This window comes from Leucobacter sp. cx-42 (genome assembly GCF_014529985.1).
Taxonomy (GTDB): domain Bacteria; phylum Actinomycetota; class Actinomycetes; order Actinomycetales; family Microbacteriaceae; genus Leucobacter.
In genome coordinates this window covers 1-56,159 of the sequence record NZ_JACVMU010000001.1, presented here as the reverse complement: position 1 = coordinate 56,159, position 56,159 = coordinate 1, and the positions used below count along the sequence as shown (strand labels likewise).

The following is a 56,159-nucleotide window of genomic DNA, read 5'->3' as shown; positions in this document are numbered from 1 at the left end:
ATCGTCGCCGACGTGATAATGACCTTGAGGTCAGGACGGCGGGGGAGCAGCGTCTTCAAATACCCGAGCAAGAAGTCAATGTTCAGCGACCGCTCGTGCGCCTCATCAATGATGATCGTGTCGTAGGCCTTGAGATCACGATCGCGGTGGATCGCGTTGAGCAAGATGCCATCCGTCATCAGGCGGATCTTGGTATCGGCAGACACCTGATCGGTGAAACGAACCTGGTAACCAACGAGACCACCCAGCTCAGAGCCGAGCTCCTCTGCGATGCGTTCTGCAATGGTGCGTGCAGCGATCCGCCGCGGCTGTGTGTGCGCGATGCGCTCACGGCCGAGTGACAGGGCGATCTTGGGAAGCTGGGTCGTTTTACCCGAGCCGGTTTCGCCAGCGACGATCACGACCTGGTGATCGCGGATGGCGTCGGCAATTTCGTCTCGCATCTGCGATACGGGAAGCTCAGATGGAAACTCAATGCGGGGCGCGGGAAGTGTCATGACAGAGACCATTATTCCAGGTGTCCCGGTTTTACTGTCTGAGGCGGGATATTACGTCGGCGTGCCAAGATCCGCCTGGGAATCTAATAGGATGGGTCGCATGTCCAAGGTTCTTTCTTCTCTTCCCGTAGGCGAGCGCGTCGGCATCGCCTTCTCCGGTGGTCTCGACACCTCGTGTGCTGTGGCATGGATGCGCGAAAATGGCGCGATTCCCTGCACCTACACCGCTGACATTGGTCAGTATGACGAGCCCGACCTTGATGGCGTTGCAGCGCGCGCCAAGGAGTACGGTGCAGAGATCGCCCGACACGTAGACGCGAAGCGTGCACTCGTCGAGGAGGGCTTCGTTGCGCTCCAGACTGGCGCATTCAACGTCCGTTCGGGTGGCAAGACCTACTTCAACACCACCCCGCTTGGTCGTGCCGTCACCGGCACCCTGCTCGTGCGTGCAATGAAGGAAGACAACGTCGACATCTGGGGCGACGGCTCGACCTACAAGGGCAACGACATCGAGCGTTTCTACCGCTACGGTCTCATGGCAAACCCGAGCCTGCGCATCTACAAGCCTTGGCTGGACAGCCAGTTCGTTGAAGAGCTCGGCGGCCGTGCAGAGATGAGCGAGTGGCTCGTTGCAAACGGCTACCCGTACCGTGACTCGACCGAGAAGGCATACTCGACCGACGCAAACATCTGGGGCGCGAGCCACGAGGCAAAGCACCTCGAATTCCTCAACAACGGCCTGGACATCGTCGAGCCCATCATGGGTGTTGCAGCATGGCGTGAAGACGTTGAGGTTGCAACCGAAGAGGTCTCGGTTCGCTTCGAAGCTGGTCGTCCTGTTGCGATCAACGGCGTTGAGTACGACGATCCCGTAGCGCTCGTCTACGAGGCAAACGCAATCGGTGGCCGTCACGGCCTCGGCATCTCGGACCAGATCGAGAACCGCATCATCGAAGCGAAGTCGCGTGGCATCTACGAGGCTCCGGGTATGGCACTGCTGCACATCACCTACGAACGCCTCGTCAACGCAATCCACAACGAGAACACCCTCGCTTCGTACCACAACGATGGTCGCAAGCTTGGCCGTCTCATGTACGAGGGCCGCTGGCTCGACCCCGAGTCGCTCATGCTTCGCGAAGCACTGCAGCGCTGGGTAGGCTCGGCTGTCACCGGTGAGGTCACCCTGCGCCTCCGCCGTGGCGACGACTACACGATCCTCAACACCGAGGGCCCGAACCTCAGCTACCACCCCGAGAAGCTCTCGATGGAGCGCACCGTGGGCGCAGCATTCGGTCCCCAGGACCGTATCGGCCAGCTCACCATGCGTAACCTCGACATCGCTGACTCGCGTCAGCGTCTCGAGCAGTACGCGGCACTCGGCCTCGTCGGCGGCGCTACCGCAGCGCTCGTTGGCAAGCTCGAAGCAGGCGGCGCATCAGAGATCGCAAACGCTGTTGGCGGTATCGACCAGGAAGCCGACACTCTCGGCCTCTCGGCTGCGTTCGACGCAGGCACCGACTAAGCCTTAGCGCTTTCGCGCTTAAACCCCTCGAAACGGGCTGCTCGCGAAGCAAACCCCTCGAAACGGGGCCTTTCTCTCGAAAACGATAGTTTCAACCCGTTGAAACTATCTGTCTCGGCAGAAACGGCCCTTTTCGAGGGGTTTACTCGTGTTTGGGGTGGGGCTCGAGTAGCCCGCCGTGCGTTGGCTCGTCATCGGCTGAGAGCTGGCAACGAGCTTGCGCAGGCTTCAGCCGGTGACGGCTAGGTGAGCGGCGTTGGGCCGGGCCAGTTGTGCTCGCCTGGCGGGCAAAGTTCCCCATCTTCAGGCTCTGCCGGGGAAAGAATGGGCCGGCCTCGCGGCCGGGCGGCATTATCGACTCAACTCGGGCGCCGGCGGGGTGTGGTTTGAGCGTTTGAGCGGGTCACCCCTCGAAACCGGCCCGTTCTCCCGAAACCTGCCCTTTCATGCGCATGAAACACTCCATCTCGGCAGAAGCGGCTAATCTCGCGGGGTTGAGCCCTGAACCTCCAGGGTTTGAGGGAGATAGGTGAACAACCCCGCCACGCGCACCCGCCTCGCCAGGGCAAAAAAATATTCGCAACAGCCCACCCGGCTATTGCGAATACTTTTACCCCGGTAATGCTGGGGTGTCACCCGTGAAAAGAGAAGAACTTATGACGCACGGCGTGCACGTGCTGCACGACGCTTCAGCGCACGACGCTCGTCCTCGCTCAGGCCGCCCCACACGCCTGAGTCCTGACCAGTGTCCATTGCGTACTGGAGGCACATCTCGGTAACCGAGCAACGTGCGCACACAGCCTTTGCGCGCTCGATCTGATCTACTGCCGGGCCGGTGTTGCCGACCGGGAAGAAGAGCTCGGGGTCTACGGTGAGACAAGCAGCCTTCTCGCGCCAATCCATACTAAATTTCCTCCTGTTTGGTTTTCGCACAGGCACGAAACAGGAGAGGCAGATAGCCTTACAGTTGCGCGCTGCACGTGAACACGTGATTGAGAATGCTCACGTCGGTGTGCGCGGAACTCGATGATGTATATATCGTTGCATGTAAATGAACAGTAATCAATAGTTTATTTCTCGTAATTTTCGCCAGGAGTATTTTTCAATGTCTGAAGACGTCACACCCAGCGACTACGAGGTCGCGTTGAACGCCGCAAATGCCCCGAAATCGCGCCTCGGGTGGACGATTTTGCGCCTCGTGCTCGTGCTGGAGTCGCTCGCTGGGCTTGTGGTTCTCTGGCAGACATTCAGCGGCGTTCTGGGCGACAAAGACGCTCCCGCTGGCCTTCGGGCGAGCATCATCATTTCAGTTGTGCTCTGCTGGATCTGGGTGGCTGTGACCGCATACGGCGCAGCGAAGGGCATGCCGAGTTGGGCGCGCGGATCCGCCATCACGATCCACATCCTCATGTTCTCGGCGGCGGTCGGTATTTTGCAGGGAATCCTTGGCACGGTCGCCGTCGGTATTGCCTTGCTGCTCGTCGCGATCGTCGCAATCGTCGCCGCGATCATTGCGCGGCCGACTCCGCCCGAACCGCTCGACGGCTAGCAGCACGCAGGGCCGGCAACTCATTGCCGATTCAGGACGGCTACTCGCGGTCGTCCTTCGTGAGCACTGCTTTTCGCGAGAGCTCGATTGACCAGGCGCCGCCAATCAACACGGCGGGACCCATGAACAGCAGTAGCACCTCACTGTGCGCCGGAAGAAACTGCATCGCGACCCAGATAGCGCTGACCAGGCATAGAGTGGTCACCGCAGCGGGGAATGCAGCAGCGCGTGCGGCTCTGAACCGTGCGCGATCCGGCGTACCGTCGTGGTACACCGCAGGGAGCAGCCGCACGGCAAAAAGCACCATGAGTACGCCAACACAGAGTGGTGTGACCCACTGCGAAAGTACGTTGACTATCGGGTCAATGCTCATGGTGCCGTGACGGATCTGCCGGCTTAGACCTCGACGATCTTGCGAACACGCGCAACGTGGCCGGTGGCCTTGACGTTGTACAGCGCCTGCTCAATCTTGCCGTCGGCGTCGATGATGAAGGTTGAACGGATGACCCCCTTCAGCAGGCGACCGTACGAGTTCTTCTCGCCGTATGCGCCGTACGCGACGAGCGTTTCCTTCGAGGGGTCACTCAGCAGCGGGTACTCGAGCGCATCGCGCTCTGCAAACTTCGCCTGCTTCTCGACGGTATCGGGGGAGAGTCCGAGCACCTGGAAGCCGGCAGCTTCGAGCGGTGCGGTCGAGTCACGGAAGTCACATGCTTCCTTCGTGCAGCCTGGCGTCATTGCTGCCGGATACACGAAGATGATGACGCGCTTCCCGCGGAACTCTGCGAGGGTGCGGACGTTGCCGTCCTGATCCTGCAGCGAGAAGTCGGGTGCCGCCTGGCCTGGCTCGAGAATGATGCGTTCGGTCATGCCTTCCACCCTATGGCAAAAGGCGGCGAAGTGACTCGACGCGCAGCGCGCCCATCGCGTCGAGACGCTCGTCTGCGATCGCGAGGTCGAGCTCGCAGTCCGGAGCGTCCTCGCGGTGCGTGCAGCCGCGGGGGCAGCTGTCGATGAGCGTCGCGAGGTCGACAAAGCCGCGCAGAATGCCCTCGGCAGTCACGTGACCTAGGCCGAATGAACGCACACCGGGCGTATCGATGACCCAGCCCGGATCCACGTCTGCGTCCTCGCTCGAACCGACGCCGCCGCGCGGCATCCGGAAGGCGACCGACGATGACGAGGTGTGGCGGCCACGGCCGGTCACTTCGTTGACGTGCCCGGTCGCACGATCCGCCTCGGGTACGAGTGCGTTGATGAGCGTTGACTTCCCGACGCCAGAGTGGCCGACGAACACGGTCGTCTTGTCCTCGAGCTGGGCTCGGATCGCGGCGAGTACGCCGTCCGGTGCGTCCGTTTCCCAGTCAGCCGGCGAGCTGCGGAACACCGGCACCTCAAGGCCAGCAAAGTGCGCGAGGAACGGTTCGGGGTCAGCAAGGTCGCACTTGGTGATGCAGAGAATCGGGGAGATGCCAGCGTCATACGCCGCGACGAGGTAGCGATCCACGAGGCGCACGCGCGGTTCAGGATTGGCCGCGGCGATGACAATGAGCATCTGGTCGACGTTTGCGACCATGACACGCTCGACGGTGTCGCTGTCGTCTGCGCTGCGACGCAGCAGGGTCTTGCGATCTTCGAGGCCGACGATGCGCGAGAGTGAACCTTCTTCGCCGGAGATGTCTCCGACGAGCTGCACCCGGTCACCAATGACGATCGGGGTGCGGCGCAGCTCACGTGCGCGCGCCGCGGTGATGGAGCGCTCGGTGGGATCGTGCGGATCCGCGCCCTTCGGCACGAGCGTGGTGTACCGGCCGCGATCAACCGCGGTGACCATGCCAATGACCGCGTCTGCGTGTTCCGGGCGACGCTTCGTGCGCGGTCGGTTCGCCTTCGGGTTCGGGCGGCTGCGGACACGATGATCCGCGTACTCCGCGTAGGGGCCGTCGAGATCGTCGTCGTCAGACGTCAGCCAGCTCATACGGTCAGTCCGTTGCCGAGATCGAAGAACATGGGTTCGGCTGGCTCCTCCGAGGGAGCGTCGATGGCAGTCCCGGTTGCGAGCGCAGTCCAGAGTTCGGGGAACTCCGGCAGCGTCTTTGATGTGCACGCGATGTCGTCGATCATGACGCCGGGTACGCGCAGACCGATGAGCGCACCAGCCTGCGCCATGCGGTGATCGGCGTATGCGCGCCAGGGGCCACCGGTGAGGGGAGCCGGGGTGATTGCGATGCCGTCTTCAAGCTCTTCCGCGTCGCCACCGAGTGCGCGGATCTCTGTCACCAGCGCCGCAATACGGTCAGTCTCATGGTGTCGAATGTGGCCGATACCAGTGATCTTGCTCGGCGAATCAGCGAGCGCTGCGAGCGCAACGAGCACGGGCGCAAGTTCGCCTGCCTCGGGAACGTGCAGCTCAACACCAGTGATCTTGCCGGTGCCGGAAATCGTCAGTCGGTCGCCATCCAGGCTCACCGATGCGCCAAACTTCGGAAGCAGCTCGCGCAAGTGATCGCCGACCTGGGTCGTCACGGCGGGCCAGTGCGGCACGGTCACGGAGCCACCAACGACGAGCGCAGCGGCAAGGAACGGCGCCGCGTTCGACAGATCAGGTTCGATCGTGAGATCGAGGGCGCGGATCGGCCCAGGCGCCACACGCCACTCACCCGTCGCTGGGGAGTCAGCGTCGACACCGCGAGCGCGCAGTGCCTCGAGAGTCATCTCGATGTGCGGGACGCTCGGCAGGCGGTCTCCGGTGTGGACCACGTGAACGCCCTCATCGAAGCGCGCGCCAGAGAGCAGCAGACCAGAAACGAACTGGCTCGAGAGTGAGGCATCGAGTTCGACGCGGCCACCGCGGAGGCTGCCGGTGCCGTGCACGGTGAAGGGAAGTGCGCCGCGGCCATCGTCTGCGATGTCAGCACCGAGGGCCGAGAGCGCCTCGAGAATGGCGCGCATGGGGCGCTTGCGGGCATAGGGGTCGCCGTCAAACGAGGTCGGGCCGAGCGCGAGGGCGGCGACCGCGGGAACGAAGCGCATGACTGTGCCAGCGAGGCCGCACTCGACCGAGGTCGATCCGCGCAACTCTGCAACCGGGGTGATGCGCAGATCTGGGCCATAGGGGCCGCTGCCAGGAAGCTCCTCGATCACGGTGCCGAAGGAACGGAGCGCCTCAACCATGAGGTTCGTGTCGCGCGAATGGAGCGGGGCACGCAGGGTTCCGGTGCTGTCAGCGAGCGCCGAGAGGATGAGCTCGCGGCCCGTCAGCGACTTTGAGCCGGGGAGCGGTACGACCGTCGCAAGTTCGTGAGCCGCAACCGGTGCTGCCCATGCCTGATCGCCGCCGTCGAGCGCGTCGCCTGAGCGCGCCTCGTCGCCGTCATTGCCTGAGTTCATTTTTCCGACCAACATCACTGCCGAGTCTATCCCGCGGGCCTGTGCTGAAGCCATTGCGCGCGCGTACGTGACGGTTTGCAGCAAGATTCGGGTAAACCGCAATAGGATCGGGATGTGAGTGAAACCGAGACCCTCAAGGCGCGATTCGCCGAAGACGCGCTGCCGTTGCTCGACCAGCTCTACGGCGCAGCGATGAAAATGACGCGAAACCCGGCCGATGCGCAAGACCTGGTGCAAGAGACCTACCTCAAGGCGTTCGCGGCGTTTGCCCGCTTTGAAGAGGGGACGAACCTCAAGGCCTGGCTCTATCGCATTATGACGAACACCTACATCAACGGCTATCGCAAGAAGCAGCGAGAGCCGCACCTCGGTGTCGTTGAAGAGCTCGAAGAGTGGCAGCTTGGTGGCGCAGAATCCACCACCGCAGCACCCACGTCGACCCAGTCGGCAGAAGCTGAAGCGATTGACCGCACGCCAGCGAGCGTGGTGACGGACGCGCTCGCCTCACTCAAGGAAGACTTCCGCATCGCGGTGTACCTCGCCGATGTTGAGGGCTTTAGCTATCAGGAGATCGCGGAGATCGTCGGTGTCCCGATTGGTACGGTCATGAGCCGGCTACACCGCGGACGTGCGAAGCTTCGTCAGTTGCTTGGGGAATACGCGAGCGAGCAGGGCGTTGGACTCAGTAAGAACGAAAATACATCAGCGAAGGGAGTATGACGATGCAGAACGACACCGTCAACGACTGCGGCTGTGAGACGGCTCGCGCCAAGCTCTATGACTGGCTGCGCGGCGAGCTGTGCACCGAAGACTCGGCACCTATCCGTGAGCACCTCACGAACTGTGCGAACTGTCGGAGCGAGCAGTCAGTGTGCGAGAGCCTCACCGAGGTCATCAAGCGCGTCTGCGAGGACGAGCGTGCAGATTGTGCGCCCGCTGACCTGCGTGACGCGATCCTGCGAGGGCTCCAGGCCTAGCGTCGTTCGCGAGCCTAGCCGCGCCAGGTTGTCGGCGGCAGCTCGAGTCGTGCCGCGAGCAGCTCTCGGGTGTAGGGGTGCTCAGGCTGTGTGAGGATCTGCTCCGTCGGGCCGTCCTCGACAATGAGGCCGTTGCTCATGACGACCGTGCGTTCCGCGAGCTGCGGCACGATGCTGAGGTCGTGCGTGATCGTGATCATCGTGAGGCCGAGCTCCGCCCGCAGCTGCGCGAGCAGCTCAAGCACGTGTGCCCGCACGAGCACGTCGAGCGCGCTCACTGGCTCGTCACCGACGAGGAGCTCTGGGCGGTGGATGAGGGCGCGAGCAATCGCGATCCGCTGCCGCTGACCGCCGGAAAATGCGCGCGGCAAGCGATCAACGGCGTCTGCTGGGAGGCCAACGCGAACGAGCATCGCGCGCGCCATCTCTAGCTGTTCTTCGCGACTGCACGGCTCCGCTGCCGACTCCAGCGGCTCGGCTACCGAATCACCAATCGTGCGTCGCGGATTGAACGACGAGTAGGGGTCCTGGAACACGAGCCCGGTTCGGCGCCGCAACCACACGAGGTCGTCGGTGCGCGGATCGATCCGCCGCCCGTCGAAGAAGACCTCGCCACTCGTGGGCTTGCTCAGTCCGAGCAGCTGACGCGACAGCGTCGTCTTGCCCGAGCCAGACTCGCCGACGATCGCGACGCTCTGCCCGCGCAGCACATCGAGTGTGACGCCCGCGAGCGCGTGCACGCGATTGTGCTTTCCGAAGAGGGTTTGCGCGGGTGTGCGGTACACCTTGGTGACGTCGCGCACGGAGACGAGCGGCTGAGTGAGCGGCTGTGCGGGTGACTCGGTCATGTGTGGGCGCCTCCTGCCGCGGCGATGAGCGCGCGGGTGACCTCGTGCGCTGGGCGTTCCAAGATATCGATGGCGGATCCCGACTCGACCAGCCGGCCGTCGTCGAACACGAGGATGCGGTCCGACACGAGCTGGACCGCCGCGATGTCGTGCGAGATGCAGAGCAGGGAGCAGTCGCCACGATCAACGATCGTGTTGAACAGGTCGAGGATGCCGCGCTGCACGGAGACGTCGAGCGCGGTCGTCGGCTCGTCGGCGAGCAGCAGGCCGGGCGACGCCGAGATGGCGGCGGCGATGGCCGCGCGCTGGCGCTGGCCGCCCGAGACCTCGTGCGGGTACGCGTTCACGATGCGCGCGGGGTCCTTGAGGCTGACCTGCTCCGCGAGGCGGACGGCAGCTGCCGTCCGCTCACTCTTGCTCAGGCGATAGTGCAGCGCGAGGGCATCGGTCATCTGGTTGCCGAGCGTCTGGAACGGGCTGAGTGCCGTCTTCGGCTCCTGGAAGACCATGCCGATCTGGTCGCCGCGCAGCTTCGCGAAGTCGCGGTCAGACAGGGCGAGGAGCTCGGTCGTGGTGCCGTCGGGGTGCCCGACCTGGATCGAGCCGGTCGCTGTTGCGCCGTCTGGCAGCAGCCCGGCGATGGCGAGCGCTGTGAGGGTCTTGCCTGAACCTGATCCGCCGATAATTCCGACGCGCTCGCCAGCAGCCACCTCAAACGAAACGTCGTGCACGACTGCCTTGCCAGCGATCGCGATGGAGAGATTCTGCACCCGCAAGGTGAGGGACTGGGTCATCGTCGTACCTCCTGCAGCTCTGCGTCACGGCCGCCCTTTTCGAGCGCGTCACGCAACGCGTCACCGAGCAAGAAGAACGCGAGCACGGTGAGTGAAATCGCGAGGCCCGGCCACAGGACCGACAGCGGGTGCACGGAAATGTAGCGCTCCATGTCGGCGAGCATGCGACCCCATGAGGGGACGTGGTTCGGGGCACCGAAACCGAGGAAGGACAGGCTCGACTCCGCGAGTACCGCGAGGCCCATGGAGAGGGAGAGCTGCACGAGGAATACCGGTCGTATCCCGGGCAAGAGGTGGCGCGTGAGTATCTTGCGGCGGGGGAGCCCCGCTGCGCGCGCGGCGAGCACATAGTCCTCGCGGGCGATTTGGTGCAGTTCGGCGCGGAGTACTCGGCCAATGGAAACACCGAACGCGATTCCGAGCGCGGCGATCACGATGGGGATGCCGCTGCCGAACACCGCACTGAGCATCGCCGTGAGCAGGATCGTGGGGAACGCGACCGCAACATCGATGAGCACCGCGACGACCTCGCGAACGGGACGCCTGCCGAGTCCGCCTGGGATCGCGAGCAGGAAGCCGATCACGCTCGCGACGGCACCGGTGCCGAGCGCGACACCGAGCGAGACCTTACTGCCGGCCATCAAGCGCGCGAAGATGTCCCGGCCGCTGCCATCGGTGCCGAGCGGGTGCGCGGCAGATGGCTTCTGCCAGATCTGCGCGGCACTCGCGAAGTTAGGATCGGCAGGGAGCCAGAACATTGAGACGATCGCCACGAGCACCACGAGTGAGAGCACGATCGCGCCAGCGAGCCCGGCAGGGTTGCGCAGTATTGATTGCAGGGTGCGGATCATTCGCCAGCCCCCTTCAACCGCGGGTCGAGCATGCGATGCACGACGTCGACGATCGCGCCGATCACGAGGATGAGACCTGTGAGTACGAGCAAAATGCCCTGCACCTGTGGGAAGTCGCGGTCGCCAACATCGGTGAGGAGCATGCTGCCGAGACCGGGAAGCGAGAAGAGCTTCTCGATGACGACCGCGCCGACGATGAGCGCTGCCACCTGCAGGCCGAGCATCGAGACCACCGAGAGTCCGACGCCTGGGAGACCGTACTCCAGGAGCGCGCGCAAGCGCGTGCGGCCGCGTGCCATTGCCGCGCGCACGTGCTCTGCCTCGAGCGCGCGAAGTGTCGCGCTGCGCACGAAGCGGAAGAGGATCGCGCCCTCCATGAGGCCGATCGTCAGCGCGGGCAAAATGAGTGCGCGCAGCGCGGCGAGCGGATCGCCCCAGCCCTCACGTGGGAACCCCTGCGAGGGGAGCCAGCCGAGCCACTGCGACAGCACGAGAATGCCGAGTAGACCGGCCCAGACAACGGGGATCGCCGAGGCAAACGTGCTCGAGACGGTCACGATTTTGCCAGCAGCGGTGTTCGCGCGATACGCGGCGAAGACACCGAGTGGCAACGCGACAATGAGCATGACGATCAGCGAAAGTGCGGTGAGGGGAAGCGTTACTTCAGCCTTTTCCACCAGGCTCGCAGCGACGGGCTGGCCAGTCAGCGCGGAGGTGCCGAGATCGCCACGCAGTACGCCTCCCATCCAGGAGACGTACTGCGTCACGAGCGGCTGATTCAAGCCGAGCTGCTCACGGAGTTCGGCGATGCGCTCAGGCGAAGCATTCGTGCCACCGATCACCTGGGCAACATCGCCTGGCAGCACGCGCAGCGTCGCAAAGATTACGACGCTGGCGAGCAGCCAAGCGAGGACGAGGAGTCCTGCTCTGGTGAGGATGAAACGAGTCACTCTACGAGAGTACCGGGCGTTGCCCGTGGCTAGTTGACGGTGACCTCAGCGAGGTTCACGCGGCTGTTCGTGTTCACCTCGGGGAAACCAGTGACCTTGGTGCTCACGACGTTGGTCGGCGTGTAGTTGAAGAGCCACTTTGCGGGCGCATCCTGAGCGACGATGGTCGCTGCTTCCTGGAGCAACTCGTCAGACTTGTCGGCGTCGGTCGCAGCGAGTGCTTCAGCGTAGAGCTTCTGCACGTCAGCGTTGTCGTATCCGAAGTAGTAGTCGGGGTTCGCGTAGTTTGCGAAGTCACGAGCTTCGGCGTGGTCGACGTAGCTGAGCTGGTAGTCACGGTTCTGGTAGACCTCAGACAGCCACGTCGCAAACTCAACCGACTTCACCTTGACCGACACGCCGACTGCCGCGAGCTGGCTCGTGACGAGATCGAGCGATGTCGTGTCGTAGTGGTTCGGCGCGGTGATGGTGAGGCTGAGGTTCGGGTGACCCGCCTCGAGGAGCAGGGCGCGGGCAGCCTCGGGGTCGTAGGCGTTGACGTCCGTCAGATCTGTGTAGCCGGGCTCGAGCTCGGTGATCGGGCTGCCGATGACCTTCGCGTCACCGTTCTGGGTGCCGAGAAGCGCTTCGCTGTCGATTGCCATGCTGAGTGCCTGACGAACCTTCGGGTCGTTCAGGGGTGCCTGCTGCGAGTTGTACGCGAGCGTGAAGACGTCAGAGCTGTCAGCACGAACGAGAGTGAAGTTCGAGTTGTTTTCAAACTCGGCACGCAGCGGAGGGAGCAGTGCGGTGTGGACGTCGAGGTCGCCTTCCTTCAGCGCGTTGACCGCAGCACGGCCTTCGGGGAAGAAACGGAAAACGGCGCGGTCAAGCGTTGCTGCCTCGCCCCAGTAATCTGCATTGCGTGCGAGGGTCAGGCTGTCGCCCTTCTTCCACTGCTCGAACGTGTACGGGCCGGTGCCGTTTGCCGAGCTCTGCAGGTTGTTGGTCGCGGCGGTCTCGAGAATGAGGCCCGACTGGTTCGCGAGTACCCACAGGAGCATGCTGTTGGGTTCGGCAAGCGTGATCTTCACGGTCTGCTCATCAACCTTGGTGATCGTCGGCGTGAAACCAACGGTCGTGTCCAAGAGCGAAGCTGTCAGTGAGTCAACGACGTCGTCGGCGGTCATGACGTTGCCCGAATGGAACTTGACGCCCTGCTGCAACGAGAAGGTGTACTCGCGGCCATCGTCGCTGACCTGGGGCATGTCTGTTGCGAGGACCGGAACGATCTCTGCGACGGTGCCAGGTTTAATGCCGACGAGGCCCTGGTAGACGTTGTCGATGAGAATCTGGCCGGTGGCGACACCGGTGTTCTCTCGAACGTCAAGGCTCGAGGGTTCGAGTACGAGACCGATGGTGATCTCGTTGTCTGCCGCGTTCTTTGCGCCGTTTGGCTTGCTGAAGAAGAACACTGCGGCGCCGATGATGAGGGCAATAACTACGATTGCGGTGATGATGATCGGCGTGCGCGACTTGCCACGCTTGGCGTAGCTTGGCGCTGCGGGAGTGGTTTCACTCACGTCGGGTCTCCTTGGAACATGATTGCTTACGACCGAGCGGCCGCAGACAGGGATATGACTGTGCACGGCGCTTCACTGCGCGAGTGGATAACAGCAGACATTACGCGCCAGATTGTCTCGCTGCCACTGAGAAGTCGCAGTGTTGCAGTGTTGTTATCTCGGATCGAGTACTCGAATGTGGTGTGCAAGGTCCAGTGGAACCGCCTCGTGTAGGTTGTGCGGGCCCTCGAGCGTGGCGATTGTTGCGAGTGGCAACCGATCCGCCCACTCGCCTGCGAGCTCCTGAGAAACCATTCCAACGGACGCGGCAAACTGGACGACACCACACGTCAAACTGGCGAGTGCGTTCCAAGCGCCTGCGTACGGGCGCGGATCGTCTTGCGCAGCAGCGGACTGCTCTGCGTCGGCCGTGCCCGCGTCGGTCTGGTCTGCCGTGGGAGCTGCAGGCAGCCCCGCGAGATGGGCAAAGTGGTGCGTCCATTCGAGGCGACCATCCTCGCGGAGGCGCGTGTTGAGCGTCACACCGCGGGTGAGTGCGGTGCGGTCGGCCCCGATGCCGAATGCGATTGCGCGGTCTACGGCTTCATCAACGTTGGCAAACGATCGCTGGCCCGTGATGAATTCCGCGACACCTGCGCCATCGGTGCTCGGCGAGACGCCAGGGGTGATGTCGACGATCATGAGTTCGCGCAGCATTCCTGGGCGTAGCTGCTCGAGCGCAGCCGCAGCGTAGGCGGCCGCGAGCCCACCGAGCGAGTGACCGAGAAGCTGAAACGGGGTGTCTGGCTGTGCGTCGGCGAGGGCGACGAGGAACTCGACGATTGCCGGTGCGATGACCTCGGGACGGTAGTCGGCGTCTGCACGCCAGCTGCTGCGGCCGTGGCCAGGCAGATCTACCGAGATTGCTGGTCGGTCAAGCGCGAGCAACATGGGGTCGAAGCTGTGCGCGTTGAGTCCCGCGCCGTGGAGCACGACGAGCTGTGCGGGCTGCTCGGGGGAGAAGCGGAGGGCGCTGAGCGATCCGCTCCCATCGGCAAGCTGGAATTCCGTGCGGATCACCGTGGGAAGCGCAGTGGCGCGCTCGACCCGCGCGGCGTCACCTGCGAGGAACCGAAACTCTGAAGCATCATTGGACATTCCATGAGCGTACCGGAGCGTCGGCGTGAACTAGCGGATGTAGCCGCCGTCTTTCAGGCCAGCTTCGATCTCGAAGCGGTTCTTGAGTGGATCGCTGCCCGCAAGCGCGTACAGGAGTGGCATGGCGAGTCCGTAGTGGCGCCACTGTTCCTGGTGGACGCGCTCATGGCGCAGCACCGCGGGGGAGACGTTGCGACCCGTGAGATAGCAGCCACCGACGCAGACACCGCCGCGTTTGTACGCCCACTTTGGGAGCCCCTGGAATACCCACAGGCCGTCGACCTTTCGCACTTTGCCGGTCGACATGATGAATCCCCACGTAAAGCCGACCGCGGTTGCGTACGCGTAACCGAACCTGGCGAGCGGAAGCGGCTTACTCATGCGGCGCCACCTGCGGTGAGCGCACCGAGGATGCGAAGCACCGTTCCCTGGTCATCAGCAGCCTGCTCAGGGCTGGCTGGTGCGAACCCGCAAATTGCGGCGCTCGCGAGTGGGGCGATTTCACGCGCGGCGCGGATCGTGGAAACGACATCGGTAACAGTCAGCCCAAACGGCACCCCTGAGGTGACGGAGGTAAACTCAGCGGGGTCGAGCACATCAAGATCGACGTGCACATAGAGATGGCTCGGCCGGACCTCACGCAGCCAATCGGTCACCTGGACCGCAAGGGGCAAATCAGGATCGAGCATGAGATCGGCCGCGGTGAGCTGACGGAGACCAGCGGTCTCAATCGCCCCGAATTCCGCTTCGTCGGTATCACGCGTGCCGATGAGGATCGAGCGTTCGGCAGCCACCGGTGTGGCAAATGCGAGGTCAGGGGTGCCGTCACCGAGTGCGTGACGCAGGGTCATGCCAGCGGCGGATCCTGTTCGCGTGGTGTCAGGATGTTGCATGTCCGGGTGCGCGTCGAACCAGAGCACTGCGAGACGCTCGTGAGTCTCAGCAGTGTGTTCGAGCACGCCAAGCGCTGAGGAGCAGTCGCCGCCAAGCGCAATGACGGGTGTCGCCGCGTGCCGCATCGCGTCGCGTGTGGCATCGCGGGTAGCGATGACGCTACTGAGTCGTGAGACCTGAGTCGCGAGCGAATCACCGGCCTTTTCTGGCACATGCACCTCAGTGATTGCGCTCGCGGGAAGATCTTCGCGGAGTGACCGCGCACCATCAACGATTCGGAGCGCACGGGACGCTCCAGAACCTTGCCACGAAGGAATGAGTAGGAAACTCGCTGACATAGTCGTACCTCGTTGTTGCAGCTGACTGTGTGGAGACAATCGTACGCCCGGCTCCTACGAATTTGCTCCGTCTACCGTGACGAAATCAATGAGGTGCTCGACGCGACCGACGAGTTCTGGTTCGAGGTCTCGCCAGTCTCTGACATTGCCGCGGATGCGCTGCCATGCCTCGGCAATGTCGGCGATGTCATCAGCCGGCCACCCGAGTGCGCGGCAGATACCGGTCTTCCAATCCGTGCCGCGTGGAATGTGGGGCCACGTCGCAAGCCCGACGCGGGCTGGCTTCACTGCTGCCCAGATGTCGATGTACGGATGGCCAACGATGAGTACGTGCGCCCCGTGCGGCCCGCGGGCGATGGCTTCCGCGATCCGCGTCTCCTTACTGCCCGACACGAGATGGTCGAGCAGAACACCAGCACGGCGCCCCTTGCCAGGCCCAAAGTCGCGCAGTACCTCTTCGAGGTTGTCTGCGCCATCGAGCAGCTCGACAACGACGCCCTCGACTCGGAGATCATCGCCCCAGACCTGCTCGACGAGCTCGGCGTCGTGCTTGCCCTCGACAAAGATACGGCTCGGCATCGCGACGCGAGCGCGTGCCTGTGGCGCAGCGAACGAGCCGGATGCCGTGCGTGCGCGGGCGGCCTGCTTCTGCGGCATGACCAAGGTGACGGGCTTGCCCTCGATCATGAAGCCGTCCTGCATCGAGAAGGTACGCACCTTCCCGCGGAAGTCCTCAAGCTGCACATAGCCATCGCGTGCGCCGACGACGGCGCCGCACCACTCGGTCTCACTGTGTTCCACGATGAGACCCTTCGCAAGGGGCACCACCTGGCGCTGTACTGGGCCACGACGGGCCTTCATGGCTGCGACGGGGTCGAGGTCATAGCGTTCGTCAAACATCACCCCAAGCCTACGGCTTCGTGGCGTCCTCGCAGTGGAAACACTGGTCGGGTATAGCCTGGGGCTGTGGTCGACGAGGAACAGCGCGCAAAACGTACGTCAATGTTTGTTGATGTGAGCCCCCTTCGCGAGAGCCCAGCGTTCGCCCGGTTGTGGATCGGAAGCTCGGTCGCGCACATTGGTTCGCAGGTCACGATCGTCGCCGTGGGCTTGCACATCTATCAGCTCACAGGTTCGACATTTGCCGTCTCGCTGGTCGCGCTGTGGTCACTTGGGCCAATGATCGTCGCCGGCCTCGTTGGCGGCGCGCTCGCTGACCGCTACGACCGGCGACTCGTCGCGCTCGTGACCGCGATCCTTGCCTGGACGAGTATCGGCACCATGACGGTCATCGCGTTCCTCGGCGTCGAGGTGACCTGGCCGTACTATGCGCTCGCTGCGGTGAATGCGGCCTCCGCCACAATTCTTGGTGCGACTCGCGGAGCCATCCTCCCGCGCCTGCTTCGCCCACAAACGTTGCCGGCCGCCGCAGCCCTCAACGGCATCACCATGGGGCTTTCCGTCACGGTCGGTCCAGCGGTTGCAGGCGTACTCGTCGCGACGGTCGGCGTTCCGTGGACGTACCTCCTTGACGCTGTGCTCTTTACCGCGGCCTTCCTCGGTATCGTCGGTCTGCCAAGTATCGCGCCGGAAGGCGACCGATCCGCTCCCGTATTCCAATCAATGCGCGATAGCCTGCGGTTCCTGAAGCGCGCACCCAACGTCCGCGCTACGTTCATCTTCGACATTATTGCGATGACCTTCGGCAGCCCCCGCGTCGTGTTCCCTGCGGCCGGCGCGCTCATTTTGGGCGGCGGCCCCATCACCGTCGGCGCCCTGACCGCGAGCTTCGCAATTGGCGCGCTCGTGAGTTCGCTCCTCTCCGGCAAACTGGGCGCCGTACGACGACAGGGCCGCGCGGTCACAGTAGCGATCGCAGTGCACGGCTTGTGCGTTGCGCTCTTCGGCCTCGTACTCCTGATCTCGACACTGACCCTTGGCTTGGGCCTCACCGTACCGATCCACGAACTCAGCGAGCCTCGCATCGTTGCGATCGTGCTCGCGGGCATCGCGCTCGCCGGTTCTGGCGCAGCAGACAACGTAAGCTCCATTTTCCGCACGACGATTCTGCAGACTGCGGCGCCAGATGAGGTGCGCGGCCGCATGCAGGGCATCTTCTTCGTCGTGGTCGCTGGCGGCCCGCGGGTGGGCGACCTGTTCGCAGGCGCACTTGCGACCGCTGCGGCAATCTGGGCGCCACCCCTCTTCGGCGGACTCGTCATCATTACCCTCATGGTGATCCTCAGCCGCATGAGCCCAGGCTTCCAGAGGTATGACGCGCGCTCGCCGCAGCCGTGAGCCGCTCAGCTGGATCCCGAATGGTTTCACCAGAAATGTCGGTGGTAGCTGCTAGCGTGCAAGATATGGAACCCGCGATTGAGACTCCGGTGATCGTCCGCCGCGATGGTGCGATCACCCGCATCACGCTGAATCGTCCGCGCGCAATCAACGCGCTCAACAGTGAGACGCTCGACCTGCTGCGTGCCGCGATCCTGACGGCGAACGCAGATGGCTCCTCGGCAATCGTGCTTGCTGGGGCCGGTGAGCGCGGGCTCTGCGGTGGTGGCGATATCAAGGAGATCCGCGCGACTGATCAGGCCGCATATTTCTCACTCGAGTACGGCGTTGACTACCTCATCCATACCTCTGCGGTCCCCGTGGTCGCGTTCATGGATGGCATCGTGATGGGTGGCGGCATTGGTATCTCTGGCCACGCGGCACACCGTGTGGTGACCGAGCGTTCGCGACTCGCGATGCCAGAAGTGCGCATCGGTATCGTCCCAGACGTTGGTGGACACCTGTTGCTTGCGAACGCGCCAGATCGACTCGGCGAGTACCTCGCGGTGACCGCGGGAGAGTTCGGTGCAGCCGATGCTATTGCGCTTGGCTTCGCTGACGCGTGTGTACCGAGCGACCGGCTCGAATCGCTCGCACGCGAGCTCGCCGGTGGAACAGAACCAGCCGCTGCAATTGCACAGCTCAGCGTTGATCCGGGTGCCCGCCCGCTCGCAGACATTGCCGAGTGGTGGTGCCCGCTCGTGGAAGACGTGCTCGTGGCGCATGATCCGCTCGTCGATCCGGTGCTTGCGGCGCAAGCGCTCATTGCCGCGCTCGATGCGAATCCGCACGGAGCCGCCCGTGAAACGGCAGATGCGATGCGTGGCATGTGCCCGACATCGCTCGCGATTACGCTTGCACAGATCGCTCGAACCCGTGCTGAGTCGCTCGATCTCGCGGCCGTGCTGCGAGATGATTTCCGCGTCCTGACCCGTATCGGGAGCCGGTATGACTTCATTGAGGGTGTGCGCGCGCAGGTCATCCACAAAGACCGCAACCCAGCGTGGCAGCCGAGCTCGCTCGACGAGCTTGACGCTGACGAGGTGCGTTCGCACCTTGCGCCAGCTACCGCCACCGAGGTAGAACTCGAACTCGCTCCATGCAGCACACGCTAAATTCAGCTGGCCTGCCCATTTCGCTCGACCGGGAGGCTGAAGCTCCGCTTCCCGTGCAGCTCGCCGCAGCACTGCGCGATGCGATCGACCGCGCGCTCGTGCTCCCCGGTGAAAGCCTGCCTGCGACGCGGGCGCTCGCGACCAGACTCGGCATCGCACGTGGCGTTGTTGTTGCCGCATACGAACAGCTCATTGGTGAGGGCTACCTTGCCGCGCACCGCGGTCGGGGCACCGTGGTGAACCCAGATCTTGCGGGCGGGCCAGGCTCGGTCGAGCACGGCGCAGGTGAGCGATCCGCGCCAGGAGAACTCGGGGGAGCTGCGGCACCGAACGAGCCAGCAGCTCTCGGGACCGCGCCGCTCCCGCTCGCACCCGGCAACCCGATCGCGAGCGCGATCGAGAGCCCGGCCTGGCGCGCGGCCTGGCGTGACGCTGCAGCGGAAGCGCTCATGATCGCGCCAGCGCTCGGCGACGAGGGGCTACGCGCTGAGGTCGCTGACCACCTGCGACGCATGCGAGCCACCGTGCGCGCGCCGGAAGAAGTGATCGTGACGGCGGGTACACGTGACGGCCTCGGACTGTTGCTGACGGCGCTCGGCTCAACGCGCGGTCGTGATCTCGTGGTGGGCGTTGAAGATCCAGGCCTCCCCACCCTGCGCGGCGTAGCGTCGCGCTACGGTGCGCGCGTGGTCGGCCTGCCGACTGATGCGGAGGGCCTCGACACTGCCCGGCTGCCCGAGGGCATTCTCGACGTGCTGATTGTGACGCCGAGCCACCAGTACCCCCTCGGCGGTTCGCTGCCGCTTCCGCGTCGCCGCGAGCTCCTCGCGTGGGCCAAGCGAACGGGCGTCGTCATCGTTGAGGACGACTTCGATTCCGAGCTGCGCTTCACCGGCAGCCCGTTGCCGGCGCTCGCGGCGCTCGACGACCCGGTGAACGGCTCGGTCGTGCTGCTCGGAACGTTCTCGCGCACGGTGGCGCCAGCGATTTCCGCGGGCTATCTGGTCGCCCCCGCACACCTGCGCAGTCAAATTGCCGCGGTGCGCAACGACCTCGGAGGCCCGGTTTCTGCCGTCGTGCAGCGCGCGCTCGCCCGATACCTCGCGAGTGGCGAGCTTCGCCGTCATACTGCGCGTCTCCTGCGTCGATATGCGGATCGCAGAGACCGCGTCTCTGACCTGCTCGCCGGCATCCCCGGCGTACGCGTGCGTCCGATGGATGGCGGGCTCCATGCGGTCATCGAGTTTCTCCCGGTCTCAGAAGCCTCGACGGGGCACTCGCTCGCAGAGCTCGAACGTTTGGCGCTCGACGGTGCTGCAGGTCGGGGACTCGGTGTTGCCCCACTCGGTGCGTACTGGCAGCGCGCTGGCGCGGGACGATCTGGCCTCGTGATTGGGATGGGCGGCTCCGATGACCACACCTTTGTCGCCGGGCTCACCGAACTGCGAGTGGTGCTCACCGAGCTCTTCCCGCGCACTGCGCGAAACTGATGCTCGGAACGCCGCACCCAGAAACAGGGCGGCAGCGAGTAGCCTAGGGGGGTGCGCGTCGACGATCTCTCACCCAGTATGCAGAACTACCTCAAGGTCATCTGGAGCCTTGAGGAGTGGTCTGACGACCCCGTAACCAACTCGGCAATCTCAGAGGCTGCCGGTGTGCGGTTGTCGACCGTGTCAGACGCCCTGAAGAAGCTCTCTGATCTCGAACTCATCGACCATAAGCGGTACGGCTCGGTCTCGCTCACTGACCTGGGCCGGCAGCATGCGGTGTCGATGATCCGCCGTCACCGTTTGCTCGAAACGTTCCTCGTGCGCATGCTCGAATACACGTGGGACGAAGTCCACGACGAGGCAGATCGACTCGAACACGCAGTGTCAGACGAGCTCATCGATCGCGTCGATCGCGTGCTTGGCTGGCCAACCCGTGATCCGCACGGCGACCCGATTCCCAGCGCAGACGGTACGGTGCATCGTCCCGACGCGGTACAGCTCGGTGACGCGCCCGCGCCGTGCCGAGTACGTGTCGAACGCATCTCAGATGCCGATAACGCCATGCTCCAGTTCTTCCAGTCACGCGGCATCGTTGTCGACGCAGAACTTGAAATGCTGCCTGGCGAACCCTTCTCGGAAACCGTCACGGTGATCGTTGGCGGCGTGCCCGTGAGCCTCGGAACGGCGGCCGCAAGTGCCGTTTGGGCATCGGTCTTGTAAACAGAACCGGTGAATAGGGAATAATCTAGCAGTACGGCGTCGTAGTAGCGCCGGCAGTCTCAGGAGAGGGGCAGCGTGTTCGGTATCTTTTCGAAGCGCCAGAATGGCAAGCGTGGTGGTTCTGCAAAGAAGCCACCGCGTCGTTTGCCGCGCCGAGTCCTCGCGCCCGTAGAAGAGATTGTTGAGCAGGGGCTGCTCGTCGCAGACGTTGCTGTTCGCATGGAAGTGAAGAACAGCATCATCATGAACGCGTTGAAGCGTCATGAAGATTACGACAAAGAGCGTATCCGCACGCTCGTGCATGACGCCGCAATTGAGCTCGCTGAAGAGCGCGAAAAGGATGCTCGACACATCGCTCGGATGCGTGATGAGATTCGTGACACTGGCCGCAGTGCGTGGATCGAGTCGGAGTACGGAAACGAAGACAACCGTACCCTCCGGCACCGCCAGGAAGTGTACGAGCGCGTCGCGGAAGAGCTTCGCAAGCGTGCTGCCGACGAGAACTATCTCAACGACACCTCAGAACGTGCTCGTGCGCTTGCGTGGGACGAGGTGGGGGACTCGCTCAAGGAGCGCGCATCGCACCCGTACTACGCGGGTGGCGGCAGCGCCGAGTACCAGGAACACCGCGACGAGCGTATTCAGCAGCTCATCGACAAAGACTTGACTGAGCTGCTCCACGATCACGCGCCGAAGCCCGAAAAGGTTCGCCGCGGGTTCCGTCGTGGGGCGAAGGACGACGCCTAAGCGCGTCGATACTCGGGGTGCTTCTTGAGGTATCCGTCGATGAACCAGCACGATGCCAGCGTGCGACGATCCGCCGCGATCTCAGAAGAGACTGCAACGTGTGCGAGCAGGCCAGAAAGGCCGGTTCCACGCAACTGTGGGTCAACGAACGTGTGATCAAAGTCGATGGTGGCGTTTGGCGTGCCTGCCTCGCCTGCGAGAGAATAGTGGGCTTCCCCGAGCTTGCGCGTCTTCGCGCCGTCGGTGGAATACAGGGCAAACTCTGACTTTGCGGGCTCGTGGACAATCGTGAATCCGTCGGCTGCCGCAGCTTCTTCTGTGAGGTATCTGGCCATGCGCCAAGCATAGCCCGCGCTAATCTAGCTGTATGAAGCGTTTTACTCAGGCTCTCGTTATTGGTTCGGCCGTTGCGTTGAGTCTCGGGTTGGCGGGATGTACGAAGTCTGAGCCGGAGACGCCGCAGGTGAAGCTATCGGTATCTGAGGCCGCGGCTCAGTATCTTGACGCGGTCTGTCCGGTGAACTCGGCGTGGGACGCAGCCGACTCCGAAATTGACCGTTTGCGGATCGCGGTTGCACGCGGTGAGGGCGTCGTCGATACCCGGTTGTACGCTGACGCGATCTCACAGGTTGGCGAGGTCAGCGGCAAGGCTGCGACGCAGCTCACCTCTGCCGACGTGGTGTGGCCTGCCGCAGCGGGACCACTCGTCGTGAAGGTCGCGTCTTCGTTGAAGGCTGATGCGAAGACGGCGCCGACCGCGGCAAAGCTCGAAGCCGAGCAGGCCGTCAATTACGAGTGGCCCGGTGCAACACAGGCCGGCACTGCCGCGGCTGCCGTGCGCGAGGCGCTGGGATTGCCAGACGACGCAGTCGCCGCGTGCGATGCGCGTGCCGAGCAGATTGCCGAGGAACGCGCCGCAGAGAAGGCCGAGCAGGCGAAACAGGCCGAGCAAGCCGACTCTGCAGGCACGGGCGCACCGGCTGAAAAGAACGAGGACAAGTCGAAGTAGCTTCCACTCGAAGGCGCGACGCGCCGGTGCAATGCGGGTTATTCGAACAAGAATTCGACTCAAAGCCCGAAGTTATCGTAAGGTTGAATACTTATGTCTGAAACCTCCGAACCAACGTTTGGCCCGGTCGAGCGCCTCGCAGTATGGCTGCTCCTGGGTTCTTCATTTGTCGTAATCCTCAATGAAACCGTCATGGGTGTCGCACTTCCGGTGCTCATGGCCGACCTCGGTATTTCTGCTGCGGCGGGCCAGTGGCTCACCACGGCATTCCTGCTCACGATGAGTGTCGTGATTCCGATTACCGGCATGCTCATCCAACGCGTCCGAACTCGTACGCTGTTCGTCGTTGCAATGTCGCTTTTCACCCTTGGCACGCTCCTCGGCGCGCTCGCTCCTGGCTTCGGCGTCCTGCTGGTCGCACGTGTCGTCCAAGCGAGCGGCACCGCGATCATGATGCCGTTGCTCATGACGACCGTGGTGACCCTCGTTCCTGAGCGCCAGCGCGGCGCAATCATGGGGCGGATCGCCATCGTCATGTCCGTCGCTCCCGCGCTCGGCCCGACCCTGTCTGGCATCGTGCTGCAGTCGCTGAGCTGGCGCTGGTTGTTCATCATCATGCTCCCGATTGCGATCACCGCACTGATTATCGGCGCACTCCGCATGCCGAACGTTGGTGTCTCGCGGAAGGCTCCGATCGACATCTTGTCGGTCATCCTTTCTGCGCTCGCGTTCGGTGGCCTGGTCTACGGCCTGAGCGCCGTCGGCGCAGCCGCGAACGGGGCAGAGGGCATGAACCCGCTCATTCCCGTCGGTGTCGGCATCGTCGCGCTCGCACTCTTCGTGTGGCGCCAGCTGTCGTTGCAGCGCGAGGATCGTGCGCTGCTTGATCTGCGTACCTTCAAGAGCCGTCCCTTCGCACTCTCAGTTGTGCTGTTCGTCGTGAGTTCGATGGCGCTCTTCGGCTCGCTCATCCTGCTCCCGATCTACGTGCAGAACGTGCTTGGCTTTGCGCCGCTCGAGACTGGTCTCGTGATGCTGCCCGGTGGACTGGTGATGGGTCTGCTCGGTCCGATCGTTGGTCGTATCGTTGATACCCGCGGGCCTCGTGTTGCACTGGTTCCCGGAATGGTGGTGACCGCTGGGGCCATGTGGTCGATGGGGTTCTTTACCGACACGACAAGCATCTGGACCGTTCTGGTGGTGTACCTGGTGCTCAGTATCGGCCTTGCAGGCGTGTTCACGCCGCTGTTCGCGGTCTCGCTCGGCTCAATCCCGATGCACCTTGCGTCACACGGCAGCGCAATGATTTCGACGCTGCAGCAGGTGGCTGGCGCAGCTGGCACCGCACTGTTCATTACGGTCATGACGCTGGTATCGGTCGCGGCTGGCGAGCAGGAAGGCGCGACCGCAAGCTCTGCGCTCGCGCAGGGCACGCAGACTGCGTTCCTCATCGGTGGTGCAATTGCCACCATCGGCCTCGTAATCGCGTGCTTTGTTCGCCCTGCGGCAAGCCCGGCAGTCGTGTCGACTGCGACCGGCGACGTCGAGGTGATCGGCGAGTAACACTCGTACGCGTTACCGTGCGTGATCCGCGCCCCTGACGAGATCAGTCAAGGTCGTGGATCGCGCGCCGCACGGCCTCGGAGAGGTGCATGATCGGAGCATCAGCACCCTTCGGGGCCGGGGCGGCAAGCACCAGCTCACGTGTGAAGCGCGCGGAGTTGATGGGGCGCAACACGACGCCCTCTGGTGGGCTCGCTCGCATGAGGCTCGGGATGAGGGCAACGCCCATTCCTGCCGCAATCAGGCCAAGCACCACCGCATAGTCGTCACTGCGGACCGCAATAGCGAGTGATCGTCCCGCGCCGACGACCTCGCGCACGATCTCATCGACCGCGTCGCCGGGTGTTGATCCCAGGACCCAGCGTTCGCTTGCGAGCTGGGGGAGATCCGCCTCGTCGATTGACTCGGCCGCAGCGAGCGGATGCGTCGCAGGCAGCGCGAGCAGCAATGGGTCCGTGAGGACGTGCAGCGACCGGACGTCTGCGCGGAACGGGACCTCGAATCCGGGGATTCGGTACAACAACGCCGCGTCCAACTCGCGCCGATTCACCTGTTCGACGAGGTTCGGCACCTCAGCCAGGGTGGTATCGATCTCGATGCCGCGGTTGCCGAGCAGAGCAGCGATGCCCGGCAGTAGCCGCGCCGCCGCGGTCGGAAACGTGCCGAAGCGAACCTTCGTACGCCCGACGGCAGCAAGATCGCGGACGTCGGTGAGGGCCCGATCCGCCAAATTGAGGATCTCCTCACCGCGCTCCCGCATGAGGTGACCTGGTGCCGTCAGCTGGCTGCCGCGACTGCTGCGCGTGGTGAGCGGAATGCCAGCAAGGCGATCCAGGTTTTTGAGATGGTAATCGACGGTGGGTTGGCTCCACCCCAGTCGGATCGCGGCGCGCGCGACCGACCCTTCCTCGGCAACGGCGATGAGGGCTTGGATCTGACGGAGATCGATCATAGTGCTCCATATCTTATATGGTGCTCGCCAGGAAAATCACGCTTCCGTGGGTAGAGAAACTTGGCCACTCTGGAAGCATGAAGACTTCGATGAACGCTGCTGGAATCCGTGCGAGTGAGGGTGCTCGCATGGACGCTGTAGCGCAGCAAGAAATGCCCTACGTTCGCGCGATTGAGCGGTACGCGGCAGCCAACCCTGAAAACGTCATGGTTCCCGGCCACGGGTGCGATCCCGTCGTTGGTGGCGCACACCTCGCGGAGATCTTTGGCTCACGCATCGTGGAGCTTGATGTGCCGCTCATGTTGGATGGCATCGACCTCGGTGAGAATTCACCGCTTGAACAGGCCCGTGAGCTCGCAGCTGACGCATGGGGCGCAAAGCGCACCTGGTTCCTTACTAACGGCGCATCGCAGGGCAACCGCACCGCAGCGTTTGCCGTTCGTTCGCTCGGTGAACGTGTCCTCATGCAGCGAAGCTCGCACTCAAGCTTCACCGACGGTGTGCTGCTCGCAGGCCTGCTTCCCGCGTTTGTGAAGCCCAACGTGGACGAAGAGCACGGTATCGCGCACGGCCTCACGCCTGCAGCCCTCGACGAGGCGCTCCGCGAGGAGCACGCCGCTGGTCGCGAGGTCTCGAGCGTGTATGTTGTTTCGCCGAGCTATTTCGGTTCGACGGCTGACGTTGCCGGCCTCTCGGCAGTCGCACACTCCTACGGTGCCGCGCTCATCGTCGACGGTGCGTGGGGCGCGCACTTCGGCTTCCACCCCGAGCTTCCCGACTCGCCAGCGCGTCTCGGCGCAGACCTGGTGATCTCGAGCACGCACAAGCTGGCCGGCTCGCTCACCCAATCTGCGATGCTGCATCTCGGTGATACGGAGTTCGCGGATCGTCTCCTCCCGTTCGTTGACCGCGCCTTTACGATGACCGCGTCGACCTCCTCGAGCGGCATCCTGACCGGATCACTCGACGCGGCCCGCCACGCACTCGCAAATGGTGAAGCAGCGGTTGACGAATCGATCCGCCTCGCTGGTGAATTCCGTGAGCGGCTTCGTGCGAGCGGGCACTACACGGTGATCAGCGATCACTTTGATCGATTCGATGACATCGTGGAGATTGATCCGCTCCGAATCCCCATCGACGTTTCGGCACTCGGCCAGAGCGGACACTGGGTGCGGGATCGCCTCACCAACGAGCACAAGGTGTACTTCGAGATGTCGACCGCGACCTCGATTGTGGCAGTGTTCGGTGCCCTCGCTGCACCGAACCTCGATCGCATCATGGCGGCCCTTGAGGCAGTGGCTGCGGAGGCGATCGCGCTCCGCGACGCAGCTGGATCGGAAGCCGTTGTGCCTGAGAAGTTCCCGTCGCTCCCTGACGCAGGCACCTTGCGCATGCTGCCCCGAGCCGCGTTCTTCAGCGAAGCCGAACTTGTTCCCGCTGCAGAAGCAGTTGGCCGCATCTCGGCTGACACGCTTGCTGCGTACCCGCCCGGCATTCCTAATCTGGTGCCTGGCGAAGAAATCACGCCAGAAACCGTTGGCTTCCTGCAGGCGGTTGCGGCGTCACCCACCGGCTACGTGCGTGGTGCGGCTGATGCGAGCGTGAGCATGTTCCGCGTCGTGCGCGATCCGCTCACAGCGACGGCAAACTAGCAGCCCGCTACGGGAAGAGGCCCCGACTCAATTCGAGTCGGGGCCTCTTCCCGTATATCTGTGCGTTGGCGAACGCTACACCGTGGAGAAATACGAGAGCGGGCGGTCAGCTTACGCCGACCGCCCGCTCTCGTAACCGCAAAAAATTTAGTTCTGCTTCTTCTTCTCGAAGAGGTTGCCGAGACCGGTCGAAGCCAGCAGGACAACAGCGAGGAGCACGAGCATCACGACCGAGATCGCAACCATGTTGTGCGGGTTGCCAGCGGTCGAGTACATCGCGTGGAAGTCGATCTTCTCGCCCTCAGTCGATGCGAATGCGGGAGCTGCGACGAACACCGAGGCGATTGCGGCGGTGACAGCAGTGGCGATGCGGGTGAAAATCTTCACAGTATCTCCTCGTAAATCTTGAAGCCGACGAAGATGTCGACACCGTACTATTCTGCCCTGAACTCGCCCAGTTTGCGAACTGCCACGCATAGGCTATTTCGTATGGTTGAATCTTCTGCGCCAGAAAGCGCGCTCCGATGCCCCTGCCGAAGCGGCGCTGTCTATGCAAATTGTTGCGAGCCGATTCATCTCGGGGCCGTTGAAGCGCCTACTGCTGAGCGTCTGATGCGGTCGCGATACTCCGCCTTTGCATTGGGGCTGGCGCCGTATCTGTTGCGCTCCTGGCATCATGAAACTCGACCCGCTTCGCTCGACCTTGACGCTGACGTGAAGTGGCTGGGCCTGGTGATTGAGGAAACAGTGGCTGGCGGACCCTTCGACGCGGAGGGCATTGTGGAGTTCACCGCGATCGGGCGGGACAGCGGCGGCCGGTTTGAACAACGCGAGCGCAGCAGGTTCTCCCGCGTTGCTGCGCGGTGGGTGTACGTCGATGGGGTCGGCGCCTAGCGGGCAAGGCTCCAGGTTTAAGGCGTTGTCGGCGAACCTCGCGAAACAGATAGTTTCTGCCGAGATGGGGTGTTTCTGCGCGGAGAAACTCGGGTTTTCGGCAGAAACGGTCGATCTCGACGGGCTGACGGCTGCGTCAGATGCCTCGCAAACAGCTCAAACGCAAAAGCGCGGGTGTGCGCCGGACAATCCCGGTGCACACCCGCGCTTTGCTCGTTGAACCTAGTTCGAGCCGGAAGGGCGCTGAGCGCGGCGTTGGCCGCCGCCCTGACGCTGGCCGCCCTGACCGCCGCGTGCCTGGCCGCCGTTGCCGCCCTGGCGTGAGCCCTGGCCGCGACCCTGGCCGCGCTGCTCGGACCCGCCCTGGGCCGAGCGACCCTGCGAGGAACGGCCACCCTGGCCTTGGCGCTGACCGCCCTGGCCTGATCCGCCGCCCTGTCGCTGGCCACCGCCAGCGTTCCGTGCGCGCTTACGCTTGGCGTTCGCGCCCTGCGACTTGCCAGCGCCTGCGGGGGCGTGACCTGCTGCGCGCTGCTGCTCGGCCTGAGCCTCTGCACGGCGACGCTCGGTCTCCTTGGGGTTTACGCGCGGTGCGACCTCGCCGATGAGGGCGAGGATCTCGGGGTCGATGTTCTTCGCGAGCGTGTCGACCTGCTTCGGCGTGACGCGAATCTTCGCAGCGCGCATAATCGACTTCATCTCGCCGCGCTGCTCGGGGAGCACGATCGTGACGACGTCACCCTCGTTGCCCGCACGAGCGGTACGACCCGAACGGTGCAGGTATGCCTTGTGCTCGACCGGGGGATCGATGTGCACGACGAGTTCGACGCCGTCAACGTGCACGCCACGAGCGGCGACGTCAGTCGCGACGAGGACCTTGGCATCGCCAGAGACGAACTCTGCGAGGTTACGGTCACGTGCGTTCTGCGACAGGTTGCCCTGCAGTTCGACTGCGGGAATGCCTGCCGAGGTGAGCTGCTTCGCGAGCTTCTTCGCCTGGTGCTTCATGCGGGTGAAGAAGATGCGGCGTGCGGTGCCTGATGCGAGTGCCTCGATGAGCGCTTCCTTCTGGCCCTTTCCCGAGACCTCAAACACATGGTGCGTGAGGAGGGGCACGGGGCTCTCAGCCGAGTCGACCGAGTGCAGGATCGGATCGTGGAGGTACTTCTTCACGAGGTTGTCCACGCCGTTGTCGAGCGTTGCAGAGAAGAGGAGGCGCTGACCCTGCTTGGGGGTCTTGTTCATGATGCGCGTGACGACGGGGAGGAAGCCCATGTCTGCCATGTGATCCGCCTCATCGAGGACGGTGATCTCAACGCCCGAAAGATCGACGAGGTTCTGGCGCATGAGGTCGTCGAGACGACCGGGGGCTGCGACGACGATATCGACGCCGGCCTCGAGGGCTGCCTCCTGACGGCGCTGGGGGATGCCACCGAAGATGGTGGTGACCTTGACACCAACTGGATCAGCAAGCATCTTCACTGTCTCAGCGATCTGCGTGACGAGCTCACGGGTCGGAGCGAGCACGATCGCGCGGGGGCGGCTCGGCTTGCGCTTCTTTGCAGCGTCATCTGCGAGGTTTGCGACCAGCGGGATGCCGAACGCAATGGTCTTGCCTGAGCCAGTACGACCACGGCCGAGCACGTCGCGGCCTGCGAGCGTGTCGGGGAGGGTGTCGCGCTGAATCGGGAACGGCTCCGTCTTGCCATTCTTCTCAAGTGCAGCCGCGATAGGCGCGGGAACACCGAGATCGATGAACGAGGGAGTGTTGGGGGTCTGTTCGGTCACAGAAACCTTTCAAAAGGGCAGCGTGTAGATGCCTAAGACAAAGTCAGGCCTTCGGGAGGCCGTGCGATCGCTGCTGGGTCGGCGAGTGCGCGGAACTGCGCATTCGTTCGCCGCGGAGGAAGTTGCACCTAATCAGGTGCCCACGCGTTACCAATGAGGCAGCTGCGCGTATAACATCAGCGACGATAGGGGCCGTCAACAGACGCCCCGTGCTGTCAAGCCTACGTCATTGCTCGTCTGAGCGCGATGCCAACGCCTGATTTGGGGCGCGGATCGCGTCTACTCGTCGTGCTCAACCAGCAATGTCGGTGGTACCCGGTAACGTCATCAGCATCGACCCAACCGAAGGAGCAGACATGTTCATGCAGCGGCGAAATGGCAGCGGAACGCGCATCATGACGAGTGCCAGCGACCTGACCGCTGCGAGCATGTGCGAGTTTGCGTTCCTGCGCAGGGTAGATGCGAAATTGGGACGTTCGGTCACTGTTCCTGCTGATGATGATCCAATGCTCGCGCGTGCCGCTGAGCTTGGAGACGTCCATGAAGAGCGAGTACTTGAGCAGTATCGGGTTGCGCTTGGTGCTGGCAGCGCCGGTTCAGCAGGCGGCGTGGTCGAGATTGAACGGTGTGATCCTCGCGATGAAGATGCGCTTGCCGCGGCGGCAGCGGTGACCTATCGGGCCCTCGCCAGCAAGGCTGAGGTGGTGTTCCAAGCCACCTTTTTCGACCCTGCTCAGAAAGTTGTGACTGCTGAGTTAAGCGAAGTGAGCGACTCAGCCGGTGATCTTGAGCTCGGCTTTCTCGGCTTTGCAGACTTCTTGCGTCTGACTCCGACCGGTGAGTACGAGGTGCAAGACACCAAACTTGCTCGAAAAGCGAAAGTCACCGCGCTCATGCAGCTTGCTGCCTACGCTGAGCAGCTTGAACGCATCGGCATTCCGGTGTCGTCTGAGGCGGTGTTGATCCTGGGTGACGGGGCAGAATCACGGCATAAGATCGCCGACATTGCGCCGGTGTTCCGCGCGCGACGGGACCGCTTGCATCGGCTGCTCTTCGAACGCGTGCTCGCGGTCGGTCCAGACGGTGAACGGGCGAGCGCTGCAGCGATTCAGTGGGGCGACCCTGAGATATCTGCGTGTGGTCGATGCGAGGTGTGCGAGCCTGAGGTGCAGGCCTCACGCGATCCGCTCCTCATCGCGGGTATCACCCGCCGGCAGCGTGACCTGCTTGTCGCCGCGGGCTACCCCACGATCAATGATGTGGCTGCGCTCGAAGGCCACATTCCTGATATTGATGGCATCACGCGCGGGCCACTCGAGCGCACGGTCGCCCAGGCTGCCGTGCAGATCGCGCCGACGGTCAACGGCCGTCCAGCGGTTCGCGTGGTTGATGCGAATGCCTTCGCGAGCATCCCGGCACCAAACCCTGGTGACCTCTTCTTTGACTTCGAGGGTGACCCACTCTACCGCGAGCCCAATGGGGACCGCTGGGGTCTTGACTATCTGTTCGGTCTGATCGACGTGAACGAACAGTTCACTCCGCTGTGGGCTCACTCTATGGCGGCTGAAAAGCAAGCACTCTTGGATTTCCTTGAGCTGGTTCGCGAACGCCGCGCGCGGTGGCCTGGAATGAAGATTTACCACTATGCGGCATACGAAAAATCGCATCTCCTCTCAATTGCTGCGCGGCACGGCGTGGGGGAAGCTGAGGTGGACCAGCTGCTTCGTGAGCAGGTTCTCGTAGACCTGTACCCAATCGTCCGCAGCGCACTGCGTGTTGGTTCGCGCTCCTACTCGATCAAGAAGCTTGAACCGCTGTACATGGGTGATGAGCTGAGAGATCAAGAAGGCGTCACCTCAGGCGCGCAATCGGTGTCTGAGTACGCAGAGGCGAGTGCGCAGGTTGAGTCCGCCGACGAGGCAGTTCGTGCGGAAGGGCAGCGGCGGCTCGACGGTATCGCAGATTACAACCGCTACGACTGCGTTTCGACCCTTCGTCTGCGCGGCTGGCTACTCTCCCTTGCGGCTGAGCACGGCGTCGTGCCGTTTGTTGAACCAGAACTCTTCGAACATGACGCGCCTCCTGTCGTCGAACTCAGCGAGGTAGGCAGCGACCTGCTCGAACTCGCTGAGACTGAGCGAGACCCTGCGCGTGCGCAGGCACTACGACTCGCCTCGAGCGCGATCGACTACCACCAGCGTGAGCAAAAGTCGTTTTGGTGGTCACACTACGCCCGCCTCACCGACCCAATCGATGACTGGGCAGACACTCGTGATGTGGTTGTCGCTGAGCAGTCGCTGAGCTATGTTGACGAAGACTGGCACACGCCAGAAGGTAAACGTTCAAGCCGACGACATGTTCGTCTCCGGGGCAGCGTCGCTCCCGGCAGCTCGCTCAAGCCTGGCACCACCATGTTCGCTCTGTACGAGCACCCCGCACCGTTCCCCCAAAAGGGAGGGCGGCCAGGTCAACGCGCGGCTCGCAATGTGACGGTGCTCGAACGTCACCTCGACGGCGTCACAATCGAAGAAATGCTCGGCCGTGACACCGAGCCATACAGTGTGCTCCCGGTCGCCCTCACCCCGGGCGCACCGCCCCACCCGGGACGTCAGAAGGGGGCCATTGAAGAGTGGGGCCGTTCCCTCGTCGAAACTGCCAAACTCGGGAATGAAGTCACTGACCCTGTCTTCGGCTTGCTCTGCCGTAATGCACCGAAGATGGTCGGTGGGCAGTCACTTGTGGCACCCAATTCGAATGCCGCTCTCGTCGTAGTTGACGGTGATGAAGGACACCGCATGATTGGAGCGGTCACTGCGTCTATCCGGTTGCTTGACCGTGCCGCGCTCGCGGTGCAGGGCCCACCAGGCACTGGCAAAACCTATCTCGCCGCGCGTGTCATCAAGCGGCTTGTGGAAGACGACGGTTGGCGCATTGGAGTTGTCGCGCAGTCACACAAGGTCGTTGAGAACGTGCTGGCCGGAGTAGTGAAAGCAGGGTTGAACCCGGAGACTGTTGCCAAGGTGCCGCAAACTGGAGCCTCACCTGAAGCGAATGCGGGAGCACCATTCACGCTCCTGCCCAAAAACGGGCACGGAAGATTCCTTGCTGATTTGCGTGCATCGCAGCGAGGCGGAGTGATTGGTGGCACCGCATGGGACTTCTCGAACGAAGATCGCATCGAACGACGTTCGCTCGACTTGCTGGTCATCGATGAGGCGGGACAATTCTCGCTCGCGCCAACGATTGCCGCTTCGGTGTCTGCTGAGAGACTCCTGATGCTTGGTGATCCACAACAACTGCCGCAGGTGTCGCAAGGAAGCCATCCAGAGCCCGTTGACACGTCTGCGCTCGGTTGGCTCCTTGGCGACCAGGGCACGTTGCCTGCTGAGCGCGGGTACTTCCTCGCCGAGACACGACGGATGCGGCCAGAACTCACCACTGTGGTCTCCGAGTTGTCCTACGAGAACAGGTTGGTGGCCCACGAAAGTGCAAGCGAACGCGTAGCAAATGGTGTCGGTGGTGCTGGCCTCACAAGTTTTGCAGTTCGCCATCACGGCAACGCAACGCACTCGCCAGAAGAAGCTGCGGCCGTTGAACGCGTCATCCAGAACCTCCTGGCTGGAGAAATCACTGAATCAGTGCATCCTCGGCGAAGTGTTACGCAGGACGACGTCATCGTTGTAGCTGCCTATAACGCGCAAGTTGAGTGCATTTCGGAACGGTTGGCGGCGGCCGGCCTCACTGGGGTGCGTGTCGGCACCGTCGATAAATTCCAAGGTCAGGAAGCCGCATTTGCTGTCGTTTCCCTGGCCGCATCAAGTCCCGAGGACGTGCCTCGCGGCCTCGAATTTCTCCTCATGCGGAACAGGCTTAATGTGGCGATGAGCCGCGCGCAATGGGCGGCATACCTCGTGGTCTCAGATCGCCTCGGGGACGGTTTACCCACGACCGCCGAGTCACTTGCTGCCCTCTCGGGATATCTCCGCCTCCTAGAGCGGTCGACACACCTAGACTTGACCGCATGAGCAGGGCAACGGAGGCCGTCCATCGCGCGACAGATCTCATTTTTGGGCTGTTGTACCCGGGTGAAGACGCATCGCGCGAGAACGCACAGATGCGACGCGAGGTGCGAGCACTCACTGCGGCATTCTGGGCATTCATCGCTGGGGTTATCACCGGTCTCTTCGTCTTCCAAGGCCCTGTCTCAGCCTGGGGACTCGTCTCCGCGGGCAGCATTGGTCTCGTAGCTACGAGCATCTGTGCCGGTTTTGCGTCGGCATGTGAGTACTCCAGAAGCACCCGGTCAATGCGACCCACTTACACACGAGGTCGAAGGCTGCAACGGTACTTTGACACCGTCGTAATTGGTCTTGCGCATGCTGGTATCGCGGCACTGGTGATGATGCTCCTCACTGCGGTGGTCGTGCAAGGGTTCATCGGAATGCAGCTCGACATGCTTACGAGCACCCTGATTGTGGGTTTCACTGCGGGAGCCGCAACGTACACGGGAACGATCTCCGGCGGCAACATTACGATGAAGTCCCTCTCTACCTTGCTTGCGCTCTTTATGGGCGGCGGGATCATCGTTGCAATGCTCACAACCTCAGAGGCTGAATGGTGGCAACTTCACTTCAGCGAGCTTGGCACCGGTGACGATTTCAGCAGCAGAGTGTTCAACGCGACGTTCTTCGTTGGTGGTTTCCTCTTTGCATCGCTTGCTTCCCTCATCCACAATGAATTGTCGGTGTGGGCTGCTGCCGCCACACCGAGTACGCACCGAAACGTCACTTACGTGACCTGGCTCTTCGTGGGTATCGGATTCTGCATTGCTGGCGTCGGTCTGGTGCCTGTCAACGTCAGTCTTCTGATGCACAATACGTTTGCCACGGGCATGGCTGTGCTTTTCGGCGCGCTCCTTATCGGTCTTCGCTGGTGGCTTGACGGCTTCGCGAAGCCTTTCCTGCTGTTCTCGGACGGCGTGATGATCGCTATCATCGTGGCAGCGTTGTTCTTCTGGCCAATTGGCTCATACAACTTGGCCGCGTTTGAAGTCATCGCTGCTGGTGCAATCGCACTGTGGCTGGTCATTTTCCTGCGGCACCTTGCAGCATCGACCTCATTGGCCGGAGCTTCGCAGGGCGTCACCCAACTTTCTCCAGAGGAGTCGCGATGAGACACGCAATCCCGTTCAAAACCCCGCCAGTCAACGCCACACGTGGGCTCGAACTCCGTGGGACGGCGCGCGGCGGCTCGCGACGCTCGGAGATTCCTCACTTCGAGGTCATGCGAATTACCGATGAGATCGCACGACGCCGACTCGCGGGAGAAGACATTGTCTCGTTGTGTGCTGGCGAACCCAGTGCGCGACCCGCTCCCGGCACGCTCAAAGCCGCGGGCTATACCGGCCCGCTCGGTACGATGCCACTTCGCGAGGCTATTGCTCAGCATTACGCCGATTGGTACGACGTTGACCTTGCGCCAGAAGCAGTGGCAGTGACGACCGGGTCCTCTGGAGCCTTCCAGCTGGTGTTTTTGGCAGCGTTCGACCCTGGAGATCGCGTCGCGCTCGTGTCGCCAGGCTATCCGGCGTACCGAAACATTCTGCGTACCCTCGGCGTTGAGGTTGTAGAAATCCCCACAGGGGCGGAGACACGGTATCAGCCGACACCTGAACTTCTGGACGCGGCAGTGAATGAAGTTGGCGAGCTGGCTGGCTTGATCGTGGCCTCACCTGCCAACCCGACTGGGACGATGCTCAATCGAGCCGAACTGACTGATCTTGTGGCATGGTGCAAACGCAATGGGACCCGTCTCATTAGTGATGAGATCTATCACGGGATCACCTTTCCTGAACCCGGTGCTCAAGATCCACGTGGCGTTTCTGTAGCGGCTCTCGACCCGAGCGCGGTGGTCATCAATTCGTTCTCGAAATACTGGGGAATGACAGGCTGGCGGCTCGGCTGGGCCATCCTGCCAGAAGATCTCCGTGCGCCAGTCGAAGCACTTGCATCAAACTTCGCGCTCTCACCGCCTTCACCAGCGCAGGAGCTGGCGCTCTCAGCGTTCACGGCCGAATCGTATGCCGAACGTGATGCGATCGTAAGCGGTTTCGGGCGTGCGCGTGCGTTGATCCTCGATGCTGCTCCCGAACTCGGCTGGGGCACTGCCGCACCCTCAGACGGCGCGTTCTATTACTACTCCGAGCTTGGAACTTGGCTTGATCGGTTCGGCAGCTCAACGGCGTACGCGCAGGCGCTCCTCGAAGAAGCAAACGTCGCGGTGGTTCCTGGCGTGGACTTCGACACGGCGACCGGCGACCGAGCTGTCCGACTGTCATACGCCGCGGGTGAAGCCGCAGTTGAGGAAGCGCTCACCCGCATTCTACGTTTCCAGGCGACACACTAGCTCGAACCAGACACTACGAAAGTAGGCCTTGGACGTCATGTGACGCCCAAGGCCTACTTTCGTGAACGGACGCTTCGCGCGTTACTCTGTGAAACGAATCGCGGTGCCGACCGAAATACCTACGCGAGTCTGCAGCTTTTCGTCGACAGTAGCGACGGGCGTTGCGGCAGAATTTACGGCAAGACCGAGCTCTGTAAGGACGTCCGCTTCACTGCCAGCGAGGTCGAGCACGAGTGCCGAGATTGACTCAATCATTGGCGCTTCGAGGCCGGCAACGGCGCGGCTGATTGCTGACCGAGTTGCTTTTGCCAGCGGTGCCGTTCCGGTGCCTTGCAAGGCAACGCGTGAGGTCGTGTATGCAACGCCGTCACTCGAGAGTGCCTCACCGATCACCTGATCGCCATCGAGACGCGCGCGCAGTTCGAGCACGCTGCTGGTAGATGCCAATGCCTTCGTCGCGAAGGGGAGGGGAATGCCCGAAGGGGCACCACCGTGATCATGTTGATCAGGTGATGCCCCTCCGAATGAGAACTTCAAATCCATGAAGTCCAGGATACTCCTGGGAGTTACGCGTTTGCTGCGAGAACCTCTGCGAGCTCCGACGCGGGGAGCTCAGGGAATGCCTGTGCAACGCCAGCGTTGGTGATGTTGCCCTCGAATGCGTTCAGGCCCTTAGCGAGCGCTGCGTCTGCGTTGAGTGCCTGAGCCCAGCCCTTGTCAGCAAGTGCGACGACGTAGGGGAGGGTTGCGTTGGTGAGTGCAGCGGTCGAGGTCTCGGGGACCGCACCGGGCATGTTTGCAACGCAGTAGTAGATCGAGTTGTGAACCTCGAAGGTGGGGTTGTCGTGCGTGGTAGCAACCGAGTTCTCGAAGCAGCCACCCTGGTCGATAGCGATGTCGACGAGGACCGAGCCCTTCTTCATCTGAGCAACCATTGCGTCGGTGACGAGCTTGGGTGCCTTCTCACCGGGGATGAGGACCGAACCGATAACGAGATCGGCTTCCTTGAGCGCCTCGGTGATGTTGTGAGCGTTCGAGGTGCGGGTCTGGATACGACCGTTGAACTCGTCCTCGAGCTGCTTGAGGCGGGGGAGTGCGATGTCAATAACGGTGACCTCTGCGCCCATGCCGTAAGCGATACGTGCAGCCTGCTCACCAGCAGCGCCGCCGCCGATGACGACAACCTTGCCGCGGCGGGTAGCGGTAACGCCACCGAGGAGGATGCCACGGCCGCCGTTTGCCTTCATGAGCGAGTAAGCGCCAACCTGAACCGAGAGACGACCAGCGACCTCAGACATCGGCGAAAGGAGGGGGAGCGCACGGTTAGCGAGCTGAACAGTCTCGTAAGCGATTGCGGTGGTGCCCGACTCGAGGACTGCCTCGGTGAGTGCCTTGTCAGCTGCGAGGTGCAGGTAGGTGAAGAGCACCTGACCCTTACGCATCTTGCTGTACTCAGAAGCGATGGGCTCCTTGACCTTGAGGATCATGTCCGACTCAGCCCAGATCTGGTCTGCCGACTCGACGATCTTCGCGCCAGCTGCCGCGTACTCCTCGTCGGTGATAGCCGAACCGAGGCCTGCACCAGCCTGAACGAATACCTCGTGGCCACGGCGAGCGAGCTCGAATACGCCTGCCTCGGTGATGGCAACGCGGTTCTCGTTGTTCTTGATCTCGGTAGGAATACCGACGCGCATGTTTTTCTCCAATTATTCAGAGTTGCTTAGTAAGGAAACGAAGCTTCCACCGGAATTTTAACCCGTATTGTGAATACGCGCTAGATTTCGGAAAAGTTCTCTTCATCGTGAAGTATATTCGATATCGTCAGTGAAGCATCGAATTCTCTGCGAAATCCGCACAAATTGCGGCTTTTGCAGAGTTGGGAAATGTGAAGTGCAAAGGAGGACACGTGTTGGAAGGGTCAAAGCAGACTAGCCGAGCCGCTGATCTTGATGAGGTTGATCTCAAGATCGTGCATGAGCTACAGCTCAACGGCCGCATTACGAATGCGGAACTCGCGGACCGTGTTGGCGTCGCCGCTTCAACCTGTATTGCGCGCGTGCGCAACCTTGTGACGCGTCGTGTGATCACTGGTTTTACTGCGACGGTTGATCCGCGCGCCGTTGGTCTTGACCTCCAGGTGCTTGTGAGCGTGACAGTTCGTTCTGGCGCGCGTCAGCTCATCATGGAACTCAGCGATTCGTTGCGCGCCCAGCCAGAAGTGATGCAGCTGTTCTTCCTCGGCGGCACTGAAGACTTCATCATGCACCTTGGTGTGCGTGATTCCGATCACGTTCGTGATTTCGTGATGGAGAATCTGTCGACTCATCCCGCAGTTTCTGCGACGCGAACGAGCATCGTGTTCAGTCATTTCGCCAATCCAGTCTCTATTGGCTCAATCGACTAAATGGCTTGTGTGACCAACGAGGGCGGATGCAGTTTCTTTGATGCTGCATCCGCCCTCGTTGGTTTGGTGCGTAACCTAGCTCGGCATCACAGCCGGTTGTGCGCGTCGGTCAGTGATCCACCGGCGGTGTCAAACGGTTCTCATGCGCATCAAGCGCGAGAGATACCTGCTGGAGTGATCGTGAGCTGTACCGGCCAATTGCTCGTTCCTCTAGAAGCGCGGCACGTTGGGCTTCGAGAGAAACATTCGCGAGTCTGAGATACGCCTCTGCTGGCGACTCTTTTGTCGACGGATGATTCGGATTTACCGGGTTCAACGAGATCGCGAGTGAGGCCAGAGCGTTTTTGCTGCTCATGCGTGCGCGATCGGCAATGAGTTCGGGGGTAACAGGTCCGCCGGCGGCGACTTCTCGTTCTATCTCGTCGTCGATCGCGTTGATGCCGGATGCCATGAGGTCACGACAAAGTACTGCAAGCTCGGTTCGATCGGTGCCCCCGACGCCCTCTGGCCAGAGGCGGCGGATCAACATTGGCAGCGTCAGCCCATGGAAAAGCAGGGTCACCGTTGCGACAATAAACGCGGTCAAAATGATTTGTTCGCGGAAGGGTACATCTGTCGGGATTGACTGCGCTGCGGCAAGAGTGACGACGCCGCGCATTCCGGTCCAGGAGAGCAGCAGGCCGTCGCGCCAGCCAAGTTGCGAGTCACGTTCGTGTGCGGCGTCCGCAGCGGATCGTTGAGCCATCCGTTCGGTGCGTGATAGCCGCGCAGCATTTGTTGACGAGTTTACCTGCATGCGTTTGACGATGAGGCCGAGGCCGCGGCTGCGGTATTCAATTCGTCGAGCAGTTCGGCGCATGATCCAGATGGTCGGAACCATGAAGAGCGCGCGGCACCCGATGAGGACTCCGACGAGCACAAACGAAACGATCACCACGGTATCAAGGTGGAAATCAGACTCGCCCACGCGGTCAACGAGGCCGTGCAATTCGAGCCCCATCAGAAGAAAGACACCGTTATCAAGGACGAATTGAATAGTGCGCCAGTTCAACCGCTCGTTCGTTCTGGCGGTTGCGCTGAACTTCTTTGTAGCGTGATGACCGGTATAGAGGCCTGTCACCACTACGGCGAGAACGCCGGACGCCCCCACCTCCTCTGCCGGGATGAATGCGAGGAAGGGCACCGCGAACGACACCACGGTGTCATACACCGGATTTTTGAACTGAGATCTCACCCAAACAGTGATGATGCCAATGCAGAACCCGATGAGTACCGCTGCGGCAACTGAGTAGCTGAACATTCCGACCGCTGGCATAAATGCAAAGCTGCCGGACAGCGCGATCAGTGCTGTTTTCAACAGCACCAACGAGGTAGCGTCATTGACGAGGCTCTCACCCTCAAGGATCGAGACGATTCTGTCGGGCATGCCGAGGCGTTTACCAATTGCAGTTGCCGCCACCGCATCGGTAGGACTGATGACGGCGCCAAGCGCGAATGCCACGGGGAGGGGAACCTGTGGGACCGCCCAATGCAGTGTGAAACCGATGACCATCGTGGTGAGAATTACCAGCACGACGGAGAGGCCAACGACTGGCCTGAAGTTTCTCCTGAAGTCGATGAGCGGCACGTTGACTGCTGCTGCGTACAGTAGCGGCGGCAAGACGCCAACCAGGATGATTTCAGGGGACACAATGACGCTCGGCATGAACGGGAGATAGCCAATTCCAATGCCGAGCAAAATGAGGATCAGCGGTGCGGCGACGCCGATCCTCGAACCAATGATTGACCCGGTGATCAGCACGATCACCGCGATGATTGAAATGAGCCCGATCTCCATTGCTCTAGCCTAGGGGGCTACTCCCTATGCGGAGACAGCATCGATCGCAACTTCACGAGGCCTATGGTTGTGGAACGTGCTCCACCGGGCGACGTCACGTTCGAGTTCTTGCGCGCTGACTTCATTGCCTGGGAGAGGCATCACGTGCACGCGCTCGCGCTGCTTGGGGTCACGCTTCCAGGTAGCGACAGTCTGACCGTCACGAACGACGGTACCTGCGAAGACGCCGTTCTTGCCGGGCACCACGTAATCAATACCGCCCGAAATGAGCTGGGGCTCACGAATGCTGTAGCCGAGCAAATGCTCGTCAAACGGCGCAAGGAGCAAAGCCTCGGACGGTGGGGTGATCTTCGCGTCGAGCAGCTCTGGTGTAAGCCAAGCTTCGCCTGCCACGCCGGGAATAGCCTCGCCGTGTGCATCAGTGAAGCGAGCGGTGACCAGCCGGCCACTCTCGACAGCTGCCGCGAGACCACGTTTTACCTCGCGCGTACCTAGGCCCGACCACCAAGCGATGTCCTTCGCCCGGATAGGGCCACGAGCGACCGGATACCGAGCAGCGAGCTCGAGCAGCGCGTCATCTTCATCAAGCGCACGCGGGGCCGGCAGCCACCCGGTTGCGAGCACCAGCCGCGGTTCAGCAAGATCTCGCACGGGTCCGAGCGTTGCGAGGCCGTTTTGGCACAGCCACCAGATGAGGTGATACCGCCAGTTCGCCTGCCACTCGACCCCTGCCGCGGTCCAGGCATCAGAAAGCTCGACGCGATCGATGCCCCCGTTGCCCACAGCGCGGAGTGCGTCGAGTGACACCTCGACGAGACGGTCAAGCACTTCGTCACTCATCCCGAGAATCTTGCGGCGCTGCGGGGCGCTCGCCAGTGCCCGTTTGTTTGTCAGGGCCTGCAACCAGCCGATGTCGGCTGCCGCAACCAAATGAATGGTGCCGCGCATCGGCCAAGACCGCACCAGACTGCCTGCATTAAGGGCATCTACGACTGACTGCTGAGAAGCCCCTGCCACCCGACGCCCAAGCGCCCAACGTGAAGCATGCCAGTCTTGCCCCTGCACTGCGAGCATCCGACCTGCCGCCGCACTGACATCAGAGCCCAGGCCAGCATCGGGCGCGTTGAGACCCTGTGCCTCTGCGCGGAGTGCACGGACATGCTGTTGCGAGAGAAGTTCAGTCATGTCGTAAGTGTAAAACCGGCCAGTGACATTTCGACTTCCTGCGTGGGCGCGGATCCGCCAAAACCCGTGTGAACTCCGCTCAGAAGGCGAAATGTCGGTGGTCTGTGGGAAGGTTAGTACGGAAATCCCGCGAACGAGTCGCAAGGAGCGCACATGCATGAGATTCAATGCCCGCACTGTGGCAAAGTATTTACCGTCGATGAGGCGGGCTATGCGCAGATCTTGCAGCAGGTGCGTGACACTGAATTTGACCAGCAACTCCACGAACGACTCAAGCTCATGGAGCAGGAAAAGCGTCAAGAACTCGAACTCGCGAAGGTCAAGGCTGACGGCGAACTGCAACAAGCAACCGCCACGAAGGACGCCGAGATTCAGCGGCTTGAAGCGCTGGTGTCCGCAGGGGAGTCAACGCAGAAGATCGCAATCGCAGATGCGCTCGCCGCAATTGAGAAGGAGCGCGACAAGGTTGCGTCTGAGCTTGCTGAGGTGAAAGCTGCCCAGACAGCGCAGACGGAACTCGTTGAGGCGCGCTTCACGGCTCAGCTGCAGCAGGCTGAGGCGGCTAAGCAGACTGAGATTCTCGAGCTGAAGTCGCGGCTGAACACAGCGGCGACCGAACAGAAGCTCGCAGTTGCGGAGGCCGTCGGCGAAGTCGCAAAGCAACGCGACGAGCTGCAGGGTGACCTGAAGCGGGCAAACCTTGAGAAGGAGCTCGCTGAGCGTTCGATCACCGAGCGCTTCGAAGTGCAGTTGAAAGATCGCGATGACGCGATTGAACGGCTTCGAGATATGAAGTCGAAGCTCTCCACCAAGATGATTGGTGAGACTCTCGAGCAACACTGCGAGAACACGTTCAATCAGATTCGTGCGACGGCCTTCCCAAACGCGTACTTCGAGAAAGATAACGACGCCCGTTCCGGCAGTAAGGGCGACTACATCTTCCGTGACTTCGATCCGAACGAGCTTGAGGTCGTTTCGATCATGTTCGAGATGAAGAACGAAGCCGACACAACCGCAACCAAGCACAAGAACGAAGACTTCCTCAAAGAGCTCGACAAAGACCGCAATGAGAAGGGCTGTGAGTATGCAGTCCTCGTCTCGCTGCTTGAGTCAGACAGCGAGCTCTACAACACTGGTATCGTCGATGTTTCGCATCGATACCCGAAGATGTACGTAGTGCGACCGCAGTTCTTCCTGCAGATCATCACGCTGCTGCGAAACGCAGCGATGAATGCGATGGGGTACAAAGCGGAGCTTGAGCTTGTGAAAGCTCAGAACATCGACATCACGACTTTTGAAGGCGAGCTCGACGCTTTCAAGGGTGCTTTTGGGCGAAACTACGACCTCGCGTCGAAGCAGTTCCAAGAAGCGATCAAGCGGATCGACACCTCCATCGCCGAGATGCAGAAGGTCAAAGAGCAGCTACTGAAGTCCGAAAACAACCTGCGTCTCGCAAACGACAAAGCGCAGGGAGTTTCGATTAAGAAGCTCACTCGGGGCAACCCGACCATGCAAGCCAAATTTGCGGAGCTTGAGCGGGGCAGCGCCTCCTCGAGCGACGCGTAGAAAGCAGGAATAGTCCACATGAATCTGGGAGCAGTTCTCGAGAACTCGACGTTCACCGAGCCAGATGAGATTTTCGCTGCCTTCGAGGCTTGGGCGCTCGAAGAGCGCGGGTTAAAGCTGTACCCGGCGCAGGAGGAAGCGGTGCTGGGCATGACGCTCGGTTCGAACGTGATCCTCGCGACCCCGACTGGTACGGGCAAGTCGATGGTGGCGCTCGGTGCACATTTTGCCGCGCTCGCTGAGGGGCGTCGTACCGTGTACACGGCCCCGATCAAGGCGCTCGTGAGCGAGAAGTTCTTCGACCTGGTCGAGATCTTTGGTCCAGAGCGTGTGGGCATGGTGACCGGTGATGCGGCCATTAACCCTGATGCTCCGATTATCTGCTGCACCGCAGAAATTCTGGCGAACCTCGCGATCCGCGACAAAGATGTCGACAACGCTGAAGCAGGTGGCTTCACCCAGATCGTGATGGACGAGTTCCACTACTATGCAGATCACGATCGCGGCTGGGCCTGGCAGGTGCCGCTGCTGCTGATGCATGATGCTCAGTTCCTCCTCATGTCAGCAACGCTCGGTGATGTCACAGATCTGGCTGCTGACCTGGAGGACGCGACTGGCCGCGGCGTTGAACTCGTGACGGGCGTCGAGCGCCCTGTGCCGCTGAGCTTCCGCTATGAAGTCGCACCAGCTCAGGAAGTGGTTGAGCAGTTGCTCGCCGACAAAGAGGTCCCGGTGTACCTCGTGCACTTCAACCAGTCGCACGCGGTTGAACAGGCGCAGGCGCTGTCGAGCATTAAAATCGTTGACCGTGCCGGTCGTGATGAAATCGCGGCCGCGATCGGTGGCTTCCGCTTTTCGGCTGGTTTCGGACAGACGCTCTCACGCCTCATTCGCTCGGGAATCGGCGTGCACCACGCAGGCATGCTGCCCAAATACCGCCGTCTCGTGGAGCAGCTTGCGCAGCGTGGCCTGCTGAAGGTCATCTGCGGCACCGACACTCTTGGCGTGGGCATCAACGTGCCGATCCGCACCGTGCTCATCACTGCGCTGACGAAGTTCGACGGTGAAAAGATGCGTCGTCTCTCGGCGCGTGAATTCCACCAGATCGCTGGTCGCGCCGGTCGCGCAGGCTACGACACCGAGGGTGATGTCGTTGCGCTCGCGCCCGAGCACGAGATTGAGAACGCGAAGTCGGCGGCAAAGGCTGCTGCGAAGGCATCCGGGGGCAAGAAAGCGAAGCCCGTGAAGAAGAAGGCTCCGCCGCAGGGCTTCGTTGCGTGGAACGAGCAGACGCTCGAAAAGCTCATCGCGTCAGAACCAGAGCCGCTCGTGAGCCGCATGCGTGTGACCCACGCAATGGTGCTAGGCGTGATCGGCCGCGGTGAAAGCTGGGAGGGTGAAGCGCTCAACACGATGCAAATGCTCATCTTCGACAGCCATGAACCGAAGGCGAAGCAGTTCGAGCACGCGCGTACCGCGATCAGTATCTTCCGCACGTTGCGCAACAGCGGCATTGTCGAGATTCATGAAGAGAACGGCGAGAAGCTGCTGCGCCTTACCGTTGATCTACAGGCGAACTTTGCGCTCAACCAGCCGCTCTCGCCATTCGCAATTGCGGCGATCGAGCTCTTGGAGCCCGAGTCCGAGACCTACGCGCTCGACGTCATTTCGGTGATTGAATCGACGCTTGAGGATCCGCGTGCGATTCTGCGTGCCCAGGAGCACAAGGCGCGCGGCGAGGCCATCGGGCAGATGAAGGCAGACGGTATCGAATATGAGGAGCGTATGGAGCTTCTCGAAGAGATCACCTACCCGAAGCCGCTTGAAGAGCTGCTTGGTGAGGCCTACGACGCCTACGTCCAAGAAGTGCCGTGGGCGCGCGACTACGAGCTGAAACCGAAATCGGTCGTTCGCGACATGATCGAGCGTGCGTTTGGGTTCAGGGACCTTGTCTCGTACTACGAGCTCGGCCGTGCGGAAGGCGGCGTGCTGCGCTATCTCTCTGATGCATACCGAACGTTCGAACGCACGATCCCTGAGGGAGCGAAGAACGAGCAGCTTGAAGAACTCATCGAGTGGCTTGGGGAACTCGTGCGGCAAGTTGACTCGAGCCTGGTTGACGAATGGACGGCCGCGTTCAACCTCGAGCAGGGCGTGGACGCCGCTGCGATCGAGCAGGCCCATGAAGCACGCGACTCGATCGCGCCGCCCACGGCGCGCAGCCTACTCGCTAACGAACGTGCATTCCTCGTGATGGTTCGCAACGCACTATTCCGACGAGTGCAGGCGGCATCGTTCGAGCACTACAAGGAACTCGCTGAGCTCGACGGACCCCACGGATTCGGCGAAGATCAGTGGCGTGACGCGCTCGACGCCTACTTCACCGAGTACGACGAAATTCTTATTGACTCGAACGCTCGCAACGCTGCTCTCGTGGAACTTGACCGTGGTGACGACATCTGGCGCTTCCGCCAGGTACTGCTTGACCCCAACGGTGATCGAGATTGGGGTATTGAAGGCGACATCGATCTTGCGGAGTCTGAGTTGCGCGGTGAGCCAGTCGTCATCGTGCGACGCGTTGGCCCGTTGAGTGACGCCGCCTAGCAAGTGCCCTGTGCGCCGAACGGGTGCGCCTGCCGAGGTTCGACCAAACAGATGAATAGGATGACGACCATGACGCTGACGCCAGAGCACTTCCTCGCAATCGCCGACCATACGCTTCTCGCGCCCGGTACGACACCGGAAGAGCTCGCGGAGTTCATGGCACGCGCTGCTGAACTCGGTGTCGCGCGCGTGTGCGTAAGCCCGTCATTGCTTCCCGTTGAAAAGTGCGGACTCGAAATCGTCACCGTGGTGGGTTTCCCGTCGGGTGCCCACCACGCTGCGGTGAAAGCCACCGAGGCGCGGCAAGCCATCGCCGATGGCGCCGACGAAGTCGACATGGTGGTGAATGCTGCCCTCGTACGGGCGGCAGACTGGCCCGCGCTCGAAGCAGAGATTCGTGCGGTACGCGAGGCGGTGCCAGCACCTCATGTGCTCAAGGTCATCCTGGAAACCGCGGCGCTCACCCCCGACCAGATCCGCGAGTCGAGCAAAGCTGCAGCTGCGGCCGGCGCTGACTTCGTCAAGACATCTACGGGCTTCAGCCCAGCTGGCGGTGCGACCCTCGAAGCGGTACGCATCATGGCGGAAACCGTCGGTGCGGCGGGCGGCGGGGCACTCGGCGTGAAAGCCTCAGGGGGCATCCGAACCGCGGCAGACGCGCGAGCAATGTGGGAAGCCGGGGCCACCCGATTCGGCGTCTCTGCAACCGAAGCAATCGTTGCAGGGTGGAACGCAGGAGACGCACCCAAAACTGACACCACGGCAGAACAGGCTGGCTACTAAGCATGAAGCTCGTGGTTCAGCGCGCAAGCCGCGCAAGCGTCACCGTCGAAGAAGCAGTAGTTGGCAGCTTTGACGAGCAAGGACTCGTTGTGCTCGTGGGCGCGACCCACGAAGACACGCCTGAGATTGCAGCCCGTCTCGCAGACAAGGTCTGGAACCTGCGGGTGCTCGACGACGAACAGTCGTGCGCGATGCGCAACGCTCCCATCCTCGTCGTGAGCCAGTTCACGCTCTACGGTGACGTTCGGAAGGGTACCCGTCCCTCGTGGAGCAAGGCTGCGCCCGGAGCCGTCGCAGAGCCGCTCGTCGACGCCTTCGCAACTGCCCTGCGCGCGCAGGGCGCAACGGTCAACACCGGCCAGTTCGGTGCCTACATGCAGGTTGAACTCGTCAATGACGGCCCGATCACCCTCGTGATCGACAGCGATATGTGGAGTGAACCCCGCCGCTAGGCGATCCGCGAAACATCGTTAGGCCGTATCTTCGTCGACCCAATCCATCGACTTCGTGACCGCCTTCCGCCACTGACGGAGCAACCGATCCCGTTCCGCGGCAGGCAACTGCGGCTCCCACCGGTGGCCCTCCTGCCAGTTGCTGCGCAGCTCGTCCGTGCTCTGCCAGAAACCGACCGCGAGGCCGGCGGCATACGCCGCTCCAAGCGCGGTCGTTTCGGCTACCTTCGGGCGTACCACCGGAACTCCGAGCATGTCAGCCTGGAACTGCATGAGCGTATCGTTCGCGATCATGCCGCCATCGACACGCAGCTCCGTGAGCGCAACACCGCCAGCAGCGGTCACATCGGCATTCACCGCGTCGAGCACATCGCGGGTTTGATACGCGACAGCCTCGAGTGCCGCGCGCGCGATGTGGCCGCGATGTGAATATCGGGTCAGGCCAACGATGGCACCGCGTGCATCTGGACGCCAGTACGGCGCAAACAACCCAGAAAACGCCGGCACGAGATAGACGCCTCCATTGTCTTCCACGGTCGCGGCGAGCGGCTCGATCTCTGAAGCGGAGCGAATCAGGCCCAGCTGATCTCGCAGCCACTGCACGAGTGAACCAGTGACCGCGATAGAGCCCTCAAGTGCGTAATGTGCGGGGGCGTCTCCCAACTGGTAGGCGACGGTCGAGAGCAGGCCGTTTCCTGAGTGGACGATCCGCTCACCCGTTTGGAAGATGAGGAAGCAGCCGGTGCCGTACGTGTTCTTTGACTCGCCGGCTGAGAAGGCCGCCTGGCCAAAGGTTGCCGCCTGCTGGTCGCCGAGGATGCCAGCGATCGGAACACCGCGCAGCAACGAAGAATCTGCAACGGTGCCGTACACCTCAGACGAGGAGCGGATCTCCGGCAACATGCTGCGCGGGACGTCGTATGCTGCGAGCAACTCTTCGTCCCATTCGAGGGTTGCGAGATTCATCAACATGGTGCGTGACGCATTGGTCACGTCGGTGGCATGCACGCCGCCGCTCGTGCCACCGGTGAGGTTCCAGAGCACCCAGGTGTCGGTCGTTCCGAACAAGAGCTCGCCCCGGTTAGCTCGGTCTCGCGCGCCGGGAACAGCATCGAGAATCCATGCGATCTTCGACGCTGAGAAGTAACTGGTCAGGGGAAGCCCGGTGAGGTTGCGGAAACGATCCGCGCCCAATGGTGATTGCTCAGCGAGTGCATCAACAAGTCCCTGTGTGCGGGTGTCTTGCCACACGATCGCGGGGTGAATGGGCTCGCCAGTCGCCCGGTCCCAGACCACTGCGGTCTCACGCTGGTTGGTGATGCCGATGGCGGCAATGTGTGCCTCGTTGAGCTCAGCCTTGCCGAGCGCCGTGCCAATGACCTCCTGCACATTTGCCCAGATCTCGAGCGCATCGTGCTCTACCCAACCGGCCTGCGGCATGTGTTGAGCATGCTCGCGCTGACCAACCGACACAACTTTCCCGGCATGATCGAATACGATCGCCCGGCTAGAAGTCGTGCCCTGGTCGATCGCGAGAACGTGCGTGGCCTTCGAATTCACCATTCCGTCATCCTCCCACGCCGGGCTTGCCGAGCGTGACTCGGTGCGCATCGCGCAGTGTCGCGGTCGCGCGTTCAACTTCTTCCAGCTGCGTCTGGGCGTCCCAGTCAAGCTCGTCTGAGACCGCGGCCGAGATCTCCGTGAGGGTCTCGGCGGTGAGCCCGCCACGGAATGCGAGCGAGGTGCGACGCAAGAGCAGATCGTCAAGGTGCACAACGTGCTCAGACCGGGCGAGAAACGCAAGCTCTTCGCGGAAGTATTCCGGGTGCGCGGCAAGGGGAGTAGGGGAGGTGGGCAGCGCGGCAAGCACCTCGGTTGCACGCGTGCCGTACCGGTCGAGCATCGTTTCGATCGTGCGCGGATCGTGCTGCGCACCGTGCTTCGCCACCCACAGTTTGCGAGCCGCGCGGCCGGTGGGGAAGCCTGCGCCACCGCCGATGGGGGTGGCGCGTGTGTGGCTTCGGCGATCCGCGCCCAGCAGGGTGAGGGTCTCGTCAGCGAGGTGTTCGGCGAGTGCGCGGAACGTCGTCCACTTTCCACCAACCAAATTCAGCGTGCGCACCGATCCGAGCCAGCCGTGCTCGATGCGATAGTCGCGCGAGACGAACCCGGGCAGGGTGTCGTCGTGCCGTGGCAGCGGTCGCACGCCAGAGAAGGTATAGACAATGTGAGAGCGATCGATGGTGATCGTCGGGAACACGTGGGCGACGAGCTCGAAGAAGTAGTCGATTTCGTCGTCGGTGCAGATATGACGCGCGTCTGGTGTGGCGTCGATGTCGGTGGTGCCGACGAGCACGCGATCTTTCAGTGGGTAAATGAGGACGATTCTGCCGTCTGAGTGTTCGAAGAAGATCTCTCGGCCGGCGGTCGCTGCAAGGAGCTCGGGATGATCGAGCACGATGTGTGAACCCTTGGTGCCGCCCATGTATTGCGTTGGGCGGCCGAGTGCGGCGTTGGTGACGTCCGTCCATGGACCGCTCGCGTTGACGATCGTGTGGGCAGCGAACGGGAATTCCTCGCCCGTGACCGCGTCGCGAAGTATCGCCTTGGCGTCTGTAAAGCCAACAAGCGAGGTGTAGTTCGCCGCGCGTGCGGTGGCGTTTTCGGCGCTCGCATCACTGCCCGCGGTCAATCCGTCAGCTAGCACATCGAGTGCGAGGCGCTCAGGGTCGTGCATCGACGCATCGTAGTAACTCGCCGTGTACTTGACGCTGCCGTTCAGACGCGGCAGCGCGCGGATCGATCGCGTACGGCCATGGAACTTATGGCGCGGAACCTGACCGCCGTCTCGCGAGAACGTGTCATAGATCATGAGACCGATCTTGATGAGTACCGCCCCGCGTTCGCGTGGCTTGCCACGACCGTGCGTGACGAGGAGCCGGAATGGTGCGGTGATGATGCCGGAAAACGTCGAGAAGATTGGAATCGTCGTCAGAAGCGGCTTCACGTAGTGTGGCGCATTCTTGATGAGACGATTGCGCTCTTGCACGGCCTCGCGCACGAGCCTGAACTCGCCATTCTCGAGGTAGCGGATCCCGCCATGCACCATATGACTTGAGGCTGCTGATGCGCCTGACACGTAGTCGTTCTGCTCAACTAGGGCAACATCGATTCCCTGGAGCGCGAGCTCGCGGAAGGTAGCAAGTCCGTTGATGCCGCCACCAACAATGAGTACATCAGCGTGCGGACGCGCGCGAAGTGCAGTGAGTCGGTCGGAAGAATGAAACGCAGTCATGGTCAGTGATCTCCTCTGCTCGCGACAGTGCGGCCGTGGGGCTGCTGTAAGCCTAGCGAGAGATGTCGGTTGCGTGTGGTGCAATAGACATATGACGAAGATAGATCCTGCTTGGCGGCATGAAGCATCGATTCTGCACGCCGACATGGACTCGTTCTTCGTCTCGGTTGAGTTGCTCGAGCGGCCTGATTTGATCGGCAAGCCGGTAGCATCCGCCTTTGACGGCGAGCGATCTGTGGTGTCGAGTGCGAGCTATGAGGCTCGACGTTTCGGGGTCCGCTCGGCGATGCCTGTTGCGCGGGCAAAGCAGTTGTGCCCACACATCGTGTTGATTCCGCCAGACATGTCGAAGTACGCAGCTGCGTCAAAACAGATCATGCAGATTTTCCGCGAGTTTACGCCGTTCGTTGAGCCGATCAGCGTCGATGAAGCCTTCCTTGACGTCGCGGGTTCGGTGCGTCTATTTGGCCCACCAGTCGAGATCGCCCGCCAAATCCGCGAGCGAGTGCGCGAGCGCACCGGGCTGCCCGTCTCGGTCGGCCTCGCTGGCACGAAGTTCATTGCCAAGCTTGCCTCGCAGCGCGCAAAACCAGACGGGCTGCTTGAAATTCCACCAGCGCATACTCTGGAATTCCTGCACCCGCTCCCGATTGGCGCAATGTGGGGCGTTGGTGCCGCGACCGAGCGCGCACTATCTGGCCGCGCGATCCACACTGTCGGCGAACTCGCGCGCGAGCCGCTTGAATCACTTCGTCGGATCGTGGGCAACGCAAGTGCTGAGAAGCTCCACGCGCTCGCCAACGGCCGCGACGTTCGTTCGGTCAATACGACGCGTGTGGAGAAGAGTATTGGCCACGAAGAAACCTTCGCCGTTGATATTGCAGACCCGGTCACACTCGAGCGAGAACTCCTCCGCCTCTCAGCGAAGATCGGCGAACGTCTGCGCGACAAAGGGTTCGTTGCCCGCACAATCGCCATCAAGGTTCGGTGGTCAAGCTTCGAGACAGTCACGAGGTCAAAGACTCTCGCTGACCCCACGGACGCGACCCAACGCATTTACCGCACAGCGAAAGACCTCTTTGAAGAGTTCGGCGCTGCGAGGCGACCGGTTCGCCTCATCGGCGTACGCGCAGAACAGCTCTCCCTCGGCGGCGGCGCATCAACCGCCCTGTGGGACGACGACGAGCAGTGGCGTGCGGTTGACCACGCGGTTGACGAAGTTCGTGAAAAATTCGCTGGGTTGGGTTTGCAGCCAGCACGACTCCTCGGCGGTCGTGGCAAGGTGGTTGATCCGCGCTCCTTGCGCACCCCAGACGATCTGACCTAGCAAACGAGCTCGCGGCTGTTCATCTCCGCGTGTGGGCTAGGCGAGTTGGTCCGGAACGTCTCCAGCGACGTTCTCATCTTCGCTCTGGAGCACCTCGACGAGTACGACAATTGATTCGAGGAGGCCGGCGAGCCAGTCATAGACCATGACGGTGCCGCGGGTCTCTTCGTCGTCGATGAGGGTGTCATGATCCTCGTCTGACTCGATCCCGATGCGAGCGGCAAGCGCGATGCGCAGTGACGTGACGGTGCGAAGCCACGGGAGGAGCGACGCCTCGGTGATGGCGACTTCAATCGAGGACTCGGGATCCGCACGGCCAAGACCCAGGTCGCCAGTAACCTGCATTGCGTCCTGCAGCTTGCGGTTGATGAGGCCCTGCTCGGTCACGCGACGGAACTGTGCCGCATCGTCAGCATCCTCAAACGCATTGGGGAAGAGTGCCGCGAGCGCGGGGTCTTCTGGCAGCTCGTCTGATCCGCCAACTTCGAGGCTCGCAAAGAGTGGGTCGGGATCAAGGGTCGTGCTGCTGTGGCTCTGAACAAGGCCAATCAGCTGACCGACGAGGTGATCGAGCATGCTCGCCTCTTCGGCCTCGAGCATGAGTACTAATTCGTCGCCGCTGGTATACATTCGCATGGCTAGCCGACCTTCTGGACGGTTGCGGAGAGGCCGTAGCCGTGCATTGCCTCGACGTGCATTTCCATGGCCTCGCGACTCCCCTCGGCGACGGCTGCGCGACCCTCGGTGTGCACCTTCAGCATAAGCTCCTCAGCTTGGTCCTGCGAGAAACCAAAGTACGAACGAAACACGTAGCTCACGTACGACATGAGATTGATGGGATCGTCCCAGACGATCGTCTGCCACGGCTGCTCTGGAGTGAGCTGCGCGGAATCTTGCGTCGACGCGGAACGCTCGGCGATTGTGACCATCTATCCCCACCCCAATTCATGAATTCGTTCTTCGGTGATGCCGTAAAAGTGCGCGATTTCGTGCACGAGTGTGATTCTGATTTCAGCCACGAGTTCATCGAGGTCTGCGCAGTGTTCGAGCAAATTCTTGCGGAACAAGATGATGCGGTCTGGTTCTTCACCGTACCCGTATATGCCACGTTCTGCCACAGAAAAGCCCTCGTAGATGCCGAGAACGTCACTGCCGTCCTCGGGTTCGTCCTCGATGAGGAAGATCACGTTGTCGAGTTCGGCCATCATTTCGGGATGGAGCGAATCGAGACCGTCGGCGACGAGCTCTTCAAACGATTCAGCAGAAACTTCGAGCATGGTCTCACCCTATCGGCGTCGCTCGGGAAGCCGGGGAGCCGCGCTATGGGACAACGCGGCAGGTTCGACGGCGCCGGTTTCTGCGTTCATTTCGGCGCGGATCGCGCGCACCGCGTCGCGTCCGGCACGGTTCGCGCCAACCGTTGATTGGGATGAGCCGTAGCCAATGACGAACAGGTGTGGTTCATCGAGCGAGCGGCCATTTCCGACTCGAATCCCACCTTCGATTGTGCGTAGTTGGAGCGGCTTCAGGTGCCGAATTTCGGCGTGGAATCCTGTCGCCCACAGGATCACGTCGGCCGGCTCAAAGGAGCCATCTGGCATTCGAACACCGTGCGGTTCGATGCGAGTGAACATCGGGTGCGCGTTGAGCACGCCGCGCTCGGCTGCCCGAAGTACCCAGGGAGCCTCAAACATGCCAGTCACAGAGGCAACACTGCGCGGGGGAAGCCCGGCGCGCGTGCGCTCTTCCACCTCCTCGAGTGACGCGAGGATCTGCTGCTGCGTGAAATGCGGCACCCATTCTGGCGGGGTACGGGTCACCCAGAATGTGTCGGTGTACCGCGATACTTCTTCAAGTAGCTGGGTTGCCGAGATGCCGCCACCTACGATGACGACGCGGCGGCCCACGAACGCCTCGGCCGTGACGTAGTTCTGCACGTGTAGCTGCTCACCCGCAAAGTCAGCGGCGCCTGGATAAAACGGAACGTAGGGCCGGGTCCACGTTCCTGTGGCATTGATGACGTACGTTGCGGACCAGTCGCCTCGCGATGTCTCGATGATGAAGTGGGGCGCGGATCCGGCAGCGCCTCGTCGTACCGATTCCACTCGAACCGGCCGGTGAACGTCAAGATCGAACCGCTGCTCATATGCAGCGAAATATGCGGGAAGCACGGCGTTGCTCCGGGCCTGCGGGGGAGCGGGAGGGACGGGGAAGCCAGGTAGCTCGTAGATGTTGTTGACGGTCGACATCGTGAGCGATTCCCAGCGGTGTTGCCAGGCGCCACCCGGGGTCTCGTTTGCGTCGAGCACCGCAAAGCTGCGCTCATGGGTCTGCGCTCGGCTTTCTGGGACAAAGCCAATGCGTTGCAAATGATAGGCGGCAGACAGGCCTGCCTGACCTGCGCCGATGACCAACACATCAACGTGTGGCATGTGAACCCCCTATGAATATGAGAACGCCCCCGCTTGATGATCTCAGAGATCACGGGCGGGGGCGCTCAAGCCCGAAATAAATTTCAGACGAGTCTTGGCTGCGAGTTAGGCAGCGCGGACCTGCTTCATAGCTGCGGTCCAAGCAACGAGCTGATCGAGCATGGGGTCAACCGAAGCAGCCTGCATCTCGGTCGGCTTGAAGGTCGAGAAGTTCTCGAAGTCGGTGAAGAGCGAGAACATGCCCTGCTTCTGGACGTGAGCGATCTGCATCTCCGAGAGGATGCCGCGAAGGTGCTCAACTGCGCGGACGCCGAATGCCGAGCCGTAGCCGACGATGCCAGCTGCCTTGTTTGCCCACTCCTGGTTGAGGAAGCTGATTGCGTTGGTGAGTGCAGCGGGAACCGAGTGGTTGTACTCGCCGGTCACGAATACGAAACCGTCGAACTCAGCAATCTTTGCAGCGAAAGCCTTGGTGTGCTCCTGCGAGTACTGTGCGTACGCAGCGGGTGCAGCCTCATCGAGGAGGGGGAGGTTGAAGTCTGCGATGTCAACGAGCTCGTACTGAGCGTCGTTGCGGAGGTTTGCGCGCTCAACGAGCCACTCAGCAACGCCAGCGTTAATGCGGCCGGGGCGGGTGGAACCAGTGATGATGGCGATCTTGTTCAAGAGCATTCCTTTTCAGTGAAGAAATCTGTACTCGATGGCGAAGGGAACATCTGTAATGCGTAACGCCTATCGGAAATCGCGGTGACTGCGACAACAGAAACTATGTTTGCACGAAAATAGCTTTCGCGCAAGATGTTTCTTTGCGAGATGTTTCTGTGTATGATTTTTCGTAGATAATGAGTGACTGCCCGTAAGGGTGGCAATGGCTGAGTGATTGAGGAAGTGACGTACCGTGGTAGATGATGCGACCGCAGTTGAATTGTGGGGGCGCGTAATTCACGGTTTCCAGGCCACGAACCGTCGCTTGCATGCAGAGATGCGCTACGACTTCGATCTCAATGAAGCAGAAGCCGAGACGCTTCTTGAGCTTCATCGCCAGCCAGAACATCGTGCAAAGCTGAGCTTCCTTGCAAAGGGAGCGGGTTTCTCGACCGGTGGATTCACCAAAATCGCCGACAAGCTCTCGAACCGCGGCCTTGCGGTGCGCGTCGCCTGCGAAGAAGACCGCCGTGTCTCGTATCTAGGCCTGACGGAAGGTGGGCTGGAAATGGCGTCGGCATTGACTGCGGCTGTCGCAAACGCCAATCGCCGCCACTTCATTGACGTGCTCGGAGAAGAGCAGGCGTGCCAGGTCGCAACGGCGATGACGTACTTGTACCGCGCAAACTCGGTGTAGGTCACGAGTCTGAACCTTAAGCAGTTTTGTTTGTATCTTGAATACGCCGCGCTCGGGCGCTGATCCACTCTCGCATGGCGTCACGAAATTGGATGTACTCGGAAATGTTGCGAGGCAACGCTTCGTGTTTTTCGAAATCGGTGAACGGTAGGAAGAACCGTATCTGTTCCTTGTCCTCCGTGAGCAGATCCTGGAGAAGAAAGGAGTCCACATAGCCACTAAAGCTCTCGAAGAGCTTGAAGAAATCTGCATATCGTTCAATAGTTGCAGCAAGTGGACTGCTTTCGCCTTCGTAGTGACGCCGAATGCACTCTAGGGTGAGGTCGATTCGATCTTGAATCCTCGGGTGTGTGCCGCGGGCCTGATTGATGGTGAACTTGCCATCGATGCGATTCCCCGGAAATAAGATGAACCCTGCGATCGTGTAACCCTCGCGGGACAAGATTTGTCGGTCCACAGGGGGCACTTCTTTGATGATGTGCTGCATCTTCGAATGAGCGACGAAGGTGCGAAGAATGGTGTCGCTTGTGAGCTGAAAGTGACCAAGTTCTGATTCGTGTGCGAGGTATCCTTTGGGCCAGTCATCCCGAAGCGTGAAGGAAGTGCCGCCAGGAAGCGGTTTTGACCATAGTTGTTGGTGATAAGCCCGAAGTGTCGGGCTGTACCGATCGGGGTCTCGTCCGCCGGCATCTGAGCGCATGTCGAATGTGGTGTCGATCTCGAGATTTGTGCCCATGCCAGTCGACGATAGCCCACGGTTCGCGGTGCTGCATCTGAGCTCGGATTCGAGTAGTCAGTGGCAGTAACCCTGCCAATGTGCCCCCGGCGGTCTCAGACGGTGAGTGCAACACCTGCGAGATACTCACTCAGTGTCTCAGCAGGTGTTGCAAACTCCAAAGTCTGCCGAGGGCGACGATTGAGCTGGTTCTGCATAAACAGAATCTCAGCCTC

At 61.9% G+C, this 56,159-nt stretch carries 54 protein-coding genes (1 of these 54 running past the window's edge); 23 read left to right on the top strand and 31 right to left on the bottom strand.

The features are described 5' to 3' along the window. On the bottom strand, positions 1–497 hold the 5' end (the start) of the coding sequence (gene hrpA, locus ICM05_RS00270) for an ATP-dependent RNA helicase HrpA (protein WP_188022563.1). Its footprint begins 3,427 nt before the window's first position; the window shows 497 of its 3,924 coding nt (coding positions 1–497); its start codon is at positions 495–497; the stop codon falls past the left edge of the window. 100 nt (positions 498–597) lie between these two features. Here hrpA and argG point away from each other — a divergent pair, with 100 nt between their 5' ends. Further along, positions 598–2,019 carry an argininosuccinate synthase gene (gene argG, locus ICM05_RS00265; RefSeq protein WP_188022562.1) on the top strand — a complete coding sequence of 474 codons (1,422 nt, stop codon included), beginning with the start codon at positions 598–600 and terminating at the stop codon, positions 2,017–2,019. A 654-nt stretch (positions 2,020–2,673) separates the two neighbouring features. Here the strand turns inward: argG and ICM05_RS00260 are convergent. Then, positions 2,674–2,922, bottom strand: a complete 249-nt coding sequence (locus tag ICM05_RS00260; RefSeq protein WP_188022561.1) for a WhiB family transcriptional regulator — start codon at positions 2,920–2,922, stop codon at positions 2,674–2,676. 202 nt (positions 2,923–3,124) lie between these two features. Here ICM05_RS00260 and ICM05_RS00255 point away from each other — a divergent pair, with 202 nt between their 5' ends. After that, the gene (locus ICM05_RS00255; protein ID WP_188022560.1) at positions 3,125–3,568 is read left to right on the top strand and encodes a hypothetical protein; all 444 of its coding nucleotides are present in this window, start codon (positions 3,125–3,127) and stop codon (positions 3,566–3,568) included. 40 nt (positions 3,569–3,608) lie between these two features. On the opposite strand, the gene ICM05_RS00250 is transcribed toward ICM05_RS00255, so the two are convergent. Genes ICM05_RS00250 through aroA form a run of 4 tightly spaced genes read right to left on the bottom strand, consistent with a single transcriptional unit; the run spans position 3,609 to position 6,973 of the window. Next, complete coding sequence (locus ICM05_RS00250) at positions 3,609–3,941, bottom strand: hypothetical protein (protein ID WP_188022559.1); 333 nt, start codon at positions 3,939–3,941, stop codon at positions 3,609–3,611. A gap of 23 nt (positions 3,942–3,964) precedes the next feature. After that, on the bottom strand, positions 3,965–4,438 hold the full coding sequence (gene bcp, locus ICM05_RS00245) for a thioredoxin-dependent thiol peroxidase (protein ID WP_188022558.1): 474 nt from the start codon (positions 4,436–4,438) through the stop codon (positions 3,965–3,967). A 10-nt stretch (positions 4,439–4,448) separates the two neighbouring features. Then, positions 4,449–5,546, bottom strand: coding sequence for a ribosome small subunit-dependent GTPase A (rsgA, locus tag ICM05_RS00240; RefSeq protein WP_188022557.1), 1,098 nt, complete (start codon positions 5,544–5,546; stop codon positions 4,449–4,451). Beyond that, positions 5,543–6,973: a 3-phosphoshikimate 1-carboxyvinyltransferase gene (gene aroA / locus ICM05_RS00235; protein WP_188022993.1), complete on the bottom strand. Its 1,431-nt coding sequence runs from the start codon at positions 6,971–6,973 to the stop codon at positions 5,543–5,545. The genes rsgA and aroA overlap by 4 nt, the downstream gene beginning before the upstream one ends. Before the next feature lie 99 nt (positions 6,974–7,072). On the opposite strand from aroA, the gene ICM05_RS00230 reads away from it, so the two are divergent. Together ICM05_RS00230 and ICM05_RS00225 are read left to right on the top strand one after the other, a co-directional pair. Continuing rightward, positions 7,073–7,678, top strand: a complete 606-nt coding sequence (locus ICM05_RS00230; protein WP_188022556.1) for a sigma-70 family RNA polymerase sigma factor — start codon at positions 7,073–7,075, stop codon at positions 7,676–7,678. 2 nt (positions 7,679–7,680) lie between these two features. Then, positions 7,681–7,935, top strand: coding sequence for a zf-HC2 domain-containing protein (locus ICM05_RS00225; protein WP_188022555.1), 255 nt, complete (start codon positions 7,681–7,683; stop codon positions 7,933–7,935). 14 nt (positions 7,936–7,949) lie between these two features. Here the strand turns inward: ICM05_RS00225 and ICM05_RS00220 are convergent, their stop codons facing one another. From ICM05_RS00220 to ICM05_RS00180, 9 genes are all read right to left on the bottom strand, one after another. Beyond that, positions 7,950–8,783, bottom strand: a complete 834-nt coding sequence (locus tag ICM05_RS00220) for an ABC transporter ATP-binding protein (protein ID WP_188022554.1) — start codon at positions 8,781–8,783, stop codon at positions 7,950–7,952. After that, the gene (locus ICM05_RS00215; RefSeq protein WP_188022553.1) at positions 8,780–9,577 is read right to left on the bottom strand and encodes an ATP-binding cassette domain-containing protein; all 798 of its coding nucleotides are present in this window, start codon (positions 9,575–9,577) and stop codon (positions 8,780–8,782) included. The genes ICM05_RS00220 and ICM05_RS00215 overlap by 4 nt, the downstream gene beginning before the upstream one ends. Continuing rightward, positions 9,574–10,428, bottom strand: coding sequence for an ABC transporter permease (locus tag ICM05_RS00210; RefSeq protein WP_188022552.1), 855 nt, complete (start codon positions 10,426–10,428; stop codon positions 9,574–9,576). The genes ICM05_RS00215 and ICM05_RS00210 overlap by 4 nt, the downstream gene beginning before the upstream one ends. Then, positions 10,425–11,378 carry an ABC transporter permease gene (locus ICM05_RS00205; protein ID WP_188022551.1) on the bottom strand — a complete coding sequence of 318 codons (954 nt, stop codon included), beginning with the start codon at positions 11,376–11,378 and terminating at the stop codon, positions 10,425–10,427. The genes ICM05_RS00210 and ICM05_RS00205 overlap by 4 nt, the downstream gene beginning before the upstream one ends. Positions 11,379–11,407: 29 nt before the next feature. Beyond that, positions 11,408–12,940, bottom strand: a complete 1,533-nt coding sequence (locus ICM05_RS00200; protein WP_188022550.1) for an ABC transporter substrate-binding protein — start codon at positions 12,938–12,940, stop codon at positions 11,408–11,410. A gap of 153 nt (positions 12,941–13,093) precedes the next feature. Then, positions 13,094–14,077, bottom strand: coding sequence for an alpha/beta fold hydrolase (locus tag ICM05_RS00195; protein WP_188022549.1), 984 nt, complete (start codon positions 14,075–14,077; stop codon positions 13,094–13,096). Between the two features lie 30 nt (positions 14,078–14,107). Continuing rightward, positions 14,108–14,458: a Fe-S oxidoreductase gene (locus tag ICM05_RS00190; RefSeq protein ID WP_188022548.1), complete on the bottom strand. Its 351-nt coding sequence runs from the start codon at positions 14,456–14,458 to the stop codon at positions 14,108–14,110. Next, entirely contained in the window at positions 14,455–15,309 is an 855-nt protein-coding gene (locus ICM05_RS00185) for an arginase family protein (protein WP_188022547.1), read from the bottom strand. The genes ICM05_RS00190 and ICM05_RS00185 overlap by 4 nt, the downstream gene beginning before the upstream one ends. 54 nt (positions 15,310–15,363) lie before the next feature. Next, positions 15,364–16,209 carry a DUF3097 domain-containing protein gene (locus ICM05_RS00180; RefSeq protein WP_188022546.1) on the bottom strand — a complete coding sequence of 282 codons (846 nt, stop codon included), beginning with the start codon at positions 16,207–16,209 and terminating at the stop codon, positions 15,364–15,366. A 102-nt stretch (positions 16,210–16,311) separates the two neighbouring features. Between ICM05_RS00180 and ICM05_RS00175 the strand changes: the two genes are divergently transcribed. From ICM05_RS00175 to ICM05_RS00155, 5 genes are all read left to right on the top strand, one after another. Continuing rightward, positions 16,312–17,607 carry an MFS transporter gene (locus ICM05_RS00175; RefSeq protein WP_188022992.1) on the top strand — a complete coding sequence of 432 codons (1,296 nt, stop codon included), beginning with the start codon at positions 16,312–16,314 and terminating at the stop codon, positions 17,605–17,607. Between the two features lie 65 nt (positions 17,608–17,672). Further along, positions 17,673–18,761 (top strand): 3-hydroxyisobutyryl-CoA hydrolase, encoded by a 1,089-nt coding sequence (locus ICM05_RS00170; RefSeq protein WP_188022545.1) that lies wholly within the window; start codon positions 17,673–17,675, stop codon positions 18,759–18,761. Next, positions 18,746–20,251, top strand: coding sequence for a PLP-dependent aminotransferase family protein (locus tag ICM05_RS00165; protein WP_188022544.1), 1,506 nt, complete (start codon positions 18,746–18,748; stop codon positions 20,249–20,251). The genes ICM05_RS00170 and ICM05_RS00165 overlap by 16 nt, the downstream gene beginning before the upstream one ends. Positions 20,252–20,302: 51 nt before the next feature. Then, positions 20,303–20,971 (top strand): metal-dependent transcriptional regulator, encoded by a 669-nt coding sequence (locus ICM05_RS00160; protein WP_353055772.1) that lies wholly within the window; start codon positions 20,303–20,305, stop codon positions 20,969–20,971. Between the two features lie 75 nt (positions 20,972–21,046). Continuing rightward, the gene (locus tag ICM05_RS00155; protein ID WP_353055771.1) at positions 21,047–21,718 is read left to right on the top strand and encodes an asparagine synthase; all 672 of its coding nucleotides are present in this window, start codon (positions 21,047–21,049) and stop codon (positions 21,716–21,718) included. On the opposite strand, the gene ICM05_RS00150 is transcribed toward ICM05_RS00155, so the two are convergent. After that, a complete protein-coding gene (locus ICM05_RS00150) occupies positions 21,715–22,053 on the bottom strand; it encodes a GNAT family N-acetyltransferase (protein ID WP_188022543.1) in 339 nt (112 codons plus the stop codon). The genes ICM05_RS00155 and ICM05_RS00150 overlap by 4 nt on opposite strands. A gap of 32 nt (positions 22,054–22,085) precedes the next feature. Between ICM05_RS00150 and ICM05_RS00145 the strand changes: the two genes are divergently transcribed. Both ICM05_RS00145 and ICM05_RS00140 read left to right on the top strand, forming a co-directional pair. Beyond that, a complete protein-coding gene (locus ICM05_RS00145) occupies positions 22,086–22,727 on the top strand; it encodes a hypothetical protein (RefSeq protein ID WP_188022542.1) in 642 nt (213 codons plus the stop codon). A gap of 93 nt (positions 22,728–22,820) precedes the next feature. After that, complete coding sequence (locus ICM05_RS00140) at positions 22,821–24,290, top strand: MDR family MFS transporter (protein WP_188022541.1); 1,470 nt, start codon at positions 22,821–22,823, stop codon at positions 24,288–24,290. 43 nt (positions 24,291–24,333) lie between these two features. Here ICM05_RS00140 and ICM05_RS00135 read toward each other — a convergent pair whose 3' ends face one another. After that, the gene (locus ICM05_RS00135) at positions 24,334–25,242 is read right to left on the bottom strand and encodes a LysR family transcriptional regulator (protein ID WP_188022540.1); all 909 of its coding nucleotides are present in this window, start codon (positions 25,240–25,242) and stop codon (positions 24,334–24,336) included. Positions 25,243–25,319: 77 nt separating this feature from the next. Between ICM05_RS00135 and ICM05_RS00130 the strand changes: the two genes are divergently transcribed. Continuing rightward, positions 25,320–26,894 (top strand): aminotransferase class I/II-fold pyridoxal phosphate-dependent enzyme, encoded by a 1,575-nt coding sequence (locus ICM05_RS00130; protein WP_251364423.1) that lies wholly within the window; start codon positions 25,320–25,322, stop codon positions 26,892–26,894. Between the two features lie 147 nt (positions 26,895–27,041). On the opposite strand, the gene ICM05_RS00125 is transcribed toward ICM05_RS00130, so the two are convergent. Then, positions 27,042–27,281, bottom strand: a complete 240-nt coding sequence (locus tag ICM05_RS00125; protein WP_188022539.1) for a hypothetical protein — start codon at positions 27,279–27,281, stop codon at positions 27,042–27,044. A gap of 33 nt (positions 27,282–27,314) precedes the next feature. Here ICM05_RS00125 and ICM05_RS00120 point away from each other — a divergent pair, with 33 nt between their 5' ends. Next, complete coding sequence (locus tag ICM05_RS00120) at positions 27,315–27,788, top strand: YchJ family metal-binding protein (protein WP_353055770.1); 474 nt, start codon at positions 27,315–27,317, stop codon at positions 27,786–27,788. 222 nt (positions 27,789–28,010) lie between these two features. On the opposite strand, the gene ICM05_RS00115 is transcribed toward ICM05_RS00120, so the two are convergent. Further along, positions 28,011–29,576 carry a DEAD/DEAH box helicase gene (locus ICM05_RS00115; protein WP_188022537.1) on the bottom strand — a complete coding sequence of 522 codons (1,566 nt, stop codon included), beginning with the start codon at positions 29,574–29,576 and terminating at the stop codon, positions 28,011–28,013. 356 nt (positions 29,577–29,932) lie between these two features. Between ICM05_RS00115 and ICM05_RS00110 the strand changes: the two genes are divergently transcribed. From ICM05_RS00110 to ICM05_RS00100, 3 genes are all read left to right on the top strand, one after another. Next, positions 29,933–33,601 carry a bifunctional RecB family nuclease/DEAD/DEAH box helicase gene (locus ICM05_RS00110; protein WP_188022536.1) on the top strand — a complete coding sequence of 1,223 codons (3,669 nt, stop codon included), beginning with the start codon at positions 29,933–29,935 and terminating at the stop codon, positions 33,599–33,601. Next, positions 33,598–34,749 carry a DUF998 domain-containing protein gene (locus tag ICM05_RS00105; protein ID WP_188022535.1) on the top strand — a complete coding sequence of 384 codons (1,152 nt, stop codon included), beginning with the start codon at positions 33,598–33,600 and terminating at the stop codon, positions 34,747–34,749. Before ICM05_RS00110 ends, ICM05_RS00105 begins: the two co-directional genes overlap by 4 nt. A gap of 110 nt (positions 34,750–34,859) precedes the next feature. Beyond that, the gene (locus ICM05_RS00100) at positions 34,860–35,981 is read left to right on the top strand and encodes a pyridoxal phosphate-dependent aminotransferase (protein WP_251364439.1); all 1,122 of its coding nucleotides are present in this window, start codon (positions 34,860–34,862) and stop codon (positions 35,979–35,981) included. An 81-nt stretch (positions 35,982–36,062) separates the two neighbouring features. Here ICM05_RS00100 and ICM05_RS00095 read toward each other — a convergent pair whose 3' ends face one another. Together ICM05_RS00095 and ald are read right to left on the bottom strand one after the other, a co-directional pair. Beyond that, positions 36,063–36,524, bottom strand: a complete 462-nt coding sequence (locus ICM05_RS00095) for a hypothetical protein (protein WP_188022533.1) — start codon at positions 36,522–36,524, stop codon at positions 36,063–36,065. 23 nt (positions 36,525–36,547) lie between these two features. Continuing rightward, positions 36,548–37,675 (bottom strand): alanine dehydrogenase, encoded by a 1,128-nt coding sequence (gene ald, locus ICM05_RS00090; RefSeq protein WP_188022988.1) that lies wholly within the window; start codon positions 37,673–37,675, stop codon positions 36,548–36,550. 212 nt (positions 37,676–37,887) lie between these two features. Between ald and ICM05_RS00085 the strand changes: the two genes are divergently transcribed. After that, positions 37,888–38,385 (top strand): Lrp/AsnC family transcriptional regulator, encoded by a 498-nt coding sequence (locus tag ICM05_RS00085; RefSeq protein ID WP_188022532.1) that lies wholly within the window; start codon positions 37,888–37,890, stop codon positions 38,383–38,385. A 109-nt stretch (positions 38,386–38,494) separates the two neighbouring features. Here ICM05_RS00085 and ICM05_RS00080 read toward each other — a convergent pair whose 3' ends face one another. Next, on the bottom strand, positions 38,495–40,222 hold the full coding sequence (locus ICM05_RS00080; protein WP_188022531.1) for a sodium:proton antiporter: 1,728 nt from the start codon (positions 40,220–40,222) through the stop codon (positions 38,495–38,497). 24 nt (positions 40,223–40,246) lie between these two features. Then, on the bottom strand, positions 40,247–41,407 hold the full coding sequence (locus tag ICM05_RS00075) for a winged helix DNA-binding domain-containing protein (protein WP_188022530.1): 1,161 nt from the start codon (positions 41,405–41,407) through the stop codon (positions 40,247–40,249). Positions 41,408–41,560: 153 nt separating this feature from the next. On the opposite strand from ICM05_RS00075, the gene ICM05_RS00070 reads away from it, so the two are divergent. The 4 genes from ICM05_RS00070 to dtd all read left to right on the top strand — a co-directional run bounded on the left by ICM05_RS00070 (position 41,561) and on the right by dtd (position 46,812). Continuing rightward, positions 41,561–42,973 carry a DUF2130 domain-containing protein gene (locus ICM05_RS00070; RefSeq protein WP_188022529.1) on the top strand — a complete coding sequence of 471 codons (1,413 nt, stop codon included), beginning with the start codon at positions 41,561–41,563 and terminating at the stop codon, positions 42,971–42,973. Positions 42,974–42,991: 18 nt separating this feature from the next. Beyond that, positions 42,992–45,577, top strand: coding sequence for an RNA helicase (locus ICM05_RS00065; protein ID WP_188022528.1), 2,586 nt, complete (start codon positions 42,992–42,994; stop codon positions 45,575–45,577). Positions 45,578–45,646: 69 nt separating this feature from the next. Then, positions 45,647–46,360, top strand: coding sequence for a deoxyribose-phosphate aldolase (gene deoC / locus ICM05_RS00060; RefSeq protein WP_188022527.1), 714 nt, complete (start codon positions 45,647–45,649; stop codon positions 46,358–46,360). A 2-nt stretch (positions 46,361–46,362) separates the two neighbouring features. Then, positions 46,363–46,812 (top strand): D-aminoacyl-tRNA deacylase, encoded by a 450-nt coding sequence (gene dtd, locus ICM05_RS00055; RefSeq protein ID WP_188022526.1) that lies wholly within the window; start codon positions 46,363–46,365, stop codon positions 46,810–46,812. Between the two features lie 18 nt (positions 46,813–46,830). Here the strand turns inward: dtd and glpK are convergent, their stop codons facing one another. Together glpK and ICM05_RS00045 are read right to left on the bottom strand one after the other, a co-directional pair. After that, positions 46,831–48,375, bottom strand: coding sequence for a glycerol kinase GlpK (gene glpK / locus ICM05_RS00050; RefSeq protein ID WP_188022525.1), 1,545 nt, complete (start codon positions 48,373–48,375; stop codon positions 46,831–46,833). A 4-nt stretch (positions 48,376–48,379) separates the two neighbouring features. Continuing rightward, positions 48,380–50,107, bottom strand: a complete 1,728-nt coding sequence (locus ICM05_RS00045; RefSeq protein ID WP_188022524.1) for a glycerol-3-phosphate dehydrogenase/oxidase — start codon at positions 50,105–50,107, stop codon at positions 48,380–48,382. A gap of 91 nt (positions 50,108–50,198) precedes the next feature. Here ICM05_RS00045 and dinB point away from each other — a divergent pair, with 91 nt between their 5' ends. Further along, positions 50,199–51,434: a DNA polymerase IV gene (gene dinB, locus ICM05_RS00040; RefSeq protein ID WP_188022523.1), complete on the top strand. Its 1,236-nt coding sequence runs from the start codon at positions 50,199–50,201 to the stop codon at positions 51,432–51,434. Positions 51,435–51,470: 36 nt separating this feature from the next. Here dinB and ICM05_RS00035 read toward each other — a convergent pair whose 3' ends face one another. The 5 genes from ICM05_RS00035 to ICM05_RS00015 form a co-directional block, all read right to left on the bottom strand. Beyond that, complete coding sequence (locus tag ICM05_RS00035; protein ID WP_188022522.1) at positions 51,471–52,070, bottom strand: DUF2017 family protein; 600 nt, start codon at positions 52,068–52,070, stop codon at positions 51,471–51,473. Positions 52,071–52,072: 2 nt separating this feature from the next. Continuing rightward, positions 52,073–52,363: an ATP-dependent Clp protease adapter ClpS gene (clpS, locus tag ICM05_RS00030; protein ID WP_188022521.1), complete on the bottom strand. Its 291-nt coding sequence runs from the start codon at positions 52,361–52,363 to the stop codon at positions 52,073–52,075. Further along, the gene (locus tag ICM05_RS00025) at positions 52,364–52,711 is read right to left on the bottom strand and encodes a metallopeptidase family protein (protein WP_188022520.1); all 348 of its coding nucleotides are present in this window, start codon (positions 52,709–52,711) and stop codon (positions 52,364–52,366) included. It lies immediately after the preceding gene. A 9-nt stretch (positions 52,712–52,720) separates the two neighbouring features. Further along, a complete protein-coding gene (locus tag ICM05_RS00020) occupies positions 52,721–53,866 on the bottom strand; it encodes an NAD(P)-binding domain-containing protein (protein ID WP_188022519.1) in 1,146 nt (381 codons plus the stop codon). Between the two features lie 105 nt (positions 53,867–53,971). Then, positions 53,972–54,532, bottom strand: a complete 561-nt coding sequence (locus ICM05_RS00015; RefSeq protein ID WP_188022518.1) for an NADPH-dependent FMN reductase — start codon at positions 54,530–54,532, stop codon at positions 53,972–53,974. Positions 54,533–54,764: 232 nt separating this feature from the next. On the opposite strand from ICM05_RS00015, the gene ICM05_RS00010 reads away from it, so the two are divergent. After that, the gene (locus ICM05_RS00010; RefSeq protein ID WP_353055391.1) at positions 54,765–55,208 is read left to right on the top strand and encodes a MarR family transcriptional regulator; all 444 of its coding nucleotides are present in this window, start codon (positions 54,765–54,767) and stop codon (positions 55,206–55,208) included. A 16-nt stretch (positions 55,209–55,224) separates the two neighbouring features. Here the strand turns inward: ICM05_RS00010 and ICM05_RS00005 are convergent, their stop codons facing one another. Next, on the bottom strand, positions 55,225–55,944 hold the full coding sequence (locus tag ICM05_RS00005; protein ID WP_188022517.1) for a hypothetical protein: 720 nt from the start codon (positions 55,942–55,944) through the stop codon (positions 55,225–55,227). Positions 55,945–56,159 lie beyond the last annotated feature (215 nt).

What these genes read in the sequence shown, in the direction of transcription:
- ICM05_RS00065 (WP_188022528.1), top strand. Translation starts at nt 42,992, where the DNA reads ATGAATCTGGGAGCAGTTCTCGAGAACTCGACGTTCACCGAGCCAGAT.
- ICM05_RS00100 (WP_251364439.1), top strand. Translation starts at nt 34,860, where the DNA reads ATGCGAATTACCGATGAGATCGCACGACGCCGACTCGCGGGAGAAGAC.
- ICM05_RS00175 (WP_188022992.1), top strand. Translation starts at nt 16,312, where the DNA reads ATGTTTGTTGATGTGAGCCCCCTTCGCGAGAGCCCAGCGTTCGCCCGG.
- ICM05_RS00250 (WP_188022559.1), bottom strand. Translation starts at nt 3,941, where the DNA reads ATGAGCATTGACCCGATAGTCAACGTACTTTCGCAGTGGGTCACACCA.
- ICM05_RS00020 (WP_188022519.1), bottom strand. Translation starts at nt 53,866, where the DNA reads ATGCCACACGTTGATGTGTTGGTCATCGGCGCAGGTCAGGCAGGCCTG.
- ICM05_RS00210 (WP_188022552.1), bottom strand. Translation starts at nt 10,428, where the DNA reads ATGATCCGCACCCTGCAATCAATACTGCGCAACCCTGCCGGGCTCGCT.
- ICM05_RS00095 (WP_188022533.1), bottom strand. Translation starts at nt 36,524, where the DNA reads ATGGATTTGAAGTTCTCATTCGGAGGGGCATCACCTGATCAACATGAT.
- ICM05_RS00135 (WP_188022540.1), bottom strand. Translation starts at nt 25,242, where the DNA reads ATGATCGATCTCCGTCAGATCCAAGCCCTCATCGCCGTTGCCGAGGAA.
- ICM05_RS00220 (WP_188022554.1), bottom strand. Translation starts at nt 8,783, where the DNA reads ATGACCGAGTCACCCGCACAGCCGCTCACTCAGCCGCTCGTCTCCGTG.
- ICM05_RS00170 (WP_188022545.1), top strand. Translation starts at nt 17,673, where the DNA reads ATGGAACCCGCGATTGAGACTCCGGTGATCGTCCGCCGCGATGGTGCG.
- ICM05_RS00120 (WP_353055770.1), top strand. Translation starts at nt 27,315, where the DNA reads ATGTCGACACCGTACTATTCTGCCCTGAACTCGCCCAGTTTGCGAACT.
- ICM05_RS00225 (WP_188022555.1), top strand. Translation starts at nt 7,681, where the DNA reads ATGCAGAACGACACCGTCAACGACTGCGGCTGTGAGACGGCTCGCGCC.
- ICM05_RS00145 (WP_188022542.1), top strand. Translation starts at nt 22,086, where the DNA reads ATGAAGCGTTTTACTCAGGCTCTCGTTATTGGTTCGGCCGTTGCGTTG.
- ICM05_RS00105 (WP_188022535.1), top strand. Translation starts at nt 33,598, where the DNA reads ATGAGCAGGGCAACGGAGGCCGTCCATCGCGCGACAGATCTCATTTTT.
- glpK (WP_188022525.1), bottom strand. Translation starts at nt 48,375, where the DNA reads ATGGTGAATTCGAAGGCCACGCACGTTCTCGCGATCGACCAGGGCACG.
- clpS (WP_188022521.1), bottom strand. Translation starts at nt 52,363, where the DNA reads ATGGTCACAATCGCCGAGCGTTCCGCGTCGACGCAAGATTCCGCGCAG.
- ald (WP_188022988.1), bottom strand. Translation starts at nt 37,675, where the DNA reads ATGCGCGTCGGTATTCCTACCGAGATCAAGAACAACGAGAACCGCGTT.
- ICM05_RS00140 (WP_188022541.1), top strand. Translation starts at nt 22,821, where the DNA reads ATGTCTGAAACCTCCGAACCAACGTTTGGCCCGGTCGAGCGCCTCGCA.
- rsgA (WP_188022557.1), bottom strand. Translation starts at nt 5,546, where the DNA reads ATGAGCTGGCTGACGTCTGACGACGACGATCTCGACGGCCCCTACGCG.
- ICM05_RS00260 (WP_188022561.1), bottom strand. Translation starts at nt 2,922, where the DNA reads ATGGATTGGCGCGAGAAGGCTGCTTGTCTCACCGTAGACCCCGAGCTC.
- ICM05_RS00045 (WP_188022524.1), bottom strand. Translation starts at nt 50,107, where the DNA reads ATGACTGCGTTTCATTCTTCCGACCGACTCACTGCACTTCGCGCGCGT.
- ICM05_RS00180 (WP_188022546.1), bottom strand. Translation starts at nt 16,209, where the DNA reads ATGTTTGACGAACGCTATGACCTCGACCCCGTCGCAGCCATGAAGGCC.
- ICM05_RS00075 (WP_188022530.1), bottom strand. Translation starts at nt 41,407, where the DNA reads ATGACTGAACTTCTCTCGCAACAGCATGTCCGTGCACTCCGCGCAGAG.
- ICM05_RS00195 (WP_188022549.1), bottom strand. Translation starts at nt 14,077, where the DNA reads ATGTCCAATGATGCTTCAGAGTTTCGGTTCCTCGCAGGTGACGCCGCG.
- ICM05_RS00215 (WP_188022553.1), bottom strand. Translation starts at nt 9,577, where the DNA reads ATGACCCAGTCCCTCACCTTGCGGGTGCAGAATCTCTCCATCGCGATC.
- ICM05_RS00255 (WP_188022560.1), top strand. Translation starts at nt 3,125, where the DNA reads ATGTCTGAAGACGTCACACCCAGCGACTACGAGGTCGCGTTGAACGCC.
- dinB (WP_188022523.1), top strand. Translation starts at nt 50,199, where the DNA reads ATGACGAAGATAGATCCTGCTTGGCGGCATGAAGCATCGATTCTGCAC.
- ICM05_RS00130 (WP_251364423.1), top strand. Translation starts at nt 25,320, where the DNA reads ATGAAGACTTCGATGAACGCTGCTGGAATCCGTGCGAGTGAGGGTGCT.
- ICM05_RS00035 (WP_188022522.1), bottom strand. Translation starts at nt 52,070, where the DNA reads ATGCGAATGTATACCAGCGGCGACGAATTAGTACTCATGCTCGAGGCC.
- ICM05_RS00185 (WP_188022547.1), bottom strand. Translation starts at nt 15,309, where the DNA reads ATGTCAGCGAGTTTCCTACTCATTCCTTCGTGGCAAGGTTCTGGAGCG.
- ICM05_RS00070 (WP_188022529.1), top strand. Translation starts at nt 41,561, where the DNA reads ATGCATGAGATTCAATGCCCGCACTGTGGCAAAGTATTTACCGTCGAT.
- ICM05_RS00190 (WP_188022548.1), bottom strand. Translation starts at nt 14,458, where the DNA reads ATGAGTAAGCCGCTTCCGCTCGCCAGGTTCGGTTACGCGTACGCAACC.
- argG (WP_188022562.1), top strand. Translation starts at nt 598, where the DNA reads ATGTCCAAGGTTCTTTCTTCTCTTCCCGTAGGCGAGCGCGTCGGCATC.
- ICM05_RS00005 (WP_188022517.1), bottom strand. Translation starts at nt 55,944, where the DNA reads ATGGGCACAAATCTCGAGATCGACACCACATTCGACATGCGCTCAGAT.
- bcp (WP_188022558.1), bottom strand. Translation starts at nt 4,438, where the DNA reads ATGACCGAACGCATCATTCTCGAGCCAGGCCAGGCGGCACCCGACTTC.
- ICM05_RS00110 (WP_188022536.1), top strand. Translation starts at nt 29,933, where the DNA reads ATGTTCATGCAGCGGCGAAATGGCAGCGGAACGCGCATCATGACGAGT.
- aroA (WP_188022993.1), bottom strand. Translation starts at nt 6,973, where the DNA reads ATGTTGGTCGGAAAAATGAACTCAGGCAATGACGGCGACGAGGCGCGC.
- ICM05_RS00165 (WP_188022544.1), top strand. Translation starts at nt 18,746, where the DNA reads ATGCAGCACACGCTAAATTCAGCTGGCCTGCCCATTTCGCTCGACCGG.
- ICM05_RS00150 (WP_188022543.1), bottom strand. Translation starts at nt 22,053, where the DNA reads ATGGCCAGATACCTCACAGAAGAAGCTGCGGCAGCCGACGGATTCACG.
- ICM05_RS00080 (WP_188022531.1), bottom strand. Translation starts at nt 40,222, where the DNA reads ATGGAGATCGGGCTCATTTCAATCATCGCGGTGATCGTGCTGATCACC.
- ICM05_RS00025 (WP_188022520.1), bottom strand. Translation starts at nt 52,711, where the DNA reads ATGCTCGAAGTTTCTGCTGAATCGTTTGAAGAGCTCGTCGCCGACGGT.
- deoC (WP_188022527.1), top strand. Translation starts at nt 45,647, where the DNA reads ATGACGCTGACGCCAGAGCACTTCCTCGCAATCGCCGACCATACGCTT.
- dtd (WP_188022526.1), top strand. Translation starts at nt 46,363, where the DNA reads ATGAAGCTCGTGGTTCAGCGCGCAAGCCGCGCAAGCGTCACCGTCGAA.